Genomic DNA, 57,671 nt, shown 5'->3' on the forward strand with positions numbered 1-57,671 from the left:
GCCCACACAGATTGTCTGATTAATTGTTAAAGAACAAAAAACGACACGAGCATTTTCTTCTGACAACGTCGTGTCGTTGTGGGGCGTATTATAGACATCTCATCAAACTTTGCAAGTACTTTTTTTAATTTTTTTGAAAAACTAATTAAATGACTATTTATTAGCAAATAAATAGTTCTATATTAAACAAATATAGATAAATTCTTTATAACATAAAAATAAAATCACTAAAAATAAGCCTAGTTTATTTTAAATTCTCGATCGTGATCGCAATTTATTAAATAAAATATCTCCTTAACTCAATAAAAGGAGCAATCTTATGCTATAACAAAAATAAAAATATTATCTTTCATCAAAATCAGACTATTTAATCATAAGGAGCTAAATTATGAAAATCACTTTAAAATCCACAGAAGAAATTAGAAATTCATTGAATGAACTTATTGGTTCTGTTACCGCGAAAAACTTATTCACAGGTTATGGACTATTTAAAGATAACATAATGTTTGGACTTTACCAAAATGGAACTCTCTATATTAGAGCTGAAGATAAATTTGCAAAATATTTACAATATCAAGGTGCTGTATCCTATCTTACAGTATTACCGAAATCAAAATTAAATATCGGAAACTATTATCGACTACCTAAAATACTTATTGAAGATAAAATACTTTATAAAAAAATTCTTATTCAATCTATTGAACAAGCTAAAGCACAAAAAATTGCGATAGAAATTGCTAAAAAGAATAGAATAAAAGATTTATTTAATTTATCCATAAAACACGAAAGGTTATTAGCAAAAATAGATATTTATGACGTAAATACATTTAGAATGGTAGGAGATATAAACTGCTATATAAAACTAAAAAAACAAGGTATTTCCGTTAATCTCACTTTATTTTGGAACTTAAAAGCGGCTCTATTAAACAAAAATGTAAATTTATTAACTGAAAAAGAAAAAGAAAATGCATTAATCCAATTAAACCGCTCTCTCTTTGATGCAGGATTAAGGAAAATTAAAACAATTAATTAACTAAATTAAGTCAGTATTCTCAAATACCGTTTACTGACTTAAGCTAATCAAATCTCATTTTTTTCTTTTCATTATCCTATACACAACAAACTCAGATAAATTTTTAGGAGCAAACTTACTCAAAAAAACAGATAATCGATTGAATACACCTGTAATAATTTCTTTTTTATCTTGCTTTAACCCTATCAAGCCTAATTTCGCTACATCGCACGCACTCATCGTTTTTAAATTATAAAATAAACCCGAGTTTTCTAAGCTAGAAGATTTAATAAACTGCGTATTTGTTGGTCCTGGACATAATACTGAAATATGAATATTTTTATTGTTTCTATTTTCAAAAATAATTGCTCTAGTAAAAGATAACACATACGCCTTTGTAGCATAATATACAGACATCAAAGGACCTGACATATATGCTGCCACAGAAGCAACATTTAATAAATAACTATCCGCTTTGCTTTCTTTTGCTAGTTCTAAAAATAGTTTAGAAATATTAGTTAAAGCAACGATATTAAGATTAATCATCTTATTTTGTTTTTCAATGTCACATTCGCTAAATTCGGCAAAATCACCAAACCCTGCATTATTAATCACATATAATAGATTTTTCCCCCGCACTTTTTGCTTAATTACCTCAATCCATTCATTTATATTTTCACTTAAATCAACGGCAATATAATCAATATTATTATTTGTTATTATCTCCAATTGTTGCTTTAAAGTAAGCAACTTCTGTTCATCTCTTGAAATTAACAATATGTTAGTGTTTTCTTTTGCTATTAGTTTAGCAAATTCCAATCCAATGCCACTGGTTGCTCCAGTTATGATAGATATTCTTTGCATATTAATAAAAAGTTAATAAAAATAAATTCATTATAAAAATGTTTCTAAAAAAATCAAAAGCCCACGCTTTTTATCCGCACTCAGTTGATCCAAATGAAATTCTAATCTAGATCTAATATTTTCCTCTGAAACAGGTATAAATTTACGCTTTCTATTTTCTGTTTGTTCGGAGACACAGTCAATAAAAAACCAACCAATATCTACATTTAAATAACTTGCAATTTCTACAAGATGCGAAATATTTATTTTATTTTCTCCGCGTTCATAACGAGAAAGCTGCTGTTGTGCAATACCTATTTTTTCTGACAATTCTGCTGCACTTAATCCAAATTCTTTACGTTTTTGCTGAATACGTTTTCCAACTAAACGATCAATCTCAGTTACTGCCAATTTAGACATTTTATATAACACCTATATTTATCATTTATAGGTATTTTCATTATGTTTTACTCCATTAAGAACATCTGTTATAGTATATTATTATTTACTTAATCTATTAAGGAGTAATCGTGAGTTCGCATAATACAATTATTATTAATTGGTCAGGCCCATTTACATATGAAGATCTAGAAAATAATCCAGATGAAAGTAATGGACTATACCTTGCTACAGGGAAACTAAAAAATCAAAGAAAAGAAGATGAAATAAAATACTGTGGCATCACAGAAGGTTCTTTTTTTAAGAGATTAAAAGAACACCATAAAATAGGAAAAATTACCCAAAATCAACAATTTTGGCTTGGAAAGGTTATTTTCCCTGAAAACGCTTCTCGTCATTACCTAGAAATAGCTGAATCACTCATTATTTATTTTTGGCAACCAGAACTAAACACTCGTAAAAAAGTATTTCCTCCAAAACCGACAACGGTGATCAATTATTGGTTTAAAAAAAATGGAGAGCCACGATTCAATCAAAAAGCTATTTATAAAGATCTTGATGATGTATTATCTTGGGATGGTGATTTATGGCGAACAGGTAATTTAACTGTTTATTCAAATGATTAATTGAATGTATTTTATATAAATTATGATAAATATTAATTACCTTATTAAAGCATTTGAACGGTTATATTGTTCATGTCACAAAGGTGACATTATTGATGAACTATGTTTTTCTAATAAAAATGCTAAAGAATTTTTACCCATTGCTCAAGCTTATCTATCAGGTTCTTTAGATGGAAGCATACCTGAAAATATTTTCTCAGAAATAGATAAAGAGCTTATAACTATCAGGGAAAATAAATTTATTCTTGACTCTGAATTTAGTTTTTTTATTCAAAAAAAGAAAGAAGTCGCCATTCAATTTCTAGTTCGTTCCGAAGAGAGAGAAAGTAATCCTTTAGTTGCATCACAAAATGAAGAAAAAATAAAAAAACTCATTAAACATAAGGGATTATCTCTACTTATTTTATTCGATTTTTCCGAACAACTTTCTTATAAACAAGTTAAAACAATAATCAATGAATACAGGAATATTCCATCTTTAGGTCGTGGAAATCATAATAAATCAGCATTTAATATTGCCTATTTTTATATTAATGAAGAAAACAAACTAGCAAGTGAAAAAGCTAACATTCGTGTATACCCGAAAAATAGAATAACAAACTCAAATTTAGAATCTGTAATGGAAAAAAACAATAAACTAGCGATAAATAAACCAAAAAATATCTCTAGAAAGGTATATTTTGGTAATGCACAAGAATATAAAGATGGTTTTTGTTCGGAATATTATGAATGTCAAATAAAACTAGATAACCAAAAACTATTTATAGAATATCAGTATGCAGATGATCCCTGCTACTACCAGTTATCAGGAGAAGAAATTGAACCCAATACTTATTATTTAAAAAGTAATGATAAATTCGGCACAACAGCTACTGTAAAAATAGATTTTGATGAAGATAATTTCGGTTTATTAGATGAAATAATCGGTGAAATAGTTTTCAAAGGTGAAAATATAGAATGGTTTATAGATAATATTGCCTTTGAAACCTTATTAAAAATAGCTGAAAATTATATCAAATCAACAAAAAATGATTCGCCATCTCAGCTATGTCGATAGCTTATCAGTGAACTAAATATAGAATCAAATAAAGGAATAGATATATCAATCGGAGATGAATTAATCAAAGAACTTAAAAAAAGAAAAGTTATTAATAACTAATTGTAAATAATAAGGGGACAGATCTATTTTTTTATCATTCATTCTCCCAAATATTTTCCAACTCGGCTACCCACAATTTAATTTTTATCTTACTATTCCTCTAATAATCCGATAAAATAATTAAAAATCAAATGATTGTATTGGATAACCTGAATGACTGTAGATGAGACTAATAAACAACATACCCCAATGATGCAACAATATTTGCGTTTGAAGGCAGAAAATCCTGATATTTTATTGCTTTATCGAATGGGGGATTTTTATGAACTGTTTTATGATGATGCCAAAAAAGCAGCAAAATTATTAGATATTTCTCTAACAAAAAGAGGGCAATCAGCAGGTCAACCTATTCCTATGGCTGGTGTACCTTATCATTCTATTGAAGGTTATCTAGCAAAATTAGTGCAACTAGGAGAAAGCGCCGCTATTTGTGAGCAAATTGGCGATCCCGCTACCTCAAAAGGTCCTGTTGAACGTCAAATTGTTCGTATTGTTACCCCTGGTACTATTAGTGATGAAGCATTATTACCAGAACGACAAGACAATTTAATCGCATCGGTTTATCAAGAAAAAGACCAATTTGGTTTAGCTACATTAGATATGACATCAGGCCGTTTTCAGCTTTCAGAACCCAATACCAAAGAGAGTTTGCAAGCAGAATTACAACGTATCCAACCTGTTGAATTACTTTATTGTGAAGATTTTGCAGAAATGCAAATTATAGCAAAAGCAAAAGGATTACGCCGTCGTCCTATTTGGGAGTTTGAATTAGGCACGGCAATTCAACAACTAAATCGTCAATTTGGCACCAAAGATTTACGTGCTTTTGGTGTTGAAAAAGCGATTTTAGGACTCTGTGCTGCAGGTTGTTTATTGCAGTACGCAAAAGAAACACAACGTACCGCATTACCCCATATTCAAAGTATTAGCTTTATCCAAAATAGCGATAATATTCAACTTGATGCGGCAACACGTCGTAACTTAGAACTCACTCAAAATATCGCTGGAGGGACAGAGCATACTTTATCTGCTATTTTAGATAAATGTGTTACGCCAATGGGTAGCCGTTTATTAAAACGTTGGATACATCAACCAATTAGAGATGTTCAAAAACTTCATCATCGTCAACAAATTATCGACAGTATCTTACAAGCTGATTTAGTGACAGAATTACAACCTTACTTGCAACAAGTTGGTGATATGGAGCGTATTTTAGCACGTGTTGCCTTACGTTCAGCGAGACCAAGAGATCTCACAAGATTGCGTACCGCTTTAGCACAATTACCTGATATCCAACATATTTTAAAAACTTCAAAAAACTTCACCGCACTTTCACAGCAAATTAGCGATTTTTCAATAGAATATGATCTATTACAACACGCAATTACGGATAATCCCCCACTACTAATTCGTGACGGTGGTGTCATTGCAGAAGGCTATAATCCTGAGCTTGATGAATGGCGAAAACTCTCAGCTGGGGCAACGCAATATTTAGAAGAGTTAGAACAACGTGAGCGAGAAAGCACAGGAATTGATACCTTAAAAATTGGTTTTAATGCGGTACACGGCTATTATATTCAAATCAGCCAAGGTCAAGCTCATAAAGCCCCAATCCACTACGTTCGCCGTCAAACATTAAAAAATGCGGAACGTTACATTATCCCTGAATTAAAAACTTATGAAGACAAAGTATTAAAAGCCAAAGGAGCCTCTCTCGCTTTAGAAAAACAGCTTTATGAAGAAATATTTGATAAATTACTACCGCACTTAGGGCAATTACAACTCGCAAGTCTAGCCTTGGCAGAACTTGATGTCCTAACCAATTTAGCAGAACGAGCCGAAACCCTAAACTACGTAAAACCAACATTTACTACGGACATTGGAATTACCATTCAAAATGGGCGACACCCTGTTGTAGAGCAAGTACAAAAAGATCCGTTTATCGCTAATCCTGTTCACTTAAACCAACAACGTCATTTATTAATTATTACTGGTCCGAATATGGGGGGTAAAAGTACCTATATGCGACAAACCGCCTTAATAACCTTAATGGCATATATTGGTAGTTTTGTACCAGCAGAAAGTGCTGAAATTGGTCCTATCGATCGTATTTTCACACGTATCGGTGCTTCTGATGATCTTGCTTCTGGACGTTCCACCTTTATGGTAGAGATGACAGAAATGGCAAATATTTTGCACCAAGCCACAAAAAATAGCCTAGTATTAATTGATGAAATTGGACGTGGCACATCAACCTATGATGGCTTGTCTCTTGCTTGGGCTTGTGCGGAATGGTTAGCGAATAAACTCCAATCTCTTACCCTATTTGCTACTCATTATTTTGAATTAACCGTTTTACCAGAACAAATTGTAGGCGTGGTAAACGTACATCTTGATGCTTTAGAGCATAAGGATACGATAGCCTTTATGCACACAGTCCAAGACGGTGCAGCAAGTAAAAGCTATGGACTGGCGGTTGCTGCACTAGCTGGCGTGCCTCAATCAGTCATCAAACTCGCTAAGCAAAAACTAAAACAACTTGAAAAACTTTCACAGCAAACAACAGGATTAAACCCACAGAAAGTTTTGCAACAAACACAAGGTGAATTGGCATTAATGGAACAAGATGAAACTAAAAATGCCATTTTAGATATGTTAGAAACTGTTGAGCCTGATGAAATGACCCCAAAACAAGCATTAGCTTATCTTTATCAGTTGAAAAAAATGTTATGAAGATCACATAATTAATTATTTGTACTTGATTTTTCGAGATATTTCATCAAAAATAAAACTAATCCGTATTATCTTTAATATATTTTAATGATTTTATCTCCCTACTCGCACAAATAACAAAAGAATGAGGTATGAAATGACCAGTGATAAAGTTAAACCAAAAATTTCAGATTTTTTAAAAGGGCAATATTTAAAAAAATCTGAACCAGATAGAAAAAAATTGGAAAAAGCAACTGATCTAAATGAGATATCAATATTAAAGGAAAGTATCCAACAGTTAAAAGAAAAATATAGTTTGAATAATTGGATAGATTATGCAGCTAATACTTATGCTAATCAGCTAAAATTTGGCACACATATCTCAAAAGGTATCCATCCTGATGCTAAGGGGGATAATGTTACTTTCCAATCATTAAACCAGTTAAAAAATAATCTTGTAGGCTCTCAAAGCATTCACAAATTAGAACTTGATGCAAATGGCAATGCCGCAGCACTTCCTTTAGCCAGTTTTTTCAACATTATTATTGATGAAGATAAACAAATTAAATTAAAAGATTTACTACTTAATAATGATCCTTCATTAGAAAAATGTTTTGCGAACGAAATTGAATTATCAGAAAAATATAAACAAATATTTCAAAATACCTTAAAAGGCAATTTAGATACCCCAATAACTCATGAACGAAACAAACAACTACTATGGGTAAATGACAAAGACGCTATAAAAAATAATGATTATACTTGTTTAATTCCACTTTACCCTTCTGCATTTACGAATATTGTCTATAATAAAATCAATCAATCTCGTTACTCAGAAGAAAACAAAGTAGCAAGAGAAAAACGATATAAAAATAAAAAAGATGATGTTCAGCAATCTTATATTTCTATAAATGATTTATCTACCGTAAAACTAGGGGGAACAAAACCACAAAATGTTAGCCTACTTACAAGCAGTCAAGGTGGACGTAATTATTTATTACCTTCACTTCCGCCGATTATATCATCGACAACAATGAGAATATCTTATTCACAAACAACAATTTTTACTGAGCGATTAGCTTATGTTTGCCGTTATGGCTTAAGAATGCTTTATGAAGTCATTAAAGAGAAAAAGAATATTTATACTGTTAGAGATGAGAGAATTGATGCTTTAAATATAATACTTCAAACCTTATTACGACAAGTAAACAACTTACAACAAAAAGAAGTTGCTTGGACAAAAGATTACCAGCTAGATTGGTGTGAAAAGTATTGGTTAGACCCTAATCGTTGGCAAAATGAAGAACAGCACTACGATATATACCAACGGCAAGACTGGATAAATGAAATTGATAGACGATTTGCATTATGGATTAACGATTGTCTCAAAAAACAATTTCCTAAAATAGCACATCAATTTAATAATCCAGAGTATGAAACTTGGCGTAAACAATTTAGACGAGCATTACGTCTTGCATTACGCAATAAGTAAGGAGGATATATGTCTACCCCTAATTATTATCTCTTATTTGATCACATAAAAGTTCAAAGTGCTAATGCAATATCCAGCCCAATTACCTATGGATTTCCAGCTATTTCAGGTTTTGTTGGTGCAATTCACGCATTAAGCCGTAAATTATCACATAAAAATGTAAAATTAGATGGAGTAATGATAGCTTGTCATAACTATCAGATACAAACCCATCAAAACTCTACATATTCTGACCGAACATTTAATCAAACTCGTAATCCATTAAAAAAGAATGGGGATACTGCATCAATTATTGAGGAAGGAAAAATCCACTTAGATATTTCACTTGTCGTTGAAATGTATGTAGATGATGAAGACTTAGATTTTTCTCTTAAACATATTAAAGATGATAATCAAAAAAGTGCGGTTGATTTTTTAGAAGAATGTAAAGAATTACTTTGGCAACAACGTGTTGCAGGTGGTTCAATCATTGATATTGAAAAAGTACATATTTTCAATAGGTCGGAAGAAGAACAAATCCCTTTTGCTCTAGTACCTGCTTTTGTATTAGTGGATGCTAGAGAAAAATTAAGTGAACTTACCCAACAATTACAAAAAGGAATATCCATCAATGAAACAGAAATTATTCCACCAAATGACGACATAACCACTTTGGATGTTTTACTAGAAACCGCCACAATACATCATATTCCTAATAGCCCAAATGCTCTAGCAAATGAATGGGAAACTTTTTCCATAAAACAGGGGCAAGGTTGGTTAGTTCCTATTCCTATTGGCTATCAAGGTATCTCCCCGATTTTTAAAGCGGGAGAAATGAAAAATTGTCGTACAAGTGAATATCCAAGTCAATATGTAGAAACAATATACAGTTTAGGTAAATGGGTATTCCCTTTTAATTTAACTAGCAATATAAATGAATATTTTTGGCGTTATACACAACCAGATAATAACCTATATTTATTTTCACAAGGAGAAAAATAATGAGTAAATTAACTACCGCAAGTGTACTAGCATTTGAACGTAATCTTGATATTTCTGATGCCGTTTTTAGTCAAAAAGATAGTCAATCTAAAGATATAAAAATCGTGGAAATTAGAGAAAAATCGGTAAGAGGAACCATATCAAATAGACTAAAAAAAGCAATTAGTGCAGACCCAGCAAAACTAGATGCTGAAATTGAAAAAGCTAATTTACAGCGCGTTGATGTGGCAGCTCTTGATAGTGATAAGGATACCCTTATTGCTCAATTTACCTTAAAAGTCTTGCCATTTGAAGGCAAACCTAATGTTTGTAATAACCAAGAATACCAAACTAAACTGACTGAAACAGTTCAACAATATTTACAAACACAAGGGATCACAGAACTTGCTAAACGCTATGCAACCAATATTGCTAATGCTCGTTGGTTATGGCGAAATAGAATGAATGCCGAACAAATAAAGGTAACAGTATCTATTGATAAAGATATTATTACTTTTGATAATGCAAAATTATTTTCACTCAATCATTTTGAAAACCAAGATGAAAAAATCAATAAAATTGCTAATTATATTGAACAAGGTTTGACTGGTAAAAAATTTATCATCCTTTCTGTTATGGCTGAAGCTAAAATGGGTTATGGTCAAGAAGTTTACCCGTCTCAAGAACTCGTGCTAGATACTGGTAAAACAAAAAGTAAAATTCTTTACCAAATCAACAATCAGGCGGGTATGCATTCTCAAAAAATAGGCAATGCCATTCGCACTATTGATACTTGGTATAATGAAAATGCACAATTCCCAATAGCCGTTGAGCCTTATGGTGCAGTGACAACATTAGGAACGGCATTTCGACAACCTAAAGAAAAAATGGACTTTTATAGTCTTTTTGACAACTGGATCCTAGAAGATAAAATACCATCTATAGAACAACAACATTATGTTATTGCTGTACTTATTCGTGGTGGTGTATTTGGTGCCAGTGGAAAGGAATAACATAATGGATCATCAAAGTCATTATATCGAACTAAAAGCTATACCACAGGTTGATATGCTACAAAGTGAAGTGGTTAGTTATGCAATGCAAATATTGCACAAATACCTACCGCACTTTGATGGTCGTATCGGTATCAGTTTTCCCGCCTATGGATTAGGAAGAACTTTAGGGGGAATTATTCGATTATTCGGTAATCAAGAGGATATTCAGGTATTACAAAATGCTTTAATGCAGAGTGATCTTGAGAATTATGTGCTTATTTCTGATGCAATAAAAACACCAGAGATTATCGAATATCGTTGTTATAGCCGTTTTCAAAGAAAAGGACAAAGTGCAATACGAAGAGCCAAAAAACGTTTAACTGAACAGCACAAATGGAGTGAACAAGTAGAACAAAATATGTTGAACAAACAGGAACAACAAGATTTTCTACCTCACATTCACTTAAAAAGTGCAACAACAAAACAAAATTTTATTTTGTCAGTTAAAGTAACAGTAAAACACAAAGCCTATATCGGTGAATTTAGTACTTATGGTTTAAGTAGCGAAGCAACGGTTCCACATTTCTAAAATAAAAAATAACCCTTTTTTTATCTAGAAAAATTTTCTCTGATAAATTAAAGGGTTATCTACATCATATAAAAAAAGGAATTTATAGAAAAAGTTCTTTAACAATTTGGAATATCAAATTTTTTTATTTATAATCCTTAGCTAACTGCCGCACAGGCAGCTTAGAAACATTGAAAACGCTTTGCGTTTCCAACAGGCTAGCTAACTGCCGCACAGGCAGCTTAGAAATTTTGGATTATTATGTAAAGAGTTTAGACCTGGCTAACTGCCGCACAGGCAGCTTAGAAAAATAAATTTATTAACAGTTGAATCAAAAGCCTGCTAACTGCCGCACAGGCAGCTTAGAAAATTGCATTTGTTTCCTCTTTAAAGATTTTTAAGCTAACTGCCGCACAGGCAGCTTAGAAATGGTTCTCCATTTGGCAAGCGTCCTGCTAAAAGCTAACTGCCGCACAGGCAGCTTAGAAATGTCTGATGATTAATACCTAGTCTTGGGAAAAGCTAACTGCCGCACAGGCAGCTTAGAAAATTTCCAATCCCTCTTTTAAGTGTATTTTTAAGCTAACTGCCGCACAGGCAGCTTAGAAATTTGTGGAGTATCTCAAGTTTCCGTTAGTTTTGCTAACTGCCGCACAGGCAGCTTAGAAATTAAGTTCACTTAAGTAAGCTAACGATTTCTAGCTAACTGCCGCACAGGCAGCTTAGAAAAAGGGCTTCGGATAATTGAACTAAATTACGAGGCTAACTGCCGCACAGGCAGCTTAGAAAACTAAGTTTGGACTTATCCGCTTTTTCTATTTGCTAACTGCCGCACAGGCAGCTTAGAAAACAAAATCTGCTTATTTTATTATTTATATCTTGCTAACTGCCGCACAGGCAGCTTAGAAAAACCTCGCTCAATCATAATCTCAATCACTTCAGCTAACTGCCGCACAGGCAGCTTAGAAATCTTTTTTTTGTCTCTTTTTCACTATATTGAAGCTAACTGCCGCACAGGCAGCTTAGAAATTTGACACAGTACCTAGTGAGAAAAAATTTAAGCTAACTGCCGCACAGGCAGCTTAGAAAAAAGTCGCGCGTGTTCGTGAGCTTGGTTAATTGCTAACTGCCGCACAGGCAGCTTAGAAATATAAAAAAACCAGTAATATTATAGCGAGAAAGCTAACTGCCGCACAGGCAGCTTAGAAATATTAATGCAAACCCAACTTCCGCTTCTTCTTGCTAACTGCCGCACAGGCAGCTTAGAAATATAAGTGTCCTAAGTGTGGAGCTGCTCTTTCGCTAACTGCCGCACAGGCAGCTTAGAAACATTTTGAATTCGATGAAATCAATTTCGTCGAGGCTAACTGCCGCACAGGCAGCTTAGAAACCAAGCCAGTGCGATTGCTTTAATATCGCCTTGCTAACTGCCGCACAGGCAGCTTAGAAATCTTAATCTTTGAATTTCCCAGCTTTCAGCCCGCTAACTGCCGCACAGGCAGCTTAGAAAAAACCATGTCATCACTTCAGGCTCATATTGATGCTAACTGCCGCACAGGCAGCTTAGAAAGTACTTCTGGAGTTTCTGTACGGGCTCTGATCGCTAACTGCCGCACAGGCAGCTTAGAAACGTTAAACACAGCATAGCTAAAAAAATAATATGCTAACTGCCGCACAGGCAGCTTAGAAAAATATAAAATCTTGTACTGTTTCAAAGTGGGAGCTAACTGCCGCACAGGCAGCTTAGAAATTTATGGAATCCCTGCTCATCTTCATACCAAAGCTAACTGCCGCACAGGCAGCTTAGAAAATTTTTCTGCCATAAATTGAACATATAGTGCCGCTAACTGCCGCACAGGCAGCTTAGAAACACCAAGACCAAAATGGAATGATGAAGGATTTGCTAACTGCCGCACAGGCAGCTTAGAAACGCATGAAGCAGCTAAAGCGTTAGAGCTCGCTCAGCTAACTGCCGCACAGGCAGCTTAGAAATTGTTGATGAAGCATTTCAATAATTCTTGGTTGCTAACTGCCGCATAGGCAGCTTAGAAAGCCGAACATAAAAACCCAGCTTGCGATGATGTGCTAACTGCCGCATAGGCAGCTTAGAAATGATGAAGTAATACCACATCTTGCGGAATCATGCTAACTGCCGCATAGGCAGCTTAGAAAGCTAAAACTAGCTGTTCTAAAATGAATATTAAGCTAACTGCCGCATAGGCAGCTTAGAAAATCTTCTAACTCAAAGAAACGTTTTAAATGCTTGCTAACTGCCGCATAGGCAGCTTAGAAAACTCTTTCAAACATTCATCAATAAGAGATTTAGCTAACTGCCACATAGGCAGCTTAGAAATTAATCCAGAGCGGAAATCCGCACCCGACAGCGCTAACTGCCGCATAGGTAGCTTAGAAAATTTGCTTGAGCAAACTCCCCTGCTCTAATATGCTAACTGCCGCATAGGTAGCTTAGAAAAGTCGGGATAATAGCATGGTGTGCTGAAATTTGCTAACTGCCGCATAGGTAGCTTAGAAAATTATTTGTTGTTCAGTAGCTTTGTTATTTACGCTAACTGCCGCATAGGTAGCTTAGAAAACTCCCCTCTATATTAATATTTTTCACTTCAAGCTAACTGCCGCATAGGTAGCTTAGAAAATCAGACAAAGAAGAAGAGGAATACTCATACTGCTAACTGCCGCATAGGTAGCTTAGAAATAAAAGTTGTGTCGTGAAATGACCGCTCTTTTGCTAACTGCCGCATAGGTAGCTTAGAAATTGTTTCTGTTGGTATCTCACCAGTTTCTAGCGCTAACTGCCGCACAGGCAGCTTAGAAAATAATCAACCGTTGCACCTGGTGTCGTTCTAAGCTAACTACCGCACAGGCAGCTTAGAAAACAAGCTGGTTCACTTAATGTAATAAATCCTTGCTAACTGCCGCACAGGCAGCTTAGAAAAAACGTCTTGCTATTGCTTGATCTCTTTCCTGGCTAACTGCCGCACAGGCAGCTTAGAAAGATAAACCCAGTCATTCCGCCGATAAATGTCGGCTAACTGCCGCATAGGCAGCTTAGAAAGCCCAAAAAGTTTTACGACTTTTTTTAAAGCGCTAACTGCCGCATAGGCAGCTTAGAAAACAGCTTCCGTCTCTGCTGGTGGAACAGAGGTGCTAACTGCCGCATAGGCAGCTTAGAAAATTCCCGAGAAAAGTGCTTAATCTTCAACTTTGCTAACTGCCGCATAGGTAGCTTAGAAAAACTTGCTATGCAATTTACGTCTTTATAACCTGCTAACTGCCGCATAGGTAGCTTAAAAATTACCATTTCTTGTGTTATATTATGGTTCATCACTAACTGCCGCGTAGGTAGCTTAGAAAGTATTATCTTTTATCATCCTCAAACTACTAACTGCCGTATAGGTAGCTCAAAAATAGAGAAAAATAAAAAACTCATCCGCTGCTCCAGATAAGCCTCGCCGAGAGTGGGATTTGATGTTCTAGCGGGACTGCCCTCTTGATACAAATTGGTTAGATAATAGGAGAAAATATAAACAACATCAATACCATAAGCACATACCGTAAAGTGATAATTATGATACCGATAATATATTAAGGGACTAAAGTAAATTAGCCCCAATATTTTAAGGTTATATAAAAAATTGGTTGCGCCTTAAAAATTATTTTAGTCCAATAAATAAGCCCCAAATAAAAGTCAAAGGGTATTTAAAGGCAAAGTATAAAAGTATAATGATGAAGTAAGACACACCAGCCCAAAACATAACTTGAAGAAGCGTAGCCTCACTGAAAATACAAAATAGCAACCCTATTTCATAAGGTAATAATGCAATAAACCAGACAAATAAGCTTGGATGCTTTTTACTCAAGTTTCCTTTATAAGTAGCCATTTAACTCTCCTATTAAAAATAGAAAATAGTTAAAAAATTTAGGGGATTATAAAATACTAAAAACTGTATTACAACATACTGGTAGATCATTACTTTTCCCAAAATCCTAACTCTTCATTAAAATTCCATTGATACATTTTATTTTGATATTCAGGCAAAGAAACTGAAGCATATTTTAATGCAACAGGAACAAGATCTGTTTCATCTAGATTTAATTGTGTCGCTAATTCTGTTAAAAGGGTATTTAAATCTAGTTTAAACCAAGGTTTAACTAAATTAGAAAGCAATAACTTTTCATACCTAATATCTACTGCAACATTTTGCGTATCATAGGGATTTTCATAAGCATTAATGGCTTCTTTGAATGAAAAATTCCAATTTTTTGCTTGTAGATCAGGTAAACAAATTAGATCTCTTCCCTTTATACCTTTTCTAAAAGGGGTTAATAATGCTAAGTGAGCATTCATACGATTCGCTAATTCATTATTCCAATAAGCATTGACTTGATTAATACCAGAATTATTTAATAAATCAGCAGTCACTTTATGTTCAAGATCAGACAAAGAATTTTCTGGTTTTAACTCTCCCTTCTTAGTAATACGAGAAGTTGCTTGAATATTATCTCTCTCCTCTTTTGAGATTAACTCATCTAATTTATGTGTTACTAATTGATTTTCTTTATTTTCAAATCCAGGATTTTTAAAAATGGCTTTATTTACCATATAGTTTGAGCTTTGCAATCCATGCCAATTTGTTGGTAAAAGATATAAATTAGGGTTTTCCGCTACTTTTTGTGGACGATGTCGCCAAATTCGTCCAGCAAGCTGAATAATAGAACGCATTGATGATGGATCAACAATTGCCCAATCATAATCATGATCTCGCCCAACTTCCGTAACGGGACTACCTAATACAATAAATAAATGTTGTTTCTCAGGAATGTCAGGATTGCTTAATTTTTGAGAAACCTCTAGATGATTAAAAACATTATTTTCAGAAGTGCGGTTTAAAATTTTATCTAATTTTTCCTCTAGTTTTGAACGTAATAATAAAATTTGATGAGAATGATAACAACATAAGTGAATGGCATAATCTTGAAATTCTTCTGTTTTTTCTAAAAGAAAGAGTTCCTTCGCCAAATAGATCATTGGGCTTATATTAGAAAAACGAATTAATCCAAAGCTGACATTTTTCTTGGATATTGGATCTTCATTTGCGTGATAATGATGCAATTTAATCGAATTTTTTAATAGTTCCTTTGCAAATAAAGGATAGTTCAAATTTTCACTTTTATCACCTTTTTCAGCATTATTGGTTAAATCAGGCAATTCAATAATTTGTGCTTTACGACGAACTGGTTGCTGAGATAAAAATCTTACTCGCTTTTCAATAAATTCTTTATGCTTATCAGAAAAATTATTGCTGTGGCATTTTTCAAGCATTTGTTTATTCTCATCAAACCAACCACATATAATATCAGTATTAATAGAAAGCCCTTTTTGTTGATTGTAAATCGCTCGCCCTGCTTGATAAGCCTTAAAAAGTCCCTCTATAAAATCAGGCGTTAATGTTGCAGAAGACAATAAAACACGACTACCAAATAACCCCGCTAGATGAACCAAACGACTTAATGCTGGTAAATCCTCTAGTCCAAAATCATCTGGTTCATCTAATACTAAATCAGCGGTTAATAATCTTAAAATAGGTAAAATATGCTTACCTCCACGAGTAATTTCGCTAGCAAGGACAATATGATCAATAGTACAACTGACTATGGGTGAAAATAACAATTTTCTTGCTTTATCATCAGCGAGTAATGTTTTCAACTCCGATAAATTAATAGCCGTATCAATAAAACTCGCACCATGAATTTCACCATCCATTTCATCTAACCAAGGAGTCGCACTTTCACTCCCAAGGGAGTTTTTTTGCTGTTTATGATTTTCTTGTTCATTATTTTGCAATTCAAACAATTTTTTGACCGCACTTCCACCAACTAAAATACCTAACATATCATCCGTTAAGCTCAACTTTTCTTTTAATGCTAGTCCAGTTTGTAAAGTTAGTACTCTTAAACCGAGTGCAACCGTAAATCTTGCGCCTTTTTTGGGATTGGCTAATCCATACATAATTTTGGCATTAGCTAAGGTTTTTCCACAACCTGTACTTGCCATATTGACGCCGAAAAAACCGACCTTTTCCGTTTCTTGCTGTACTGATTTAACTAGATCTATGGATTTATTTTGCCATTGAAAACGAGCGATTGCGGTACGTTGTGTAAACGCTCGATGTTTTTGAATACTCGGTAGTTCTTTTGGTAACTTAGGTAATAAATTGGCAAAACGAGTGGCGACTTTACACACACCAAGTAAATGTTCATCTAAAGCTTGTTTAGGTTTTTTATTAGCATCCGTATTCGCCACTAGTTTATTAATAAAACCTTTATCCCCCAAAGTTGGTTCTGAATTAGATGATGAATAATTATGATCGCCAAGAATTAAACATAATCTTGATAGTAATAAGAAAAAAGGTTCATTATTTTTCGCATTCTCAAATAATGATGGATGATTTAAAGCCTTTTGTGTCCAACGTGTTATAGCTTTTTGCCATTTTACACTATCGGTAGCAAGGTAATTAAACTCCCAAAAATTTTTTGGTTTTGGATGTGATGAATCATTTGCAACCCAACCCTTTTCGGGATAATAATTTTTATAAAAACGATCAATAGAAATATCAAAATGTTCATCTAAAATTCGATTATTTTTTGAATCCCAAGCATCCTGTGTAAAAGGTAGTTTATGATGAGAAGTAATTAACCAAATTAAATGTCTTGCTAAAGGGGGTAAATGAAAAAAACCTCTTTCTGATTTTTTATTATCTCGTTTTAACTTATTTAACCATTTAGGATTTTCTTTTACATATTCTTGCCATTGAGATAAACGAGTTAGCCATTTTTGATCCGTTTCACAACCTTGAATCATACATTCAAATAAACGAGCGGAAATCCATTCATGACGGTAACAATCTGGATAAAAATTCGCATTAGGTTTTAATTTCTCTTGAAAAGCAATAGAGGACTTTCCCAAATCATGTAACAATGCCGCAAGTGCGGTCATAATTTTAATAGAATAGGCTTGAGACCACTCACCCTCATCTTCGGTTCGTAAGATATCTCTTGTAGTACGATTAGTAGGTACTCGTCCTGCTTCGTTAAATTGGCTTTTATCCCCAACAACCCAAAGTAAATCAGTAAGATTTTTACCATGTGTCCAATAACAAGCCACCGCGGTATTTTTTCTTGCTGATTTGCGTAGCATTGTATAAAGGGTTTCTAATCCAACTTTGGTTATAGGTGTTTGCCAAACTCGATCTCCGCAACGTTCAGCAAATTGATCAAGAATACGGCGTGTTTCCGTTAAGGCATTTTTCTGACATTGACTTACCAATAAAATATTCATTATGCCTCCAAAGCAAGCTGTTTTAAGGTTTCAATGATAATATCAAGTGCTTCAAATTTAGTCAGATTATTAATACAAGCTGTCCTAAACTCCTTCTCTGAATCCCCATTTTGAGCAGAAATAAATGCTTGCGGTAAAATCATTCCATCTTTAATAATATCTGCGGCATCAAAAACTAATCCACCACGTCTTGTTTTACCATGTAATACCGCTAAACCATGTGGTAAACCTAACACCCAACAAGCCGTTGCACCTAATCCATACGCTAAGTAATTACCATGATCAAGAAATTGATTTGCAGGTGTTGTGCCACTTTCTCGTTTAAAAAATAAATCATTTTCAGTTGCTTGATTAGCCAAAGCATACAGTTTGGTTGTTAAACGCCCTTCTGTTGCCAATAATGCCATGCTATTTGGAGAGTTAAGAAATTCTTGCTCATATTGCTGCACAAGTGCGGTCAATTTTTCCTTTGAAAAATCCCAATCAAATTTATCCCAAGTCTGTTGCAATACTCGTAGCCGATAACATTGTAAATTTTTTGCTACTTGTAAACGTCTATCATCATCAAACCAAAATTGACACCATTTTTGTAAATATTCTACTGGTCGATATTCACTTTGTGGGCTAAAAAACTCGCAACCAATTTCTGCTTCAGTACCATTAAATAAAGGCGTTCCACCACCGCTACAAAACCCTACCATCACTCCTGCTTTAGCAAGTTCTCGCATTGCAGCTTGAGTTACTGATGTTCCACTTCCTAATAATAAACAGCTCGTATTTGCAATAGGAATATTCCAATACAAAGACTCTTTTCCTTGATCAGTAACATACTCAACACGCCCACCATTTAATAAAACTCGACAATGCTCCAAATAATAAATATTGGCACGCTTAGAATGTAAAATTGTTTTTAAATCAGAGGAAGGAATATAGTTTGCCATTTTTTAGTCTCTTATTTTTAATAAAAAATTAAGTCATTAAAATCTACTTATTCATCCATACTTGAAGTAACTTATTTATCCCTAACATAAGTTGTTCTTCTGATAAATCGCCAAAGCCAAGAGAAAATAATTTTCTATCTGTGTAATTAACGGAATAAACCTTAATGCTTGACTTGTTTGCCAAATTAATCAATTCTTCCATCGAATATTTTTTATTGACCACTTCAACTAACAAATAAAATCCTGAATCTTCACCATAATAACGAATATTTTGATGATAAGGTTGTAATACTTTACAGAGTAACTCCATTTTACGCCGATAAATTTTACGCATTCGGCTTATATGTTTTTCAAAATCGCCCTGTTGGATAAAATTAGCTAAACGCTGTTGTTCAAAACGAGAAACGGAGCAATTAAGAAAACCACAATGTTGTTGATATAACGCTAATAAATGATTAGGTAATACCATAAAAGACAATCTTATTGACGGCATTAATAATTTTGAAAATGATCCTAAATAAATAACAGAATCATTTTTATCTAAACTCTGTAAAGCTGGTATGGGCTTACCTTTATAACGAAATTCACTATCGTAATCATCTTCTATAATATAACGATTCGGCTTCTCTTTTGCCCAAGTTAATAATTGTTCACGTTGAGTCATTGATAACACGTGTCCAAAAGGGAACAAATGGGAGGGAGTAACACAAGCAATATTAACTTGACTATCGAATAAATATTTAAGATTTAGTTGCTGATTATCCTGATTTAAAGGAAGCTTAACTATTTTTTGTTGATATAACTTCAACAGTTTTTCGATAGTGGCGTAGCCATAAAATTCCATTCCATATTGAACGGGTTGATCTTGATAAAGTTGATTAAACAATAAAATTAATTGTTGAATACAAATCTCTAGCCCTGCACCAATGACTATCTGCTCTGGTTGACAGCTCACACCACGAGATGAAAACAAATAACGACAAATTTCATATCTTAATCCTATATCCCCTTGCTTACTCCCTAAACTCAATAAACTAGAATTAGTTTGAAATAATGTATTACCCGCTTTACGCCAACGATTTAAAGGAAAGTGGCGAGTGTCGATATAATGAGGATTAAAATCAAATGCAAATGAAGGCGAATTGTTAGGAACAATATTTGAAAGTGCAGTAGTATTTTTATTAAAAAAGAATTTAGGTTGAAAACAAACAAAAAAACCACGACGAGAAACAGATTCAATATACCCTTCTGCAATAAGTTGCCCATAAGCACTTTCTACAGTATTTTGACTAATATTTAAATAATCCGAAAGATAACGCTTTGAAGGTAATTTATCGCCTAATACCAATGCTTCTTGATAAATTAAATCTCGAATTTGTTGATAAAGCTGTAAATATAAAGGTGTATTTAAAGATTTATCTAAATGATAACTTAACCTTTCCATCTGACCCCATTAAGTAATTCAATATTGACACTTTTAATCATATCTAAATTTATTCACAATGGCTATAAATTAACATCATATTAAAGGAAAAAATAATGAGTACTATCTTAGGTTCAAATACAGTAAAACGTGGTATGGCACAAATGCAAAAAGGTGGCGTAATAATGGATGTAGTCAATGCTGAGCAAGCCCGCATTGCAGAAGCTGCTGGCGCTGTCGCTGTAATGGCATTAGAACGTGTACCCTCTGATATTCGTGCAGCAGGTGGTGTTGCAAGAATGGCAAACCCTAAAATTGTTAAAGAAGTGATGAATGCGGTATCTATTCCTGTTATGGCAAAAGCCAGAATTGGTCATATTACCGAAGCAAGAGTATTAGAAGCGATGGGCGTGGACTATATTGATGAAAGCGAAGTCTTAACCCCTGCTGATGAGGAATTTCACTTATTAAAAAGTAAATTTACCGTACCATTTGTTTGTGGCTGTCGTGACTTAGGCGAAGCATTACGCCGTATCGGTGAAGGTGCTTCAATGTTACGAACAAAAGGCGAACCCGGAACAGGAAATATTGTTGAAGCCGTACGCCATATGCGTAAAGTCAATAGCCAAGTGCGTAAAATCGTTGCAATGAACTACGATGAACTAATGACTGAAGCAAAAAACTTAGGTGCACCTTTTGAATTATTATTACAAATAAAACAACAAGGAAAATTACCTGTTGTTAATTTTGCAGCTGGTGGCGTAGCTACACCTGCCGATGCAGCACTAATGATGGAACTAGGGGCTGATGGTGTCTTTGTTGGTTCAGGGATTTTCAAATCAGATAATCCAGAAAAATTTGCAAAAGCAATCGTACAAGCCACCACCTATTTTCAAGATTACGATCTTATTGGTCGCTTATCAGAAGAATTAGGCGAGCCAATGAAAGGTATTGAAATCGCCTCATTAGCACAAAGTGAAAGAATGCAAGAACGTGGCTGGTAAGAATGAAAGATTATTCTCATTTACATATTGGCGTACTCGCACTACAAGGTGCAGTTAGTGAACATTTACAACAAATTGAACAGCTTGGTGCAAAGGCAAGTGCGGTCAAAAAAATAGCAGAATTAACTAATCTTGATGGTTTAGTTTTACCTGGCGGAGAAAGCACGGCTATCGGAAAATTAATGCATCAATATGGTTTTATTGAAGCAATCAAAGATTTTGCTAGTCAAGGTAAGGGACTATTTGGTACTTGTGCAGGTATGATCCTACTTGCTAAATCATTAGAAAATGATCCAAGGGTTCATTTAGGGTTAATGGATATTACTGTGCAACGCAATGCCTTCGGACGACAAGTGGACAGCTTTCAAACGACATTAGAAGTCGAAGGACTCGCCGAACCATACCCAGCAGTCTTTATCCGTGCTCCCTATATCAGAAATATAGATACGGCAAAAGTAACTAGCTTAGCAAGCTTTAATGGCAACATAGTACTTGCTAAACAAGAAAAGTTACTAGCCTGCTCATTTCACCCAGAACTGACTGGCGATAACCGCATTATGAAATTATTTTTGGAGATGTGTTAATGTATTTAATGGGTATATGTGAAAAAGAATATACCCATCTTCAACTTGTTTTAAATATTCTCATCAACCTTAATCGCTATCAATTTTTCCACATTTAAATCATTATGAATAAGCTCTACATTTGGCATTTGTTTATTCGCTTTGGCGGATAAGGTTTTAAAACGTTCGGCTTTTCCGATTAATCCTTGATTTCCAGCAAGAGCGGTTACCGTACTGTTGTAATGGGTGCTGACTGTTGAGAGCGTTGCACCCAGTTTAGCTAGGCGTTCAGCAACAAGGCAAATTTGATTATAAATTTCTCCCGCTCTTTCGCTAATTTCTCTTGCCTCTGTATTCCCTCGTTCAATACGCCATAAGTTAGCTACTGTGCGTAAAATGGGCATTAACGTGGTATGTGATACCAAAATAACATTTTTCTGATAACCATAATTAAATAGCCCAGTTTCCATTTTCATTGCTTCGATATAAGCAGGCTCAATGCCTACAAACATTAAAACAAAATTAGGACTTCGCATACCAATTAGATTGCTATAATCCTTGCTTGATAGCTCATCTATATGATTTTTTATCGCTTTAACGTGTTCTCTTAAGAATTGATTACGTTGAATTTCGTCTTCAGAATTGACCGCACTTTCATAAGCTACTAAGGACATTTTACTGTCGATAATTAAATGTTTATTATCAGGTAAATGCAAAATAAAATCAGGATACTTATTTTTTCCGTCTTGATCTTTAAAATGCTCTTGGGCGACATAATGCTCATTCTCTACCAAGCCTGCCAGTTGCAAAGCCCGTTCTAACTGCATTTCGCCCCAGTTACCTAAAGTTTTCTTTTCCCCTTTTAGTGCTGAAGTCAGATTATTGGCTTCTTGCGACATATTTAAGCCAATTTGTAACACCTTTTTAATCTCTGCTTCCAATCCCGCATTGCCTTTTAAGGATTCAGAATGAATTTCATTAACACGTTTTTGAAAACCTTCAATTTGCTCACGGAAAGGCTTTAATAAATTATCCAAAGATGCTTGATTAGTTTGGTTAAAACGTTGGCTTTTTTCTTCTAAAATACGATTGGCAAGATTTTGAAATTCTGTTTCCAAGTGTTTTTTCGTTTCAGCAAAATTTTGTTGTTGCTCTGCAAAATTCTTTTCTTTCTCTGATAATGTAGTTTTTAATTCGGTTAATTCTTGAGTAAGTGCGGTTGTTTTTTCTGTTAAATTTAAAAAATCTTGTTCCTTTCTTAAAATAGTTTGCTGACTTTCTTCTAGTTGCTTTTGCAAACTGCTCGCTTGTGCTGTCGCCACACCAAAATTTTCTTTTAATGCGGTAATATTACTGGCGATTGTTTGATGTCTGGCTTGTTCCTCATCAAGTTCCTTTTGTAAATAAGCGATTTTTTCATCTCGTTCATTAAGGCGGATTTGCAAGCCATCAGCTGTTGTTTGATATTTAACAACAAATTGATCTAACTGATTTTTTTCCTGTAACAAAATTTCGTGTTTTGCCACTAACTGATTAAAGTCTTGGATATTTTGATTAAGATCTTGGCGTAGCTCTTGTACATCACGTTGACGGCGAGTCAATATAAAAAATAGCAATAAACAAATAATTGCTAGAAAAAGTGCGGTCAAAAAATAAGGATTTTCGAATAACGGTTGCATAGTTTCTCCTTTAAAATAATAAAAGGATTATAAAATTAATCCATTACGAAATCTATCAACATCTCCGCCTTGTTTAATAGGTAAAGTTTATTACTAAGTTTTATTGATAACTGTAACTTAGCTAGGTAAACTAGTTCAATCAATCCGTTTAATTAACCGAATATATAAATTAACTAACCACAATGAACAAACAACTTTTTTCTCATACTAAAAATCAAGAACATTGCCCTAAATGTGGTGGTGAATTGCTGATGAAGCAAGGAAAAAAAGGGTTATTTTTAGGTTGTGCTAATTACCCTCATTGTGATTACTTAAAACCGCTACAAAGTCATTCTGAACATAAAATTATTAAAGAATTAAATGAGCATTGCCCTGATTGTGGCCATCAATTACAACTTAAACAAGGCAGTTACGGTATGTTTATTGGTTGTAGCAACTACCCTGATTGCCATTTTATTTTCCAAGAAGAAAATGAGGAAAAAGAACAAGAATTTCCTTGCCCTGAATGCAGAACAGGAAAATTAGTAGCAAGACGTGGTCGAACTGGAAAAACGTTTTATGGCTGTAATCGTTACCCAAAATGTAAATGTACGTTACCAACACAACCAGAATGGATTGATTGCCCTGAATGTAAGGGGAAATTAGCGATTCTTAAAAAATCCACAAAAAACCACCGCACTTGGCAATGTATTAATAAAAATTGCCGACATATTTTTGATATTGCCATTAATGAAGGCAATAACGATAGTAAATAAATGAAGTAATGACAATGAATATTCAACAAATTGTAGAAAAATTGAAACAAGATCAAGTGGTCGCCTATCCAACAGAAGCGGTTTTTGGTTTAGGTTGTAATCCGTTAAGTGAAAGTGCGGTTAAAAATTTATTAGTTTTAAAAAAACGCCCCATTGAAAAAGGATTAATCATTATCGCTCCCAAGCTAGATTATTTAATCCCTTTTATTGATGATCGACAATTTACTGAACAACATTGGCAACGCTTAACACAAAAATATGATCGACCAATGACTTGGGTTGTGCCAGCAAAAAACTATATACCTAAATTTTTAACGGGACAATTTTCTACAATAGCAGTGCGTTTGTGTGATCATTCTGCGGTAAAAATGCTTTGTGAACAAACTGGCTTTGCCTTAACATCAACCAGTGCTAATTTGACAGGATTACCGCCTTGCAAAACCGCTGAACAAGTTTTACAGCAATTTGGCGAAGATTTTCCCGTCTTAACGGCAGAAGTCGGTAAGGCAAAAAAAACCTCTGAAATTCGTGATATTTTAACCAATCAAATTTTTAGACAAGGATAATTTATGGATAAATATGCCGTTTGGGGTAATCCAATTGCACAAAGTAAGTCCCCACAAATTCACCGTCTTTTTGCAGAGCAAACCCAGCAATTAATGGAATATAAGGCAATACTTGGTGATGAACAACGATTTGAACAACAACTCTCTACCTTTTTCAAAAATGGTGGCAAAGGTTGTAATATTACCGCCCCATTCAAAGAGCGAGCCTTTAAAATTGCCAACCAATTTAGTGAACGTTGTTTAGTTGCCGAAGCCTGTAACACATTAAAAATCTTAGATGATGGTAGTTTATATGCGGATAACACAGACGGTATTGGACTTGTAAGTGATTTACAACGTTTAAATTGCTTAAAATCCAATCAATCCATTTTAATATTAGGGGCTGGCGGTGCAACTAAAGGTGTATTACTGCCATTATTGCAGGCACAACAAAATATCACCATAATCAACCGCACTTTTTCAAAAGCACAACAACTAGCAGAAAAATTTCAGCCCTACGGTAATATTCAAGCTGTTGATATAACTTATATTCCTAAGCAGTCATTTGACCTTGTAATTAACGCCACATCATTAGGACTACAAGGAAAAACACTTAATATTAATCCCCTTATATTACAACAAGCTCAAGCCGTTTATGATATGCAATACAGCAAAGGGCAGGATACCCCTTTTATTGCTTTATGCAAACAACTAGGGGTAAAAAACACAAATGATGGTTTTGGAATGCTAGTCGGTCAAGCAGCACATTCTTTTGAATTATGGCGTGGAATTAAGCCAAATATTGAACCTATTCTAGATTTAATAAAATAAGCTAATTAATATTTATTTAACTAGAGTAACAACTTATTTTAGTTAAGAATCTCTTTATTTAATTTGTTAGCTTTTTTAAGATTGATCACACCATCAAAAATAAGTAATAACATCGAAAATAACAAACATATAAATAATGGGTAGGTTTCTGTTGATATACGTTCTCCAACAATAAAAGCCACAAAGATCATCATAAATGGCTCAACATAGCCTAATAATCCTAATAGGTTGATTGGTAATATATTACTTGCGGCAATATAAAAAATAAATGCTGTTCCACTTAATAAGCCTAATAATAGCAATAAACCTAAAATATTAGGATTTACTACTTGAATTTGTTGTATATCTACTTGATATGCAAAGAAAATGGCTAAGGGTAGTAATAAACTAATTTCAATGGCAAAACTCGCAATATCAGCAATCTTAAACCATTTCCGAATAACAAAATAAATAGCATAAGCACCAACAGCAAGACTTGCCCAAGATAATCCCCCAGTAATTAGAATATTAATAGCTACCCCTAAAGTAGCAAAGATTATGGCAATAAATTTTAATTTAGAAATATGTTCTTTAAAAAAGAGTTTTCCAACGAGAACCATCAATAATGGTAGTAATAAATAACCGAGAGAAACACTCAAAGCATAACCGTGGCTAGGCGCCCATAAAAATAACCACATTTCAAATCCAATAATGGCAGAATTAAGCATAAAAGCTAAAATAAGAGAAGGATTTGATTGAATACGTTTTAAATGGGATACCAGCATATATTTTTGTTTAAATAAAAAAACCGCTAATAGCGAAAAAGGAATCGTAAAAATAACACGATAACCAAGAATATCTTCCCCTTTTAATGGTAGAAGCAATACAGAAAAGTAATAAATGTAGCCGAATAAGCAAGATGCTAACAAAGAAAAAGCAATACCTTTTAACATACAGCTATCCTGTTAAATTATATGTATAACAAACTTAATATATAAAATTACTCTAAAACTTGCCAAAAAGCACGTATCAGTGGTAACTCTAAATGTCTTTTTTGTACACAAATGCCTAACTCAAAAGGCTCGATGGGAATATCTAGTTTTAATCTAGAAACCTGATCATACATTGGGCTATTTTTAATGACGACATCTGGTAACATAGCTAATCCACAGCCTAATGCAACCATTGAAACAATTCCTTCGTGTCCTGATACCGTTGCATAAACTGCGGGTGACTTTATTTTATTTTTCTTAAACCATTGATCTATTCTCTGACGAGCTGAGCCTTCTACGGGCAGAATAAAAGGAATTTTTTGCCAATTAATTGGGATTTTTTGTAGTAATTTGGTAGAAATACAGGCTATTTTCGGTGCAATTAATGACAATGTTATATTATCTAAATAATGAAAAATAATATTACTTGGTAAACTACTCGGTTTACCTGCAATAGCTAGATCCGCTTGATTAGATTGTACAACCTTCACCGCTATTGCGGGATCACCAGTAATCAGCTGAATCTCAACCTTAGGATAAAGTTTTCTAAATTTTTCTAAGATTTTTGGTAAGTGGCTATAAGCCGCCGTTACTGAACAAAAAATACGTAATTCACCCGTTAAATCCTCAACATCAGTATGAATTTGTTGTTTGAAATATTGCCATTGTTGCCAATTTTGTTGCGCGAATTTTAAAAACTTTTCACCTGTTTCAGTAAGCGAAACTTGTCGATTATCTCTCAGAAATAAGGCTTGACCTATCTCATCTTCCATTCGTTTAATCTGGCGAGATAAAGTAGAAGGGGACATATGGTTCTGTATCGCCGTTTTACTAAAATTCTTCGTTTCCACAAGATGAAGAAAAAGTTTTAAATCTTTAAATTCCATATATCCTCATTTTTTTATAAAAAAAGTGCGGTTGAATTTTTTTAAATTTTCAACCGCACTTGTTTATCTATTTCAGTCTAATTAATTTATTTACTTAATATTGACAAGAATAACGCCATTATATGCTGGTAGAACATTGTTTTCGTTCTAATATTCTGAACCCTTTTATTAAATGGTGTCAACCAAGTTAATAAATAATTTTTAATGAAATCTTGTTGTTCATCAAGGCTAGACTCTTGAACTAATTTATCAAGTACCTCTAAATAAACGGCAAGATGATCACTTGGTTCTTTATTATTTCGGCTTACTTGTAAAGAGAAATCTTTTAATAACTGATCCATAAAATGAAGGTTATCATCTAAAGCTTTATCTTCAAGATAAGCTGAAGCATAAGGCAATGCACTTACCTGTCCATCAAGCAGAAATAGTTGTGTAAAATCAGCCGCCAATTCTAAGTGAGCATAAGGCATTTGATGTAATTGCCCTAGCTCATTTTTTATTTGTTTAACTTGCTCTGTAAACCCTTGCTCTGATAAAAAATCAAACAAAGAATCAAACAAGCCTTGCTGATATTGTTGTAACTGTTCTTCAGTTAATTCGTGGCTGAGAATATTCTCAAACCACGAAATAAGAAAAACTTTTTCTTCTTTATTTAAGTTAATCATAATGTTACTTCAATTGGACCTGTAAACCCATTTGCTGCAGGTGCCTCGCCTTGATATTTTTCGATATTAACTAAGCAAGTATTTGCAGATACTGCTTGTGCTAATGATGATGATCCAATATCTAAAGTCATTGTATTAGGGTCACCATAAGTATCAATAGAGCCAACCGTTTCATCTAATGGAGAGAACCATGCCCCTTCTTGTAAACGAAGGATACCAGCAGGGAAATTGTCAGAAACGTGTGCACCAACAATCGCTTGTCCACGATCATTATAAACACGAACTAAATCTCCATGAGCAATACCTGCATTTTTTGCATCTTCTGGGTTTATAAATAATGGCTCACGACCTTGAATTGTGTAGGTTTCACGCAATTCTTTTGATTCACAAAGTTGTGAATGTAAGCGTTTATCTGGGTGAACAGATTGCAGCCAGAAATGATATTTTTCTGATTTAGGGCCACCATGAGAGCGTTCTGCTTTTTCAAACCACATTGGATGGCCTTTACAATCTTCATAACCGTAACTTGCAATTTTATTACTAAAGATTTCAATTAAACCTGATGGTGTGCCTAACGCATTTAGTTCTGGATCTTCACGGAATTCAGCATGGCGAACCCAAGGTTTACCTTCAGGGAATAATACATAGCCTTTTTCCCAGAATTCAGCAAATGCTGGCATATCGAATTTACCTTGGTTAGCTTGACGACATTCTTCATATAATTGCTCAACCCATTGCATTTCATCCATTCCACGACTAAATTCTTTTTCTTTACCAAAACGGCTACAAAGATCACGGAAAATTTCAAAGTCAGAACGAGATTCAAACATTGGCTCAACTAATTTTTGCATTGCAATAACACCACGGTTACTATAAGAACCGTATGCATCAATATCATTACGTTCAAATGGTGTACAAGCTGGTAAAACAATATCAGAGAAACGACAAGTTGCAGTCCAACTATAATTAACAGAAACTATCGTTTCTAATTTTTGGAATGCCGCTTTCATCTTATTACGCTCTGATTGACGATGCCATTGATTACAACCTGTGAAAATAGCCATTTTTAATGGTGAATAAACCACTTTTTTACCATTAGCATCTATTGTTTCACCTGGATTAAGCAATGCGTCAGTTAAACGAGCCACAGGAATTGATGAACTATAACCTTTATAGTCTGTACTTGGATATTTTGGTGTTTGACCTTCATCTAAGTTAAGCGGGAATGAACCCGGCATTGCCGCACCAGACTCTGGAACACCAATAGAACTATAATGGTGAGCGTAACTAATACCACCACCAGGTAAACCAATTTGACCAAGCATAGAAGCTAACACCGCCCCCATCCAATATGGTTGCTCACCATGTTGCTGACGTTGAATCGCCCAACCAAAAATAAATTGCGTTCTTTTTCCTGCTAACATACGTGCAAATTCACGAATTTTATCCGCCGAAATACCACAAATTTTTTCTGCCCATTCTGGTGTTTTTGCAACTTTATCTTCTGATTCACCCAATAAGTATGGTAAGAATTTTTCAAACCCAATCGTGTAAGTATCTAAGAAATCCGCATCATATAATTTTTCAGTATAAAGAACATGAGCGAGAGCCAACATAAATGGTACATCAGTTTGTGGGTTAATGTATTGTTGTTCACAACCTAAGTAATTTTTTGTTTTACTTTTCACTGGATCAACACAAATTACATTCACACCTTTAGCCGCAACTTTCTCTTTTAGCTCTTCTAAATATTTGTAGGCTTCGTGAGTTTCACAGTTCCAACCTACTTGTAAATTTTTAACAGGATCACTTGCCCAGAAAATAATATTTTCACTGTCTTTTAAAATAATTTCCCAAGAGGTTCCTTGTGAATAAACTTCTGAACTTCCTAATACGTAAGGTAAAATAACTTGACCAGCACCTGTTGAATAGTCCCCAGTTGTTCCAACACTATTTCCGTGCATTGCAATCGCACGGATCATATGATTACCACAACTATGGAATTGTCCAGTAGTACGCCATCCAACTAAACCAGTATGCAATGCCCAAGGACCGTAATCTTTTTGTACTCTCTCTAACTCATCATAGAAAAGATCGATTGCTTGTTGCCAACTTACACGAACAAAACGGTTATCCCCACGTTTTGACTTATCACTATTCTGGCGATCTTTTAACCAATCTAAACGTACCATAGGGTAACGAATTCGAGATTCACTATAGATCAAACCCTTAATACCATTAATCATTTCTGTTGGGTATTTATCATATTCAAAAGCTTTGACATCTACTACTTTACCATTCTCAACTTTTGCTCTAATCGCTCCCCAATGAGAACCTGAAATTTTCCATGAACTTACATCTACGTTGCTTCCATTTGTTTCTTGTTTAGCAACAAGAAAACTAGGAATAGACAACGCCGCAGACATAATAGACATATTTTTTAAAAATTGGCGACGAGTTTGTCCCATAGTATTTCCCCTATATTTATTAGTGTTGTTTAAAATCTGATGAATGAAGTTGTAGGTAACGCAGTACCTCTTTACCAGTTTGTTCATCCATACTTGTAAATCCAATCATACCCTTAAACTGCCCAATCCAAGCGTTAGAATCGAAATGCGCTATATCTGGCTGTTTATGACAAGTACTACATTGAGTTTTATAAATAGACTCCATATTTGCCCAAATAGGTGCAACATCTTCAACTAACTGAGATTTAGCAATCCATACTTGCAGTTTTATATGTTTCCAATCTAATCCTGTCATTTCATCACTTACTGTTTCAATGACTTCAAATTTAGGCTTAGTTTTCACAAACTCTTTTGTTAATACCGCTTCAGAAATATTTTTACCTGCTGCATGAGATAAAATACGTGACAATCCTCTTCCCTTACGCCATGCCACTAATTCAACTAAATCCCCTTTATCATTTGATTTGATAAATGTAAGTGGTACAGCCGTTTCAATATAACCAATATTATCAGTTAGAGCCTCGTCTAAGAAAATATCTGTTTTAGCTTTTAAATAATATTGTTTTCCCTCAGTAAGTGTTTCTACTGAAGATACTTCTTTTGTCATTTTCGGTAAGTGATGTGCAATACCTTTATGACAATCAATACAACTTTGATCTGTTTTAGCTGCAGGAATCATCGCTTGACGTGCGGCTGGAGACATCTCATCGAATTTCATTCGATCATAACTATGACAGCCTTTACACTCTTGAGAACCATTAGCGGACATTCTCGCCCATTCTCTCTCTGCCATTTCTAAACGATGTTCTTCAAATTTTTCTTTTGTATCTATTTTTCCTGATGCTTCAGCAAAAATTTCTTTAATCGCTTCAATTTTTCGAATGTATTTGTCCAACTTACCATGAGGTAAATGGCAATCTGCACATTCTGCAGCTACCCCCATTTTATTTGACCAATGAGCCGTTTCTTTTAGCTCTGACAATGGTTGTTGCATAGAGTGGCAACTCACACAAAACTCTTCTTTACTTGTTTCGTCTAAAACAGTGTTAAATACAATCCAAGCAATCACTCCAATCATAGCTCCAAGAACTAATAAAACACCTAAGCCAAATTTAGCCGAAGGTTTGAAAAAAAATGACTTCAAAGAATTAATTATCTTCATTAAATTCTCCCAACATTAGAATATAAAAAATTTACCATATAAAAACAATAAGATATAAAATTTAACCAATATTAATAAATATAATAAGATCTACTAAATTATACGTATTTTTTTAAAATAAATCTAAAAAAACCAGAAAAAAACTTTATTTATGTGAACGCAATCGTTTGCTTTATTAAAAAATAAAAATAAAATGCAAAAAACGCAATATTAAATATCAATAATCTCAATTTACGCAATGATTAATTTATGTATAATTCCTTAAATATAAGAATTTTATAAACAAAACAATTACACAAGGAGTAAATATATGCTTAACTATTTCAACACCCTTAATTTAAGACAACAATTAGATCAGCTTGGTCGTTGCCGCTTTATGAATCGTGAAGAATTTTCCGATGAAGCAAATTATTTAAAAGGTAAAAAAATCGTTATTGTTGGTTGCGGTGCTCAAGGCCTTAATCAAGGATTAAATATGCGTGATTCAGGTCTAGATATTAGCTATGCGTTACGTGAACAAGCTATTGTAGATAAAAGAGCATCATTTCAACGAGCAACTGAAAATGGCTTTACAGTAGGTACTTACCAAGAATTAATTCCAACTGCTGATTTAGTTATTAATTTAACACCAGATAAACAACACGCTAAAGTTATTGATGATGTAATGCCTTTAATGAAACAAGGTTCAGCTTTAGGTTATTCTCATGGATTAAATATTGTTGAGCAAGGTCAACAAATCCGTAAAGATATTACTGTTGTAATGGTCGCCCCAAAATGTCCTGGCACAGAAGTTCGTGAAGAATATAAACGTGGATTTGGCGTACCAACTTTAATTGCTGTTCACCCAGAAAATGATCCTAAAGGTGAAGGTTTAGCTATTGCTAAAGCATGGGCTGCTGCAACGGGTGGACATAAAGCGGGCGTTTTAGAATCATCATTTGTTGCAGAGGTAAAATCTGATTTAATGGGAGAGCAAACAATACTTTGTGGTATGTTGCAAGCGGGTTCAATTCTTTGCTATGACAAATTAATTTCCGATGGTAAAGATCCTGCTTATGCTGGAAAACTAATTCAATATGGCTGGGAAACGATTACTGAATCATTAAAACACGGTGGAATCACTTTAATGATGGACCGTCTATCAAATTCAGCAAAACTTCGTGCTTTTGAGCTATCAGAAATAATTAAAGCTGAATTAACACCGCTCTTTGAAAAACATATGGATGATATTATTAGTGGTGAATTTTCCTCAACAATGATGAAAGATTGGGAAAATAATGACGTAAATTTATTAACATGGCGAGAAGAAACAGGAAAAACAGCATTTGAACAAGCACCACTTGCTCAAAATATTAATATTAATGAACAAGAGTATTTTGATAACGGTGTTTTAATGATAGCGATGGTAAAAGCTGGTGTTGAACTTGCATTTGAAACAATGGTTGCAAGCGGTATTTATGAAGAATCAGCTTATTATGAATCCCTACACGAACTACCATTAATTGCAAATACTATTGCCCGTAAACGTCTATATGAAATGAATGTGGTTATTTCCGACACGGCAGAATATGGTAACTATTTATTTGCTAACGTTGCAGCACCTATCCTTAAAGAGAAATTACTTCCTTTATTAAGAAACGGAGATTTAGGTGAAAAAACACCAGCATTTGAAATAGATAATATTTTATTAAGAGATGTCAACGAGGCAATTCGTAACCATCCTGTTGAATTAATTGGGCAAGAATTACGTGGTTATATGATTGATATGAAACGTATTTCATCTCAACAATAGTTGCTATAAAATTAAATCCGTCTTTTAATTAAATTTAAAAGACGGATTTTTTATATAAGTGAATTATATGGAGAAATAAAATGAAACTATGGTATTCCACAACAAGTCCTTTCGTACGTAAGACAACTGCTATTGCACATTATCATCATTTACAAGATAAAATAGAATTATTAAAAACATCAAGATCCTTTGACGCAAACTCACCCCACAATAAAGATAATCCTTTAGGGAAAATACCTGCATTACAACTAGATAACGGTGATTGGTTATACAACAGTAGCACTATTGCTGAATATCTTGATTCCATTGGTTCTGCGCCAAGTTTATTTAATAAAAATGAATCATATTGGAAAGTGCAAAGTTTATATGCTTTATCTGAAGGTATTTTAGAAAATTTGACGTCTTTAATGCTACCCGAACGAATGTTAAGACCTAAAGAAGAATGGTGGAATGCTCGACATACACAAATAATAGAAAGAACCGACCGCACTTTAAATGTAATTGCCGAAAAATTAAAATATTTTGGAACAGAATTAAATATAGGTACATTATACACAGTTTGTATGATTGATTTTTTAGTTTTTAGATCAAATGTAACAAGTGCTGAAAAATATTCTGTATTACCTAAATTGAAAGAATGGTCAGAAAAAATGAATACTCTGTATCCTTGCTTATCAGAAACCAAACCTTACATAGCATAGTTAATTTATAAAACATCAGATTTAATCTGATAGACAAACTATTTTAAATAGCACTACTAGGTTGAGTTTAATCTTCTACAAATAAAAAGACCTAAGTTTCAAAACTTAGGTCTTTTATGTTTTTATTATTCTATTAGAATTTAGCCTCTAAAGATAATACAAAGTTTCTACCTGGTGCAGCATAACGAGCATAATTATTCACATCATGATGTTGGTTAATTGAACCTTCTGTTGATTGACGGATAGATTCCCAAGTCAGATAGCGATAATTCATTAAATTATACACACCAGCTCTTAGAGTCGCATTCTTAAATAATGTAATATGTCCAACTACATCAATAGTGTACCAAGAACGTGTAGTACGTTTAGTATTAGATACAGTATTAACTGTACCACTACTATTATGAATTACTTGGACAAGCTCATTAGGATTTTTAGCTTTAGAATAAGTTAAAGTTGAATTTATTCCCCATTTATTCTCAGGATGTTCATAACCTAATCCTAAAATATAACGAGCAGGTTGCAGTGCATCAAAGGCATAAGTACTTACGTCAGTTAAACCAGAATTATAAGACACTTTTGTTGGTTTTACACGATTGTAGGCAAGAGTACTAAATAACCCTTCAGGGAGTTTATCATAAATACTATTCCAGTCTAATTTACCTACAATATTAATCCCCTCTATTTCCATTGATTGTGAATTATGATATTGAGGAAAAACTATACGGTGTTTTTCTGTTACTTCTTTACGTGCAACAGTAATTAAGTCATTATATTTATTTCTAAAATAACTTATTTCTAATGCACCAAAATTACCTTTAAAGCTAACCCCCAGTTCATTATTAAGTGATTTTTCTGGTTTAAGATCGCTTGCCTTGTAAATATAATCAGCTTCCCCCCTAATAATTCCAGGAACACGATAACCAAATAACTCTTGGAAACTTGGCACTCTAAAACCAGTTGATACACGATAAGAAAGCGCTATATTTTTTATAGGTTTAACAACAACCCCCATATTCCAAGAAGTAGTTCGATAATTTTTTACAGATACCCAAGGATCTTGAGAACGGAACTTATACTCATCTAAACGTATCCCTAAACCAAAATCAACGTATTTATTAATATTAATCTGATCATTTAAACTAACAAAACGGTTATTTCCTTTGATTGTTCTAGTATTACAATCTCTAAAAGCGGAAAGATTATCATTACAAAGTTGTTCTGTAATAACCTTACTGACAAAATGATCTCGATAAGGATTAGTTTTTGTTCCTAATACTTTACTTGCATCAGGTCTCTCATTAATAGGAATTGAAAGAAACTTTATTGCTGAAAATTGATTATAGTAATCAGAACGATCTAAATTAGACTTAAATAGGTCAAACCCAATAGTACTATTTATATGATGTTTTGTTTTATATAACTCAAATTTTTTATCTAAAGATAATTTAATTAAATGATGCTGTTCTGAATAAGTATTTCGCTCAGAACCATAAAAAGAATAAGGTTTATCGATAGTTGGACGACAATTTTTATTAACACTAGGATATTCAGAACAATGAGAATTATGAATTTGTGAATCTAAAATAATTTTTTGATTATCCCAACTCAGATCTAAATTATCAATCCAACTATTGTCATTTCCTTTAAAACGATATACTAAACCTGTACGTAATTTCTTATGATTTTCATCAAAAAATTGCGCTCTTGCCCAACGTAGTCCTATCCCCTTTTTAAAATCGTCATTACTATTTTCTTGTTCTCTATTCAATGATTCATTTAGTTGGATATATAAACCATCAAGTGGATTTCCATTTTTGCTGTATTTATGAACCCCTCTCTCAAAATCTTTTATTTCACTTAAATCATAATAGGCTTTAGTGGTCATATCTCTAATATCATAGCGTTGTTTAGTTTCTTCATAAACAAAACCTAAGTAATTTTTTTCATCAAAATGATAACCTAATTTAGTTAATAATGATCCTGTTTTATAACGCATTGGATCAGGAATAACTCGTTCATTTCCTGTATAATCTTCAGCTTTAATTTTTTCTACAATAAGATCATCTTTAGTTGTTTTTACTTCTGGTTGTGGGGCACAAGCCGACCAATCATTAGGACAATCATTTTTCAAAATAAACCAAGAACCATATCCATCTGATCCTTCACTTTCATTAAAATGATAACCTAAACGCCCTATTTCATAATTAATTGTATTAATAGCATCTTTATGAATTTTCGTTGATTTTCCCTTTTTATCGGTATATTGAATTAATGCTTCAAAGCCATTTTTTTGCCCAGCTAAAGCAATAGAATTAGTATATTGCTCATTTTTACTACTATACGCCGATTTAGCCGTAATTCCCCAGTTTTTCCCTTCGGGGATAATATCACTTGGTTCTTTTGTTCTAAAACCAATAGCCCCGCCTAATGAACCTGAACCATATTCTGAAGAGCTCGCACCTTTACTGATCTCGACTGATGCAATATTTTCATTTTCGACTTCATTGATTGAACCACCACCGTGTCTAGCACGGCGATGCTCGCCTTGCATTACATAAGATTGAGCTTGCGGAATACCATCTACAACAACAGCAACACGGTTTTTATCAACACCTCGAATAGAGTAGCCAGCCGATCCACCTCGTCCTTGTTCTACAATGGCAATACCTGGATCATAACGTACAAGATCTCGAATATTTAATACTTGTTCTCGATTAATGCTATCTGAATTTTTAACTATTTTACCTAAGCCAGTAACTTCATTATCTTTTCTGTTTGCTTTTTTCTTCTTACCAACAACTTGAACATCACTCAATTCTGTTGCTTGCTCCGCATAAACTTCTATTGAAGAAAAAGGGTATATAAAAAGTGCTAAATAAACACTGGAATATAAAAATTGTTTTTTAGTAAAATGAATCATAAACTTTCCTTATTATCTATGGTCAATGCTAGTTAATTTAATTTTCTAATGGGGTTTCCAAAACTTCAGAATTATCTTCCTCTATTGGAATTACTGTTCCTTTTTCAGGCTCCCCAACTCTCTTAGCACCAAATACCCCCATTCCTTTACTATTATTTTCTTTATAGTAAAAACTACCAGCTAATTCTTCAGCATGAGGTCCATAAAATTTTCCTGTTACAGGCGCATTTGTGAATTTAATTATTTTATCTTCCGTGATTTTTCCATTTTCTTTAGTTAATTTCAGATAATTTTTACTATCAGGATCAAGTCCACTAGAACTGGTATTTGCAACCCCATTAAATGATGTTCCATCTATCTTGGCATTAATTTGAACATACTGACTATCAAAACTTGAACCGCGTCCTAATTGCCCTTCTAGAAGTTTGTCATTAAAATCAACTGTAAATTTAGCTTTATTTTGATCCTTTTCACTTGAATTTGGTAAGTTAAACTCTGTTTGACCTTCTTTCCAGAAACTACCTTCCCAAGAACCATCATATTTAACGACTAATCCTTGTTCAATTTTTGGCATATTACCAACTTCGGTTGGAATTCCTTGAACGAAGAAATGTTTTCCAGATGGATCGATTGGTAATTTAAAATCATTAACCTCATTTCTAATTAATGTTAAATTTTCAAGATTAATCGTATCAAGATCTATATCCTTATATTTTCCATTAGATACTCCAATTTTCTCATCTAATGTATTTTGCTTGTTTTCTAATTCTCTTATTTCATTTTGAAGTTGAGCTAATGTTTTTCCTTCTTTATTTACAGCATCACTATTAAATTCATCTCTCAAATATTTCGCTTTTTTCAAATCATAATCAATTTTTTTTCTTTCATTATATTGAGCATCAAACTCTTTTTTAGTCTTTATAATACTATCTAACTCAGCAACAACACGTTTTTTATTAAGCTTATTATTTTTTGCTAATTTTTCTTTAAGATCTTGTTGAGAAATATTTATATTACGAGCAATTCCATCTTCTGCGTATATAAAATCATTCTCTTTCTTTTTATAAAAATCATTAATGTAATCTTGTTCATTTTTAGTTGTAGAAGAAGGAGTAAAGTTCCTAATATGTTCTTTCAGAGTCTGAAGAGGCTTTTTATAACCTTCAGTACTCTCATCTCCATTAAGGTCTTTCACTATATCAAGAACATATTCTTCATTATTATCTAAAAAATCTAAAATATATTTTGGATTAATTTTCTGATTGTTAATTTCATTATCAACATCAGTATAATCCTTTTCTTCTATATATTCTTCCGCACTTTCTTCAGTATCTTCTTCTATATATTCTTCAGTATCTTCTTCTATATTCATAACTAACCAATATAAAAGAGTATTATCTACAATACCCTTAATTTGTTCATTAATAATATCTTTTACATTAGGTTCATCTGTTTTCGATACATTTTCCTTAGCTTTATTCTCCATTTTATTATTTTGTTTTTTAGAATAACTATAACTTCCAAATGAAGTGTAATCTAACTGTGTTGAATGTCCCTGAATACTATCTCCCGAAGGTAGAGTACTTGATATATTATTTTCCAATGGTATTTCTTTACCATCTATAATTAATTTTGAAATATTGTGAAAACTCTCCAAATTTTCCACATTAGGAAAATTCTCATTATTTTCATAGTTGATTGTAAATGCATCAAAAAGATCTTTACCTTTATTTGAAGTATTTATATTTCCAGATGAAGCACCAAAAACAACAAAAATACTGCTATCATCTGCTAAAAAACTACCAGCAAGTTCTTCACCATTATCACCAAAAAAACCACCTATAACAGAATTTGAATCTGAACCAAAAAATTTACCAAAATCTTTATCATCTTTAGATAATGCTATTGCTTTACCATTAAAATGGTTTTTCTCTATCTTACTATCAATAGAATAGATTTCTCGGTTACCTTCTCTTGTTGTTTTATTAAGTTTTCCGGTTAATTTTTTATCATTAAAATTAGCTTCAAATTCACTATTATATATTACACCATTAGTACCAGCTGTACTTTGTTCTCTATTTGAAGTAGCGCTATATTTATCTCCAAATCCACCACCAATGGTATCAATTGCTGAACTAGTATTTGTATCTCTACCTTGTTTAGCATCTGTTGCAAAATGCCAAATTCCCTTATATGAAACATTTCCTTGGTTAGGAATAGTTTTTGATGCATTTTCTCCTTGATAATAAAGCGTTCCTGTTGGACCTGTTCTTAAAATATCTTCTTTCCCTTTAAGCCCCTTTTCCTCTGGTTCACCTAATTCATTATAATCTTCAAAACCTAAGCTAATATGTTTAAAACCTTGTTTTCTATCATCTCGAGTTAAAATGAATGCTTTACCTATTCTTCCTTGTCTATTTTGTAAAGATAGTTTTTGCTCATTCTGTGCAATTTCTTCCTCTAAAAAGAGTCCACTACCATTCTCTGTACCAGTGCGTACGTGGTAAACCTTAATTTTTTCCTCATTTAATTTACCATCTTTATGGGTGGCTATATTTCGTCTAACAAGAGAAACTTGATAACCTAAATAGAGATCTTCAACTTTCTTTGTAGATCCCTCTTTTATAATCTTTTTACTATCTTGAGATGATTCAGTATTTTTATTTATTTCAGGCACTATATTAGAATCAAAACTGCCACCACCAGCACAAGCTGTTAATAATACAGGAAATATTATGACTAATGCTTTCTTTTTAAATGGAATATTCACGAGATTAAAGCTCCTATAAAATGAGGGAAATTATTTTTCATTAACGGTTACAAAACCAATTTTTTTCAAACCTGAATTTTGGGCAGATTCTAATACTTTAACGATATTACGGTATTCCACTGCAACATCAGCAGAAATTGCCACAACCGTATCTTTATCTTGATTAAATTGTTGAACAAAATAGTCCTTTAACTCTTCATCAGTTACTATTTTTTCGCCAAGATAAGTACCAGATAAATTTATAGCCACTCTAGCAATATTTTTAGGCTCATCTTTCTGAGCCACATTTGCTGTAGGTAGTTCTAGTGGGATAGATTGAGTTAAAATCGGCATAGTGATCATAAAAACAATCAACAACACCAACATAACATCAACAAGAGGGGTAACATTAATTTCTGACATCACATTGTTATCAGAAGATTGATTAAATGAACCAAATGCCATTATTTATTCTCCTGATGATTTAATAAATAAATATATAAATCGTGAGCAAAAGAATCTAAATCTTGAGAGATATTACGATTTAAACGAGTTATTGCGTTATAAGCTAATACCGCAGGGATAGCAACGAATAAACCCATTGCTGTTGCAACTAAAGCCTCACCAATTGGTGCTGAAACAGTCGCTATACTTACTTGTCCTTGTTGACTAATATCCATTAATGCATTAAATATTCCCCAAACAGTACCAAATAAACCAATAAAGGGAGCAACTGCACCAATAGAGGCTAACGCAACTAATCCTGATTCAAAAGGACGAATTGTTTGTGTAATAGCATTGCTAATATTTAATGTAAGATAATCTTTGAGAGAGAGTTGAGCCTGTAAACCTACAACTGCGGTTTTATTTTGTTGATATTTTAAATAACTTGGTAATACTTTTCTTAAAACTGAAGATATAACAGAACGATCTTTATCAGCTTTTTCTTGTGCCTCTTTTATATTATTCGATTGCCAAAAAGCATTAAGCATTTTCTTATTTTTACCCTTCATACCTACTAATTTAAGTAAACGAATAAAAATAATGCTCCAAGATATAATACTCATCAAAATTAAAATAGAAAAAGAGATTCGTAATACCATATCTTGTTGTTCTAAAAGATGAAATAAATCCATAATAAGACCTCTAATAAATAAAATTAAGCGGCATTACCGCATTTAAAATTAATTGAAAATACCACATCAGCTACTACAGCTTTACCATTTAATTTTGCAGGGCTATAAGTGTGATTTGATGCTATACGTTTTGCTTGATTATCTAAGCGTTTAATACCTGATGATGATATAACTTGAACATTTTGAGCTTTACCATTTTCACTTATCGTTACCTTTAATTTGACTCGTCCTTCATCATCAGCTTCATCAGAAAGATCAGAACAAACTCCACGCATAGCATTTCCATATCCCGCTCCTAAGGAAGCATTTTTATTGCCATTCCCTTGTGTAGATTGACTACCCTTAACGCCATTTGCTTGTCCAACAGGTCCATTTGGGGCAGTTTGATTAACATTTGATTTTTCTACTTTTTTAACAATATCTTTTTTTATTGGCGCTTTAACTTTTTTTTCAACTTTTTTAGGCTTAGGTTTGGGCTTTGGTGGTTTTTTTTCTTCTTCGGGTTTTACTGGTTCTAGTTTATTTACTATATCAGCCTCTGTTTCAACTTTTGTCGCTATGACCTCTTGTTGAGGTTTAGGTAATTCAGGTTCTTCAATTTTTATTTCTTCTTCGATGATAGGAGAAGATTCAGGCACGCCTAAATTCACTTCTACCATCTGTAAAGTTTCCAAAAAATCATCAATTTTAACTTTTTGAAAAGATGCTTGTGCTAATAACCACCCCAAAATCAAATGAAGAAAAAGTACTACTAAAATAATAAAAAAAGAACTAATTCTACTCTCTTTCATTAACATTTAACCTTGTCTATTAAATATCATTTATAAAAAATAACGATCGAAACAAATAACAATCATTATCATTACTATAAATATTTTATAATTTAAATATTTATATGTAAAGTATGGTTTTTTATAAAATGAATTAAATATCGAATTATTTGTGGAAAAATGAAAAAATACTTTAAAACCATAGAAAAACATATATCTTTTTTCTATGGTTTTTATTATTTCTATAAATTTTTAAAACTGTTTGCTAAAATCAATAAATACTTTATGTTTGTCATAACTATAAAACGGATGATTTGCCCGAGTTTTATTAAAACTATAAGTTAAACGAGGGGTTATCCCCCAATAATGTACCGCTCGATGCCAAACAGACGCTTGAAATCCATATTCTTTACGTTGAATAACACCAAAAAATGGTATCGGTCCTTTGTGACGTTTTTGAGCAAGACTTGCAGAAAAACGAGTAGATAATCCTTTATTCCATTCTTCAAGCCAGCCCAATGTTATTCCTCGACGGAAAAAACTATCATCTTTATCACGAGCTGCATTTCTTTGATAATTTAAATTTGTAAATAAACGTCGTTGTGCATTAGCATAAAAAATTAAGCCAGTTGATATAGAATGATAATTACCATTTAAATGTTTGCGAGTAGAATAGCGTTGCTCTGCATATTCATAACTATTTGTAAATTGCCATTTTGGTGAAAGCCAATAATTAAAATTAAGTGTTATGCCTGTTGATTTAGAAAAACGTTTAAGCGTTTCACTATTTTTTGATCCTCCTCCATATAAAACTTGTGTCATAAATGGAGAAATAGAAAATAACATTTTACCATTTTGATATCCGATACCTAAACGACCACTAATTGAAACTTCGTTATATTTTTTATTATTCCAATAATATTTTCCATCGGTACTCAAATTAAGATCATTAAAAAAACCATCTCTCCAAGACCATTTTTTACCAATATCAAAATTAAAACCAATTCCTTCCGCTGACTCGGCAGGCTCTGCTTTTAATATTCCAGAACCTTGATGAATAATTGTTGATTTAGGGGCATTATTGATATTTGGATCATTTAAATAAGTTACCCCTCCACTAAATGTCCAACGATCTCGTTGTTGAATAGCATTGAGATATTTTATAATCAATAATTGTAATTCATTCGGAATAGGTTCAGCACGTAACTTATAAAACTGATTTTCAGCTGCCTCTAACTCATTATTCTCAAATAGTACGATTGCTAACTGTAATTGTGCAGGTAAGATATGGGGAGTTGTAGATAGTAATTTACGGTACGAGCGAATTGATAAATCATAATTTTGTTCATTTTTTGCTAAAATAGCCTCAGCCCATTGAGTTAGAATTGTATCCTTAAATTTGCTTGGAAACTTTTGATAAATAGGAAAAAGTAGTGCAACATTATCTGTGTTTCCTTGTTTTACTGCAGCCAATAACCCTCTAATAACCAAGTCAGGACGAGTTGTAAGCTCCTCCTTTGATATTACAAGTCTATTCAAATTATTCGTATTCTTTTTAAATATATCTCTATTTATTGATGTTTTGAAATTATTTTGATGTTTAGGATAAAGTTCATCTTGAATACGTTGATCAGCTAGATGTTCATTGACTCGTTGTTGTTCTTGATTGGCAAATGCTGTACTAGCCATTGCTATTACTAAAGTTGAAAAGATAAATTTTTTTACATATTTTTTTGCCATCATAATAATTACTCAAAAAGAAAGCTATCAAAGATAGCTTATTTTAATAAATGAGAATAGTTTACATTTCTTTAAAAACACCTTCAAGTTAAATTACTTATTATAATAAAGATAGCTACAAATTTTCATTTTACTGATACAAACTAATATAAAAAATAATTAACTAACGATATTTATCTAAAAAATGATAATAATTAGTGCCTATAAATAGAGCTATTTTTTTTACTAATTTTCCACCGAAAATAGATGGAACTTTAAGTTTTTCAAAAATAGCTAATCGCTCATCATTACCTAATATAGCTTCAGCAATAATACGACCAGCTAATCCAGTTAATGCCACACCGTGTCCAGAGTAACCTTGAGCAAAATAAATATGTTTAGAAATACGCCCAAAATGAGGGTTAGCATTAATAGTCATATCAATTGGTCCTCCCCACCCATAATCTATTTTTATATTCTCTAGCTGAGGGAAAACTTTTAACATATTCTTTCGCATAATTTCTTTCATATTCTTATTAGAGCTGGAATCACTACCAAATAAAAGACGATTATCAGCACTTAATCGATAATAATCCAACAAATAATTACTATCACAAACAGACATTCCATTATTTATTAAACTATCTGCTAACTTTTGTTCCAATGGCTCAGTAGCAATAATAAAACTATCAACTGGCAGAATTTTTCTTTTGATACCTTTAGTAATTTTTTGTGGTAAATTAATAACATAAGCATTTGTTGCTATTACAACATCTTTAGCTATTACGGAAGAATTATCTGTTTGAATTTCCAAAGATGATGATTTTTCAATTAGATCAACAACGGGGGATTGTTCATAAATTTTTACACCGAGATCCAAACAAGCTTTTGCTAAACCAAGACAATAATTCAATGGATGTAAATGGCCTGAATTGCTATCAAATAATGCACCTTGATAAATTTTACTCCCTAAATGTTGCTCTAACTTAGCTTTATCCCATAATTGCATATTGGTATAACCAAAAGTTTCTCTTGTTGTTTTTTCTAATGCAATTAAATCGTCCATTCTACGAGAATTTAATGCTAACGTTGCATAACCTTTTTTCCAATCACATTCAATATTATATTTTTTTATTCGTTCATCTATAATATCAATGGCTTCTAAAGACATATCCCAAAGTTTTTTAGTATTTTCAAATCCTATTTGATCAATATATTCATCAATACTATCTTCAAAACCATTTATAGCTTGACCACCACTACGACCAGATGCACCAAATCCAATTCTAGCACCTTCTAACACTATAACCTTTTTACCTTGTTCTGCTAATTCAAGAGCTGTAGATAGTCCAAAAAATCCCGCACCAATGATACAAACATCAGCAGAATCTTTATTTAATAGAGAGGGTAATTTAAAATGAATATTTCTGGTATCTGAATAATAAGTTTTGATATGTTCTTGATGTGAAAAATTAAGCATAAAATCCGTTAAAAAAATTTTTTTGCGATATTACTCCCTTTATAAAAGATGTCAATTTTTTAAATCTATTTTTTTCTGCTATACTGCCCGAGAAGTTGATAATTCAACTTAGTATTTTTATATAATTAAATATATTATATAAAAATTTTTTACCGCACTTTACTGCCTATAAAAGGGCTTTGGAGAACAATAAATTGAAAAAAACGCTTTCTAATTTAATAAAATCATTTTCTATTCTTTCTATCCTTTCTTTTTCTTCTCTCAGTTTTGCAAACGAAAAACTTTATGTTTATAACTGGACGGACTATGTTCCCTCTGATGTTATAGCTGAGTTTACAAAAGAAACAGGGATAGAGGTTATTTATTCTACCTTTGAAAGTAATGAAGAAATGTATGCAAAACTAAAACTACTTTCAGAAGATGGCGGATATGATCTTATTTTTCCATCAAGTTATTATGTAAACAAGATGGCAAAAGAAGGAATGTTAAAAGAACTTGATCATAGTAAATTAACTAACTTCAAACAATTACCTGAACACTTATTAAATAAAGATTTCGATCCTAATAACAAATATTCTTTACCTTATGTTTATGGAATGACTGGACTTGCGGTAAATGCCGAAGAAATAGATACAACAAAAATTACAAGTTGGTCTGATTTATGGAAACCTGAATATAAAGGCAAAATATTACTGACTAATGATGCGAGAGAAGTATTTCATATTAGTCTATTGCTCAATGGAAAATCACCTAACACCACCAATGAGCAAGAAATAAAAGATGCTTATGAATCATTGATAAAACTCATTCCAAATGTACTAATTTTTAATTCTGATTCACCTGAAGTACCCTATGTACAAGGCGAAGTTGCTCTTGGAATGATTTGGAATGGATCTGCCTATCTTGCAGCAAAAGAAAATAAAAATATAAAATTTGTTTATCCTAAAGAGGGGGCTATTTTTTGGATGGATAGCTATGCTATTCCAAGCACGGCAAAAAATACTGAAAATGCCTATAAATTTATTGATTTCTTACTTCGACCTAAAAATGCAAAAATCGTTGTAGAACGAATGGGATTTTCAATGCCAAACAAAGGTGTCCAAGCATTATTATCACCTGAAATAGCAAATAATCCTGTTTTATTTCCACCATCAGACGAAATAGAAAAAGGTATTCTTCAAGGTGATGTAGGTAGTGCTATTGAAATTTACGAAAAATATTGGAATAAATTAAAAGCGAATTAGTTTTTATTTAGACACAATAAAAAACCACCTAATAGGTGGTTTTTTATTACATAAGAGCGGTCAAATTTTAGCGTTTATTTTTCACTAATTTTTCCGTCAACTCGTAAGCACGAAGTTTTGCTAATTCTCTTGAAAGTTTAGCTGCTAACATTTCATAATTAGCATCAACAACTTTAGTGGTAATATTTTCTTCAGCTCGGCGTTTAGCAGCTAAAATACGTTCACCATCAAGTTCTTCACCACGTATAGCAACATCAGCTAAAACAGTAACGATTGTCGGTTGAACTTCTAAAAAACCACCTGAAACATAGATAACTTCTTCGGTATTATCTTCAAGAGTCAATTTAACAATACCAGGTTTAATCGATGTAAGTAATGGAGTATGCCCTGGCAAAATACCAAGCTCACCTTCAATACCCGTCGCCTGAATACTTTTTACATTACCTGTAAAAATACTCTCTTCTGCACTTACTACTGTCAATTTTAATGTAGCCATTTTATTCTCCTTCAAGTTTGCTGTAAATCAGTCTTGAAGTGATTACATTTTTTTGGCTTTTTCTAGCACTTCATCAATTGAACCAACCATATAGAACGCTTGTTCTGGAATATGATCGTATTCACCATCTAAAATACCTTTGAAACCACGAATAGTATCTTTTAATGATACATATTTACCTGGCGATCCAGTAAAGACTTCTGCAACGAAGAATGGTTGTGATAAGAAACGCTCAATTTTACGTGCACGAGCTACCACTAATTTATCATCTTCTGAAAGTTCATCCATACCAAGAATTGCAATAATATCTTTTAATTCTTTATAGCGTTGCAAAATACCTTGAACACCACGAGCAACATCATAATGCTCTTGACCAACCACTAAAGGATCTAACTGGCGTGAAGTTGAATCTAATGGGTCAACTGCAGGATAAATCCCTAATGATGCAATCTGACGGCTTAATACTACAGTTGAATCTAAGTGAGCAAAAGTTGTTGCAGGAGATGGGTCAGTTAAGTCATCTGCTGGTACATAAACCGCTTGAACCGATGTAATAGATCCAGTCTTAGTTGAAGTAATACGCTCTTGAAGCGCGCCCATTTCTTCAGCAAGAGTTGGTTGATAACCTACTGCTGACGGCATACGACCTAATAAAGCTGATACTTCTGTCCCTGCTAAGGTATAACGATAAATATTATCCACAAAGAATAATACATCGCGACCCTCTTCACGGAATTTCTCCGCCATAGTCAAACCTGTTAATGCAACACGTAAACGGTTACCTGGTGGCTCATTCATTTGACCATATACTAGCGATACTTTATCAAGTACTTTAGAATCTGTCATTTCATGGTAGAAATCATTACCCTCACGAGTACGTTCACCAACACCAGCAAAAACAGAATAACCTGAGTGTTCTATTGCAATATTACGGATTAATTCCATCATATTAACGGTTTTACCAACACCAGCACCACCAAATAAACCAACTTTACCCCCTTTAGCAAACGGACAAATCAAGTCAATAACTTTGATACCTGTTTCTAAAAGTTCTGTACTATTTGATTGTTCTTCATAAGTAGGAGCTGCTCGGTGAATTGACCAATTTTCTTCAGCTCCAATTGGACCTAATTCATCTATTGGTTCACCCAATACATTCATAATACGACCAAGTGTTTTTGTTCCTACAGGAACAGAAATTGGGTTACCCGTATTAGTTACAGTTAATCCACGTTTTAAACCATCTGATGAACCCATTGCGATACAACGAACCATACCGCCACCTAATTGCTGTTGAACTTCAAGCACTAAGCCACCTTCAACATTGAGGGCATCATATACTCTTGGTACTGCATCTTGTGGAAATTCAACGTCAATAACCGCACCGATGATTTGTACAATTTTTCCAGTTGCCATTACCGATCCTCTATTTTGATTAAATTGCTGCAGCACCTGCAACAATTTCATTTAATTCATTTGTAATACTTGTTTGACGAGCTTTATTATACACCAACTGCAAGTCCTTAATTAAATTACCTGCATTGTCTGTTGCTGCTTTCATCGCCACCATTCGAGCTGCTTGCTCAGAAGCTAAATTTTCAACTACGGCTTGATAAACTTGAGATTCTAAATAACGAACTAATAAACTATCTAATAATACCTGTGGATCAGGCTCATAGATATAATCCCAAATATTTTTATTCTCACCTAAATTATCATTTGCCAATTCAGGTAAAGGAACTAGTTTTTCAAACGTAGGCTTTTGCGACATAGTATTAATAAACTTATTATAAACAATATAGATAGCATCTATTTCGCCTTTTTTATAAGCATCAAACATTTGATTCGCTAAACCGATAAGCTCTTCCACTTTTGGTGTATCACCCATTCCTGAATGTTGACCTTTTATATCAAGACCTAAAGAACGAAAGAAACTAATACCCTTAGAACCAATTAAACCAAGCGATACTTTAATATTTTTTTCTTTCATTTCCTTAACTTCATTTAGGGTTGTTTTAAAGAGATTTATATTTAAACCACCACATAAACCTCTATCGGTAGAAATAACAAGAACACCAACATTCTTAATTTCTCTCTCAACCAAAAACGGATGTTTATAACTCACATTAGCTTTTGAGATATGGCTAATTACAGCTCGTATTGCCTCAGAATACGGGCGCGAAGATGACATTCGATCTTGCGTTTTACGCATTTTCGATGCAGCAACCATTTCCATTGCTTTAGTAATTTTTTTAGTACTTTGCACACTGGAAATTTTGGTTTTTATCTCTTTTGCACCAGCCATTTTATTTCTCCATCAATTAACAATTAACCTACCAAGCACTATTTGCTTTAAAACTATCTACTATGCCTTTCAATGTATCTTTAATTTGATCATCATAAGCACCAGTTTTAGTTAATTCAGCCATAAATTCTGCATTGTTATGGTTAGCGTATTCTAAAAGAGCTGATTCAAAAGAACCTATTCTATTAAGTTCTACATCATCTAAATAACCAAATTCTACGGCAAACAATATTAATGCTTGTTGAGCAACACTTAATGGTGAATATTGTTTTTGTTTTAATAGTTCTGTTACTTTTTGACCATGAGATAATTGCTTACGTGTTGCTTCATCAAGATCTGAAGCAAATTGTGCAAAGGCAGCTAATTCACGATATTGTGCTAATGCAGTACGAATGCCACCAGCTAATTTTTTGATAATCTTAGTTTGAGCCGCCCCACCAACACGAGATACAGAAATACCTGGGTTTACCGCTGGACGAATACCAGAATTAAATAAATTAGATTCTAGGAATATCTGACCATCTGTAATAGAAATAACATTAGTCGGTACAAACGCTGAAACATCACCAGCTTGAGTTTCAATGATAGGAAGAGCAGTCAAAGAACCTGTTTTACCTTTCACTTCACCTTTAGTGAAACATTCAACATATTCTTCATTTACTCTAGATGCACGCTCTAATAAACGAGAATGTAAATAGAATACATCTCCCGGGAATGCTTCACGACCCGGTGGACGACGTAATAATAATGAAATTTGACGATATGCGACTGCTTGTTTTGATAGATCATCATAAACGATTAAAGCATCTTCACCACGGTCACGGAAATATTCACCCATAGCACAACCAGAATATGGCGCTAAATATTGTAAAGCCGCTGATTCTGATGCTGATGCCACAACAACAATTGTATTTTGTAATGCACCATGTTCTTCTAGTTTACGCACCACATTAGCTATTGTTGATGCTTTTTGACCAATGGCAACGTAGATACATTTAATACCTGAATCACGTTGATTAATAATCGCATCTATTGCTAATGCTGTTTTACCTGTTTGACGATCACCTATAATTAATTCACGTTGACCACGACCAATTGGAACCATTGAGTCAACGGCCTTATATCCTGTTTGTACTGGTTGATCTACTGATTTACGCTCAATAACACCTGGTGCAATAACTTCAATAGGGGAGAAACCATCATTATCAATTTCACCTTTTCCGTCAATAGGTTGCCCTAAAGTATTTACAACACGCCCTAATAATCCTTTTCCAACTGGAACTTCAAGAATACGACCTGTACATTGAACTTCCATACCTTCTGCTAAATCAGCATAAGGTCCCATAACTACCGCACCAACAGAATCTCTTTCTAAATTAAGTGCCATAGCATAACGATTACCAGGTAATGCAATCATTTCACCTTGCATTACATCGCTTAAACCGTGGATACGAATAATACCGTCACTAACAGAAACAATGGTTCCTGTATTACGAGCTTCGTTTACCACATTAAAATCGGCAATACGTTTTTTAATCAATTCACTAATTTCTGTAGAATTTAGTTGCATCTTCTATTCCTCTTATAATTGCAGCTCATTTGCAAGACGTGTAAGTTGTCCTTTACTACTTCCATCAATGACAAAATCATCAGTACGAATAATAGCGCCAGCAATTAATGAACTATCCACACTGCAATTTAATTTAACTTTACGAGTAAGTCTTTTTTCCATTGCATTTGCAATTTTTTGTTGTTGTTCATTGTTTAATGGTTGCGCTGAAATAACTTCAACTTCTGTTACAGATCGATATTCTTCGACATAATGTTGAAACTCTTCAAATACAGCAGGAACTACTGACAAACGCTTATTTTCTGCCATTAACCGAACAAGATTTTGCCCATATTGATCAAGTTGTTCGCCACAAATTGAAATGACAAAGTCAGCTAATTTACTTGCAGAGATAGAACTAGTTAAAAATATTTTTACATTCTCATCTTCAACAACAACAGATAAGAAATTTAACATTTCTGCCCATTTTTCTACCGCACTTTTGTCATTACTAGATTGTTCTACTGCAAAATTAAATGCTGCTTTAGCATAAGGACGAGCTATTGTAGTTAATTCTGACATAAGCCCAACCTTCCTTATAGTTCTGCAACTAATTTATCAATGATATCGCTATTTGCAGCTTCATCAACTGTGCGACCGACTATTTTCTCAGCACCAGCAACGGCAAGAGAGGCCACTTTAACTCGTAATTCTTCTTGAACACGTTTACGCTCACTTTCAATTTCAGCATAACCTTGTTCAATAATTTTAGCTTTTAGCCCTTCAGCTTCAGTTTTAACTTCATCTAAAATTTCATTACGACGTTTATTTGCTAAATCAATAATTTCTTGTGCTTTAACTTTTGCTTCAGTAATTGTTTGTTCTAATTGAGCCTGAGTTTCACTTTGCTCTTTTTTAGCCGCCTCTGCAGAAGCTAGAGCATTTGCTATTTGACTCTGACGTTCTTCAATAGCCTTGATAATTGGAGGCCAAACATATTTAATACAAAAAGCTACAAAAATAGCAAATGTAATAAGTTGACCAACAAGTGTTGCGTTTAAATTCACAACCCCTCCTTAATAATTATCGTCTAATACCCTATGATATAGAGTAATCTTAAAAAAATGGCTAATACCAACAATTATTGTAGTAATCCGATAAATGGATTAGCAAAAATAAATAATAGTGAAATACCAACAGCGATCATAGCAATAGCATCTAAAAGACCTGCTACGATAAACATTTTAGTCTGTAAACTATTTGCTAGCTCTGGTTGACGAGCTGATGACTCTAAAAACTTCCCACCAAGAATAGCAAAGCCTATAGCTGTACCTAAAGCGGCAAAAGCTAACAGGATTGATGCGCCAATAATAGTTGCTGTAATTACATTTTCCATAATATTCTCCAATTAAGGTTTTTAAAAGTAGCCAAGTGGCCGGTTAAAATAACTATATACCTATCAATAAAGTAAAAAACTTTATTAATAAATTATTAATGTTCACTCTTATTATAAGCAATACTCAAATAAACAATAGTCAACATCATAAAAATAAAAGCTTGCAAAGTAATAACTAAAATATGAAATACCGCCCAAGCAAAATGTAATGGGATACCTAATGTAGAGATAAACATATTCCCAGAATACATAACGGCAATTAAAATAAAGATTAATTCACCAGCATACATATTACCAAATAAACGAAATGCAAGAGAAATAGGTTTAGCTAACAATGTTACAAATTCTAAAATAAAATTGATAGGAATAAACAGCCAGTGATTAAAAGGATGTAATGTATATTCTTTTACAAAACCTTTAATCCCTTTTGATTTAATTGTATAAAAAATAATTAGAAAGAAAACACAAATAGACATACCTAATGTAGCACTTATATCTGCTGTCGGTACCGCCCTTAAATAATGAATACCAAATAAATTAGCAAACTGAGGTAAGAAATCCACAGGTACTAAATCTATTGCATTCATAACAAAAACCCAGCAAAAAATAGTTAATGCTAAAGGGGCTATAATATGGCGAGGACCATAAAAATTATCCTTTACTATTCCATCAACCCATTCAACTAAAATTTCAACTAAACATTGTAATTTACCAGGAACTCCCGAGGTTGACTTTTTAGCAACTCGGTAAAAAAAGAAAAGAAATAAAATTCCTGAAGCCAAAGAAAAGAATAGGGTATCAAGATTAACACTCCAAAAACTATCACCAGTAGAAAGGAATGTTAAATGATGACTAATATAATCAGCCGTTGTATAACCAGACATAGTTTATATCCTTTGCTATTTAAAACTAAACACTCAGTTTCTCTTTACCAAAAAAGGTAGTAGATTATTGAGTAATATACTTACTATATAACCCATAAAAAAAGTGATGGTATCTACCGAAAAAAACTTTAAGATAATTATAATTAATAAAATAGTAACAACAAACTTTATCAACTCACCTAAATATAGTTTTTTTAACGGATTTACCGTACTTTGTTTACTAAAAAAAACAAATAATACAAATAAACAATATGGCAAGAAAACAGATATTCCTCCTAAAAAAAACGAAAGAATTAAACTATTTTGCCAAAGAAAATATATTCCTAAAGTTATAACAAAAACAACAACCTGAAAAGTCAAAATTAACTTATATTTCTCTTGTGTTTTTTTTATTACTATGGACATATTAACCGTCTAAATTAATTTTGAATCAAAAAATTCAATTAATTATACGCTAGTTTTTTTGCTATTCAACTTAAAACAAGTTCAAAAGTGTTAAATAAATCACAATTTTAAAATAAATTTATAAAAAACTTTACTTTTTATTCACTTTTATTTAACAAAACTAAATAACGCTCACCTATAAGATCTGGTATATATAATTTAATTTGATCCTGTATTTTAAAAATTTTAGATATTTGACTAATTTCATCTAAATGAATTTGTCCTTTTAATGCATAAAATATGCCATTTTCATTAGGCAAATGTTGACATAAATCCGTCATATCTTTGAGAGAAGCAAAAGCACGGCTAATAATGCCATCAAATTGTTGTACTGTATATTCTTCTACTCGACTTAATACGGGTTTTACATTGGTTAATCCTAATTCACGAATAGCATTACGAATAAAACTGATTCTTTTCCCTAAACTATCTAACAAGACAAATTCTTTATCTGGATTGATAATAGCTAAAGGTAATCCTGGTAAACCAGGGCCTGTTCCTACATCAATAAAAGTTTTACCTTGTAAATAAGGACTAACAACAATGCTATCCAGAATATGCTTTACCAACATATCCATTGGGTCTCTAACCGATGTTAAGTTATAAGCTTTATTCCATTTATTCAATAATAAAACAAGTTTAACTAATTGTTCTTTTTGCTGATCGGTTATAGAAAGTGCGGTCTTATTTACTAAACTTTCTAATTTTTCAGTTAATTGATTTTCTAAGTTAGTCATTATTCACCACGTTTTAACATTCCTTGTTTTTTAAGATTGACTAATAATATTGAAATTGCAGCTGGTGTAACCCCTGAAATACGGCTTGCTTGCCCAATAGAAACTGGTTTATGTTCCATTAATTTAGCTCGCACTTCATTAGATAATCCTGAAACTAAAGCATAATCAAAATCACTTGGTATAGTTGTATTTTCGTGACGTTTATGACGTTCAATTTCTTCTTGTTGATGTTCTATATAACCTTGATACTTAATTGCTATCTCAACTTGTTCAACAGCTTCTTTATCTTCCATTGCTGGTTTAAAAGCTGTAAGTGCGGTCAAAATTTTATAATTAATTTCAGGACGTTTTAATAAATCTTCGCCACTTGCTTCTCGAGTTAATGGACTACTTAATACTTGATTAGTTTCTTGTAAATATTCAGAATTTGGGTGTATCCAAATTTGGCGTAAACGTTGTCTTTCTAATTCGATATTTTCCATTTTTTGATTAAAACGAGTCCAACGTTTTTCATCAATTAATCCTAATTGATGAGCTATTGGCGTTAAACGAATATCAGCATTATCTTCACGAAGTAATAAACGATATTCAGCACGAGAAGTAAAAACACGATAAGGTTCTTTTGTGCCAAGCGTACAGAGATCATCAACTAATACTCCCGTATAAGATTGATCACGACGTGGATACCAAGCCTCTTTTTCTTGTACAAATAATCCAGCATTAATTCCAGCAAGTAATCCTTGAGCTGCCGCTTCTTCATAACCTGTTGTACCATTTATTTGTCCTGCAAAAAATAAACCTCTAATTGATTTTGTTTCCAAAGTAGGTTTGAGATCTCTAGGATCAAAATAATCATATTCTATGGCGTAACCTGGTTTGATAATACGTGCATTTTCTAATCCTTTCATCGAATTTACTATTTTCATTTGCACATCAAAAGGTAAACTTGTTGAAATACCATTTGGGTAAATTTCATTACTAGTTAAACCTTCAGGTTCAAGATAAATTTGATGAGAATGACGATCAGCAAAACGCATTACTTTATCTTCGATAGAAGGACAATAACGTGGACCTATTCCTTCAATGATCCCTGTATACATTGGACTACGATCCAAATTATTACGGATCACATTATGAGTTTGATCATTGGTGTGTGTTATATAACAAGGGATCTGTTTTGGATGTTGATCCAGCGATCCCATAAATGAAAATACAGGTAATTCTTGATCGCCATATTGTTTAGCAAGAATATCAAAGTTAATAGTTCTTGCATCTAAACGTGGTGGCGTTCCTGTTTTTAAGCGGTTAACACGTAAATTAAGTTCTCTTAAACGAGTAGCTAGATTAACCGCGGCAGGATCACCGGCTCTCCCACCTGTATAATTTTCTAGCCCAATATGGATTTTACCCGCTAAAAAAGTACCTGCCGTTAGGATCACAGTTTTAGATCTAAATTTTAATCCCATTTTAGTTTCAACACCCGAAACACGATCTTGATCTAAAATAATATCGGTAACTTCTTGTTGAAAAATATCTAAATTTTGCTGGTTTTCTAAGGCTATTCTTATGGCTTGACGATATAAAACACGATCTGCTTGGGCTCTTGTTGCTCTTACCGCTGGTCCTTTGCTGCTATTTAATGTTCGAAATTGAATACCTGCTTGGTCAGTAGCCATAGCCATAATACCACCCATAGCATCAATTTCTTTTACCAAATGTCCCTTTCCTATACCACCAATTGCAGGATTACAAGACATTTGACCAAGGGTATCAATATTGTGTGTAAGTAATAATGTTTTTAATCCCATTCTTGCTGGTGCAAGTGCTGCTTCTGTTCCAGCATGTCCACCACCAATAACAATTACATCATAATTTTCGTTGTAAAACATAATAACCTTTTACTTTAGGATCTTTGTTAAATTTAATGTGATCATTTTACCTTAATTTTAGATGATCTTGAAATAAAGAATTTTCTGAAGATCATTTAGATCTTTAAAAAAGATCCTTACTTATTAATATAAGATCTTTTTCTATATATAGAGATCTATTATTGTTATTATTAGGATCACGATCTTTATGTATAAACTTAATTTTACTTTTTTTATTAAGATCTTAAGTGATCTTTTTAGTTGTTAATATCAGCCATTATATGATCTTTTTTGTTGTGGATAAATTGCTAAGTTATACACATATATAATTGATACTATTTTTATTATTATAATAAACATAGGTTACTAACAGTTAAATTAACTAGTTATCCACAAGTGAATTTTATTTTATTATTTTAGGAGGGGGTGAATTACAACCTATAATTGAGTGTTTATTCTTCTTTTAAATAAATTTATTACTATTTTAAGAGGGAATTAATTGAATAATTATTGAACTGAAAACTATTTTGGTTGTTTTTTATGTTCATTTTGTGCTAGTAGAATAGCACCTTTAGCAAGCATTTTTAGCTGTATGATAACTCTTTCTTTGAGTAATTCACGTTCTTTTTTGCTAAGATCTAATGCGGTTGCACCAGCTGTAAAAACAAGGGTAACTATACCTTCTGATTGAATATAAGCTATATGTTTAGAATAATTATTTTTATAAGATATGTATTCTGTAAGTTCATCAATAAAATGCTTAATTTCTCGAGCAACTGCAGTGCGAAATGCTTGCGAAGTGCCAGAACTTTCTCTTAATAATAGCCTAAATATATTCGGATTATTAGTAATAAATTCAAAAAATGTTTCAACAGATATATTGATAACGCTTCCACCATTTTCGATACGTTTTCTTGCTTGACGCATTAATTGACGAAGAGTGAGTCCTGCTTCATCAACCATTTCTAAGCCTAATTCATCCATATCTTTAAAATGTCTATAAAAGGATGTAGGAGCTATTCCTGCTTCTCTTGCTACCTCACGTAAACTTAAATTAGAAAAACTTTTTTCGGCAGTAAGTTGTTTAAAAGCGGCATTAACAACGGCCTTACGTGTTTTTTCTTTTTGAATAGCTCTAATTCCTACCATTTTAATTATTCTCTGATTCTTCAACTAAGTACTGGTTTTATTATTGCACTTATTGTTTTTGCTATACGTTCATAGCGACTTCTTAAAGGTGATCCTGGTCTATATACAAGAGAAATATTTCTTGATGGTTGTGGATCAGAACAAGGAATATATTTTACTCCTGTTCGTTCTTTTTCATTTAAAATTGCTAACTCGGGCATTAAGGTTATTCCTACATTTGTTGAAACCATATTACGCAGTGTTTCTAAACTAGTTGCCTTAAAATGAGGATTTTCTGTTGCTCCAGCAGCAAAACAATATCCTAATGCTTGA

Annotated in this window: 48 protein-coding genes and 1 CRISPR repeat array (1 of these 49 running past the window's edge); of the genes, 16 read left to right on the plus strand and 32 right to left on the minus strand. The window is 33.0% G+C overall.

Annotation, left to right across the window (positions count from 1 at the left end; genetic code table 11):
• Positions 1-388 precede the first annotated feature (388 nt).
• Positions 389-1,033, plus strand: coding sequence for a TfoX/Sxy family DNA transformation protein (locus tag EV697_RS08665; protein ID WP_132024701.1), 645 nt, complete (start codon positions 389-391; stop codon positions 1,031-1,033).
• 54 nt (positions 1,034-1,087) lie between these two features.
• On the opposite strand, the gene EV697_RS08670 is transcribed toward EV697_RS08665, so the two are convergent.
• Positions 1,088-1,876, minus strand: coding sequence for an SDR family NAD(P)-dependent oxidoreductase (locus EV697_RS08670; protein WP_132024703.1), 789 nt, complete (start codon positions 1,874-1,876; stop codon positions 1,088-1,090).
• Between the two features lie 30 nt (positions 1,877-1,906).
• Positions 1,907-2,275 (minus strand): helix-turn-helix domain-containing protein, encoded by a 369-nt coding sequence (locus EV697_RS08675; RefSeq protein ID WP_132024705.1) that lies wholly within the window; start codon positions 2,273-2,275, stop codon positions 1,907-1,909.
• A gap of 110 nt (positions 2,276-2,385) precedes the next feature.
• On the opposite strand from EV697_RS08675, the gene EV697_RS08680 reads away from it, so the two are divergent.
• The 7 genes from EV697_RS08680 to cas6f all read left to right on the plus strand — a co-directional run bounded on the left by EV697_RS08680 (position 2,386) and on the right by cas6f (position 10,787).
• Positions 2,386-2,880, plus strand: a complete 495-nt coding sequence (locus EV697_RS08680; RefSeq protein WP_132024707.1) for a hypothetical protein — start codon at positions 2,386-2,388, stop codon at positions 2,878-2,880.
• 22 nt (positions 2,881-2,902) lie between these two features.
• Positions 2,903-3,937, plus strand: coding sequence for a hypothetical protein (locus tag EV697_RS08685; RefSeq protein ID WP_132024709.1), 1,035 nt, complete (start codon positions 2,903-2,905; stop codon positions 3,935-3,937).
• Between the two features lie 255 nt (positions 3,938-4,192).
• On the plus strand, positions 4,193-6,772 hold the full coding sequence (gene mutS, locus EV697_RS08690; protein ID WP_132024711.1) for a DNA mismatch repair protein MutS: 2,580 nt from the start codon (positions 4,193-4,195) through the stop codon (positions 6,770-6,772).
• A gap of 136 nt (positions 6,773-6,908) precedes the next feature.
• A complete protein-coding gene (gene csy1 / locus EV697_RS08695) occupies positions 6,909-8,243 on the plus strand; it encodes a type I-F CRISPR-associated protein Csy1 (protein WP_132024713.1) in 1,335 nt (444 codons plus the stop codon).
• A 9-nt stretch (positions 8,244-8,252) separates the two neighbouring features.
• Entirely contained in the window at positions 8,253-9,224 is a 972-nt protein-coding gene (gene csy2 / locus EV697_RS08700; RefSeq protein ID WP_132024715.1) for a type I-F CRISPR-associated protein Csy2, read from the plus strand.
• The gene (csy3, locus tag EV697_RS08705; protein ID WP_132024717.1) at positions 9,224-10,216 is read left to right on the plus strand and encodes a type I-F CRISPR-associated protein Csy3; all 993 of its coding nucleotides are present in this window, start codon (positions 9,224-9,226) and stop codon (positions 10,214-10,216) included. The genes csy2 and csy3 overlap by 1 nt, the downstream gene beginning before the upstream one ends.
• Before the next feature lie 4 nt (positions 10,217-10,220).
• On the plus strand, positions 10,221-10,787 hold the full coding sequence (cas6f, locus tag EV697_RS08710; RefSeq protein ID WP_132024719.1) for a type I-F CRISPR-associated endoribonuclease Cas6/Csy4: 567 nt from the start codon (positions 10,221-10,223) through the stop codon (positions 10,785-10,787).
• Between the two features lie 140 nt (positions 10,788-10,927).
• Positions 10,928-14,138: direct repeats of the CRISPR family, unit length 28 nt; unit sequence GCTAACTGCCGCACAGGCAGCTTAGAAA.
• A 299-nt stretch (positions 14,139-14,437) separates the two neighbouring features.
• Here cas6f and EV697_RS08715 read toward each other — a convergent pair.
• The 4 genes from EV697_RS08715 to pdxR form a co-directional block, all read right to left on the minus strand.
• Complete coding sequence (locus tag EV697_RS08715) at positions 14,438-14,665, minus strand: hypothetical protein (RefSeq protein WP_132024721.1); 228 nt, start codon at positions 14,663-14,665, stop codon at positions 14,438-14,440.
• Between the two features lie 89 nt (positions 14,666-14,754).
• The gene (gene cas3f, locus EV697_RS08720; protein ID WP_132024723.1) at positions 14,755-18,123 is read right to left on the minus strand and encodes a type I-F CRISPR-associated helicase Cas3f; all 3,369 of its coding nucleotides are present in this window, start codon (positions 18,121-18,123) and stop codon (positions 14,755-14,757) included.
• On the minus strand, positions 18,123-19,064 hold the full coding sequence (gene cas1f / locus EV697_RS08725; protein WP_132024725.1) for a type I-F CRISPR-associated endonuclease Cas1f: 942 nt from the start codon (positions 19,062-19,064) through the stop codon (positions 18,123-18,125). Before cas1f ends, cas3f begins: the two co-directional genes overlap by 1 nt.
• 43 nt (positions 19,065-19,107) lie before the next feature.
• Positions 19,108-20,508, minus strand: a complete 1,401-nt coding sequence (gene pdxR / locus EV697_RS08730) for a MocR-like pyridoxine biosynthesis transcription factor PdxR (RefSeq protein ID WP_132024727.1) — start codon at positions 20,506-20,508, stop codon at positions 19,108-19,110.
• A gap of 95 nt (positions 20,509-20,603) precedes the next feature.
• On the opposite strand from pdxR, the gene pdxS reads away from it, so the two are divergent.
• The gene (pdxS, locus tag EV697_RS08735; protein ID WP_132024729.1) at positions 20,604-21,491 is read left to right on the plus strand and encodes a pyridoxal 5'-phosphate synthase lyase subunit PdxS; all 888 of its coding nucleotides are present in this window, start codon (positions 20,604-20,606) and stop codon (positions 21,489-21,491) included.
• 2 nt (positions 21,492-21,493) lie between these two features.
• On the plus strand, positions 21,494-22,075 hold the full coding sequence (gene pdxT, locus EV697_RS08740; RefSeq protein WP_132024731.1) for a pyridoxal 5'-phosphate synthase glutaminase subunit PdxT: 582 nt from the start codon (positions 21,494-21,496) through the stop codon (positions 22,073-22,075).
• 50 nt (positions 22,076-22,125) lie between these two features.
• On the opposite strand, the gene EV697_RS08745 is transcribed toward pdxT, so the two are convergent.
• Positions 22,126-23,733, minus strand: coding sequence for a DNA recombination protein RmuC (locus tag EV697_RS08745; RefSeq protein ID WP_132024733.1), 1,608 nt, complete (start codon positions 23,731-23,733; stop codon positions 22,126-22,128).
• Positions 23,734-23,915: 182 nt separating this feature from the next.
• Here EV697_RS08745 and EV697_RS08750 point away from each other — a divergent pair, with 182 nt between their 5' ends.
• The 3 genes from EV697_RS08750 to aroE are packed head-to-tail and all read left to right on the plus strand — an operon-like array spanning position 23,916 to position 25,864.
• Positions 23,916-24,488: a DNA topoisomerase family protein gene (locus tag EV697_RS08750; protein ID WP_132024735.1), complete on the plus strand. Its 573-nt coding sequence runs from the start codon at positions 23,916-23,918 to the stop codon at positions 24,486-24,488.
• A 14-nt stretch (positions 24,489-24,502) separates the two neighbouring features.
• Positions 24,503-25,054, plus strand: coding sequence for an L-threonylcarbamoyladenylate synthase type 1 TsaC (tsaC, locus tag EV697_RS08755; protein WP_132024737.1), 552 nt, complete (start codon positions 24,503-24,505; stop codon positions 25,052-25,054).
• Between the two features lie 3 nt (positions 25,055-25,057).
• Entirely contained in the window at positions 25,058-25,864 is an 807-nt protein-coding gene (gene aroE, locus EV697_RS08760) for a shikimate dehydrogenase (protein ID WP_132024739.1), read from the plus strand.
• 38 nt (positions 25,865-25,902) lie between these two features.
• Here the strand turns inward: aroE and rarD are convergent, their stop codons facing one another.
• The 5 genes from rarD to torC all read right to left on the minus strand — a co-directional run bounded on the left by rarD (position 25,903) and on the right by torC (position 32,017).
• Entirely contained in the window at positions 25,903-26,796 is an 894-nt protein-coding gene (rarD, locus tag EV697_RS08765) for an EamA family transporter RarD (RefSeq protein WP_132024741.1), read from the minus strand.
• 47 nt (positions 26,797-26,843) lie between these two features.
• The gene (gene ilvY, locus EV697_RS08770) at positions 26,844-27,722 is read right to left on the minus strand and encodes an HTH-type transcriptional activator IlvY (RefSeq protein ID WP_132024743.1); all 879 of its coding nucleotides are present in this window, start codon (positions 27,720-27,722) and stop codon (positions 26,844-26,846) included.
• Positions 27,723-27,808: 86 nt separating this feature from the next.
• On the minus strand, positions 27,809-28,387 hold the full coding sequence (gene torD / locus EV697_RS08775) for a molecular chaperone TorD (protein ID WP_132024745.1): 579 nt from the start codon (positions 28,385-28,387) through the stop codon (positions 27,809-27,811).
• Positions 28,384-30,855 (minus strand): trimethylamine-N-oxide reductase TorA, encoded by a 2,472-nt coding sequence (gene torA, locus EV697_RS08780; protein ID WP_132024747.1) that lies wholly within the window; start codon positions 30,853-30,855, stop codon positions 28,384-28,386. The genes torD and torA overlap by 4 nt, the downstream gene beginning before the upstream one ends.
• A 19-nt stretch (positions 30,856-30,874) precedes the next feature.
• The gene (gene torC / locus EV697_RS08785; RefSeq protein WP_132024749.1) at positions 30,875-32,017 is read right to left on the minus strand and encodes a pentaheme c-type cytochrome TorC; all 1,143 of its coding nucleotides are present in this window, start codon (positions 32,015-32,017) and stop codon (positions 30,875-30,877) included.
• Positions 32,018-32,327: 310 nt separating this feature from the next.
• Here torC and ilvC point away from each other — a divergent pair, with 310 nt between their 5' ends.
• Both ilvC and EV697_RS08795 read left to right on the plus strand, forming a co-directional pair.
• A complete protein-coding gene (gene ilvC, locus EV697_RS08790) occupies positions 32,328-33,809 on the plus strand; it encodes a ketol-acid reductoisomerase (RefSeq protein WP_132024751.1) in 1,482 nt (493 codons plus the stop codon).
• Positions 33,810-33,889: 80 nt separating this feature from the next.
• Positions 33,890-34,510 carry a glutathione S-transferase N-terminal domain-containing protein gene (locus EV697_RS08795; protein WP_132024753.1) on the plus strand — a complete coding sequence of 207 codons (621 nt, stop codon included), beginning with the start codon at positions 33,890-33,892 and terminating at the stop codon, positions 34,508-34,510.
• Positions 34,511-34,643: 133 nt separating this feature from the next.
• On the opposite strand, the gene EV697_RS08800 is transcribed toward EV697_RS08795, so the two are convergent.
• The 7 genes from EV697_RS08800 to EV697_RS08830 all read right to left on the minus strand — a co-directional run bounded on the left by EV697_RS08800 (position 34,644) and on the right by EV697_RS08830 (position 45,287).
• Positions 34,644-37,433 (minus strand): lactoferrin/transferrin family TonB-dependent receptor, encoded by a 2,790-nt coding sequence (locus EV697_RS08800; RefSeq protein WP_132024755.1) that lies wholly within the window; start codon positions 37,431-37,433, stop codon positions 34,644-34,646.
• Positions 37,434-37,470: 37 nt separating this feature from the next.
• On the minus strand, positions 37,471-40,203 hold the full coding sequence (locus EV697_RS08805; RefSeq protein WP_132024757.1) for a transferrin-binding protein-like solute binding protein: 2,733 nt from the start codon (positions 40,201-40,203) through the stop codon (positions 37,471-37,473).
• Positions 40,204-40,233: 30 nt separating this feature from the next.
• Positions 40,234-40,647 carry an ExbD/TolR family protein gene (locus tag EV697_RS08810; RefSeq protein WP_132024759.1) on the minus strand — a complete coding sequence of 138 codons (414 nt, stop codon included), beginning with the start codon at positions 40,645-40,647 and terminating at the stop codon, positions 40,234-40,236.
• Positions 40,647-41,318, minus strand: a complete 672-nt coding sequence (locus tag EV697_RS08815) for a MotA/TolQ/ExbB proton channel family protein (protein WP_132024761.1) — start codon at positions 41,316-41,318, stop codon at positions 40,647-40,649. Before EV697_RS08815 ends, EV697_RS08810 begins: the two co-directional genes overlap by 1 nt.
• A gap of 23 nt (positions 41,319-41,341) precedes the next feature.
• Positions 41,342-42,109, minus strand: a complete 768-nt coding sequence (locus tag EV697_RS08820) for an energy transducer TonB (protein ID WP_132024763.1) — start codon at positions 42,107-42,109, stop codon at positions 41,342-41,344.
• 231 nt (positions 42,110-42,340) lie between these two features.
• Positions 42,341-43,831 (minus strand): surface lipoprotein assembly modifier, encoded by a 1,491-nt coding sequence (locus EV697_RS08825; RefSeq protein ID WP_236824057.1) that lies wholly within the window; start codon positions 43,829-43,831, stop codon positions 42,341-42,343.
• Between the two features lie 160 nt (positions 43,832-43,991).
• The gene (locus tag EV697_RS08830; RefSeq protein WP_132024765.1) at positions 43,992-45,287 is read right to left on the minus strand and encodes an NAD(P)/FAD-dependent oxidoreductase; all 1,296 of its coding nucleotides are present in this window, start codon (positions 45,285-45,287) and stop codon (positions 43,992-43,994) included.
• A gap of 218 nt (positions 45,288-45,505) precedes the next feature.
• Between EV697_RS08830 and EV697_RS08835 the strand changes: the two genes are divergently transcribed.
• Entirely contained in the window at positions 45,506-46,531 is a 1,026-nt protein-coding gene (locus EV697_RS08835; RefSeq protein ID WP_418883963.1) for an extracellular solute-binding protein, read from the plus strand.
• Positions 46,532-46,598: 67 nt separating this feature from the next.
• Here EV697_RS08835 and EV697_RS08840 read toward each other — a convergent pair whose 3' ends face one another.
• From EV697_RS08840 to oxyR, 13 genes are all read right to left on the minus strand, one after another.
• Positions 46,599-47,027: a F0F1 ATP synthase subunit epsilon gene (locus EV697_RS08840; protein ID WP_132024769.1), complete on the minus strand. Its 429-nt coding sequence runs from the start codon at positions 47,025-47,027 to the stop codon at positions 46,599-46,601.
• Between the two features lie 42 nt (positions 47,028-47,069).
• Positions 47,070-48,443, minus strand: coding sequence for a F0F1 ATP synthase subunit beta (gene atpD / locus EV697_RS08845; protein WP_132024771.1), 1,374 nt, complete (start codon positions 48,441-48,443; stop codon positions 47,070-47,072).
• Between the two features lie 19 nt (positions 48,444-48,462).
• A complete protein-coding gene (atpG, locus tag EV697_RS08850) occupies positions 48,463-49,332 on the minus strand; it encodes a F0F1 ATP synthase subunit gamma (RefSeq protein ID WP_132024773.1) in 870 nt (289 codons plus the stop codon).
• A 28-nt stretch (positions 49,333-49,360) separates the two neighbouring features.
• Positions 49,361-50,902, minus strand: coding sequence for a F0F1 ATP synthase subunit alpha (gene atpA / locus EV697_RS08855; protein WP_132024775.1), 1,542 nt, complete (start codon positions 50,900-50,902; stop codon positions 49,361-49,363).
• Between the two features lie 12 nt (positions 50,903-50,914).
• The gene (gene atpH, locus EV697_RS08860) at positions 50,915-51,463 is read right to left on the minus strand and encodes a F0F1 ATP synthase subunit delta (RefSeq protein WP_132024777.1); all 549 of its coding nucleotides are present in this window, start codon (positions 51,461-51,463) and stop codon (positions 50,915-50,917) included.
• A 14-nt stretch (positions 51,464-51,477) separates the two neighbouring features.
• The gene (gene atpF, locus EV697_RS08865) at positions 51,478-51,948 is read right to left on the minus strand and encodes a F0F1 ATP synthase subunit B (protein WP_132024779.1); all 471 of its coding nucleotides are present in this window, start codon (positions 51,946-51,948) and stop codon (positions 51,478-51,480) included.
• A 74-nt stretch (positions 51,949-52,022) separates the two neighbouring features.
• Positions 52,023-52,277, minus strand: coding sequence for a F0F1 ATP synthase subunit C (atpE, locus tag EV697_RS08870; RefSeq protein WP_132024781.1), 255 nt, complete (start codon positions 52,275-52,277; stop codon positions 52,023-52,025).
• A gap of 95 nt (positions 52,278-52,372) precedes the next feature.
• A complete protein-coding gene (atpB, locus tag EV697_RS08875) occupies positions 52,373-53,161 on the minus strand; it encodes a F0F1 ATP synthase subunit A (protein WP_132024783.1) in 789 nt (262 codons plus the stop codon).
• 33 nt (positions 53,162-53,194) lie between these two features.
• On the minus strand, positions 53,195-53,566 hold the full coding sequence (locus EV697_RS10105) for an ATP synthase subunit I (RefSeq protein ID WP_132024784.1): 372 nt from the start codon (positions 53,564-53,566) through the stop codon (positions 53,195-53,197).
• A gap of 137 nt (positions 53,567-53,703) precedes the next feature.
• A complete protein-coding gene (gene rsmG / locus EV697_RS08885) occupies positions 53,704-54,342 on the minus strand; it encodes a 16S rRNA (guanine(527)-N(7))-methyltransferase RsmG (RefSeq protein WP_132024786.1) in 639 nt (212 codons plus the stop codon).
• Positions 54,342-56,231 carry a tRNA uridine-5-carboxymethylaminomethyl(34) synthesis enzyme MnmG gene (mnmG, locus tag EV697_RS08890; protein ID WP_132024788.1) on the minus strand — a complete coding sequence of 630 codons (1,890 nt, stop codon included), beginning with the start codon at positions 56,229-56,231 and terminating at the stop codon, positions 54,342-54,344. Before mnmG ends, rsmG begins: the two co-directional genes overlap by 1 nt.
• Positions 56,232-56,732: 501 nt before the next feature.
• Positions 56,733-57,359: an HTH-type transcriptional repressor FabR gene (gene fabR / locus EV697_RS08895; RefSeq protein ID WP_132024790.1), complete on the minus strand. Its 627-nt coding sequence runs from the start codon at positions 57,357-57,359 to the stop codon at positions 56,733-56,735.
• 20 nt (positions 57,360-57,379) lie between these two features.
• Positions 57,380-57,671, minus strand: the final stretch of a protein-coding gene (gene oxyR / locus EV697_RS08900) for a DNA-binding transcriptional regulator OxyR (protein ID WP_132024792.1). 605 nt of this gene lie beyond the right edge of the window; 292 of the gene's 897 nt are visible here — the last part of the coding sequence; its start codon lies off the right edge, out of view; the stop codon is at positions 57,380-57,382.

This window comes from Bisgaardia hudsonensis (assembly GCF_004345785.1).
In the GTDB taxonomy this organism is placed as follows: domain Bacteria; phylum Pseudomonadota; class Gammaproteobacteria; order Enterobacterales; family Pasteurellaceae; genus Bisgaardia; species Bisgaardia hudsonensis.

Excerpts from the sequence above, each read along its gene's own strand:
- atpD (WP_132024771.1), bottom strand. The coding sequence starts at position 48,443 with ATGGCAACTGGAAAAATTGTACAAATCATCGGTGCGGTTATTGACGTT.
- EV697_RS08830 (WP_132024765.1), bottom strand. The coding sequence starts at position 45,287 with ATGCTTAATTTTTCACATCAAGAACATATCAAAACTTATTATTCAGAT.
- EV697_RS08675 (WP_132024705.1), bottom strand. The coding sequence starts at position 2,275 with ATGTCTAAATTGGCAGTAACTGAGATTGATCGTTTAGTTGGAAAACGT.
- pdxR (WP_132024727.1), bottom strand. The coding sequence starts at position 20,508 with ATGGAAAGGTTAAGTTATCATTTAGATAAATCTTTAAATACACCTTTA.
- torA (WP_132024747.1), bottom strand. The coding sequence starts at position 30,855 with ATGGGACAAACTCGTCGCCAATTTTTAAAAAATATGTCTATTATGTCT.
- cas6f (WP_132024719.1), top strand. The coding sequence starts at position 10,221 with ATGGATCATCAAAGTCATTATATCGAACTAAAAGCTATACCACAGGTT.
- EV697_RS08795 (WP_132024753.1), top strand. The coding sequence starts at position 33,890 with ATGAAACTATGGTATTCCACAACAAGTCCTTTCGTACGTAAGACAACT.
- pdxT (WP_132024731.1), top strand. The coding sequence starts at position 21,494 with ATGAAAGATTATTCTCATTTACATATTGGCGTACTCGCACTACAAGGT.
- EV697_RS08750 (WP_132024735.1), top strand. The coding sequence starts at position 23,916 with ATGAACAAACAACTTTTTTCTCATACTAAAAATCAAGAACATTGCCCT.
- atpE (WP_132024781.1), bottom strand. The coding sequence starts at position 52,277 with ATGGAAAATGTAATTACAGCAACTATTATTGGCGCATCAATCCTGTTA.
- EV697_RS08815 (WP_132024761.1), bottom strand. The coding sequence starts at position 41,318 with ATGGATTTATTTCATCTTTTAGAACAACAAGATATGGTATTACGAATC.
- rsmG (WP_132024786.1), bottom strand. The coding sequence starts at position 54,342 with ATGACTAACTTAGAAAATCAATTAACTGAAAAATTAGAAAGTTTAGTA.
- atpG (WP_132024773.1), bottom strand. The coding sequence starts at position 49,332 with ATGGCTGGTGCAAAAGAGATAAAAACCAAAATTTCCAGTGTGCAAAGT.
- aroE (WP_132024739.1), top strand. The coding sequence starts at position 25,058 with ATGGATAAATATGCCGTTTGGGGTAATCCAATTGCACAAAGTAAGTCC.
- cas3f (WP_132024723.1), bottom strand. The coding sequence starts at position 18,123 with ATGAATATTTTATTGGTAAGTCAATGTCAGAAAAATGCCTTAACGGAA.
- ilvC (WP_132024751.1), top strand. The coding sequence starts at position 32,328 with ATGCTTAACTATTTCAACACCCTTAATTTAAGACAACAATTAGATCAG.
- atpA (WP_132024775.1), bottom strand. The coding sequence starts at position 50,902 with ATGCAACTAAATTCTACAGAAATTAGTGAATTGATTAAAAAACGTATT.
- csy3 (WP_132024717.1), top strand. The coding sequence starts at position 9,224 with ATGAGTAAATTAACTACCGCAAGTGTACTAGCATTTGAACGTAATCTT.
- EV697_RS08810 (WP_132024759.1), bottom strand. The coding sequence starts at position 40,647 with ATGGCATTTGGTTCATTTAATCAATCTTCTGATAACAATGTGATGTCA.
- EV697_RS10105 (WP_132024784.1), bottom strand. The coding sequence starts at position 53,566 with ATGTCCATAGTAATAAAAAAAACACAAGAGAAATATAAGTTAATTTTG.
- cas1f (WP_132024725.1), bottom strand. The coding sequence starts at position 19,064 with ATGGCAAACTATATTCCTTCCTCTGATTTAAAAACAATTTTACATTCT.
- EV697_RS08745 (WP_132024733.1), bottom strand. The coding sequence starts at position 23,733 with ATGCAACCGTTATTCGAAAATCCTTATTTTTTGACCGCACTTTTTCTA.
- EV697_RS08670 (WP_132024703.1), bottom strand. The coding sequence starts at position 1,876 with ATGCAAAGAATATCTATCATAACTGGAGCAACCAGTGGCATTGGATTG.
- csy2 (WP_132024715.1), top strand. The coding sequence starts at position 8,253 with ATGTCTACCCCTAATTATTATCTCTTATTTGATCACATAAAAGTTCAA.
- pdxS (WP_132024729.1), top strand. The coding sequence starts at position 20,604 with ATGAGTACTATCTTAGGTTCAAATACAGTAAAACGTGGTATGGCACAA.
- mutS (WP_132024711.1), top strand. The coding sequence starts at position 4,193 with ATGACTGTAGATGAGACTAATAAACAACATACCCCAATGATGCAACAA.
- mnmG (WP_132024788.1), bottom strand. The coding sequence starts at position 56,231 with ATGTTTTACAACGAAAATTATGATGTAATTGTTATTGGTGGTGGACAT.
- torD (WP_132024745.1), bottom strand. The coding sequence starts at position 28,387 with ATGATTAACTTAAATAAAGAAGAAAAAGTTTTTCTTATTTCGTGGTTT.
- EV697_RS08800 (WP_132024755.1), bottom strand. The coding sequence starts at position 37,433 with ATGATTCATTTTACTAAAAAACAATTTTTATATTCCAGTGTTTATTTA.
- atpB (WP_132024783.1), bottom strand. The coding sequence starts at position 53,161 with ATGTCTGGTTATACAACGGCTGATTATATTAGTCATCATTTAACATTC.
- EV697_RS08825 (WP_236824057.1), bottom strand. The coding sequence starts at position 43,831 with ATGATGGCAAAAAAATATGTAAAAAAATTTATCTTTTCAACTTTAGTA.
- EV697_RS08715 (WP_132024721.1), bottom strand. The coding sequence starts at position 14,665 with ATGGCTACTTATAAAGGAAACTTGAGTAAAAAGCATCCAAGCTTATTT.
- rarD (WP_132024741.1), bottom strand. The coding sequence starts at position 26,796 with ATGTTAAAAGGTATTGCTTTTTCTTTGTTAGCATCTTGCTTATTCGGC.
- EV697_RS08840 (WP_132024769.1), bottom strand. The coding sequence starts at position 47,027 with ATGGCTACATTAAAATTGACAGTAGTAAGTGCAGAAGAGAGTATTTTT.
- ilvY (WP_132024743.1), bottom strand. The coding sequence starts at position 27,722 with ATGGAATTTAAAGATTTAAAACTTTTTCTTCATCTTGTGGAAACGAAG.
- tsaC (WP_132024737.1), top strand. The coding sequence starts at position 24,503 with ATGAATATTCAACAAATTGTAGAAAAATTGAAACAAGATCAAGTGGTC.
- EV697_RS08685 (WP_132024709.1), top strand. The coding sequence starts at position 2,903 with ATGATAAATATTAATTACCTTATTAAAGCATTTGAACGGTTATATTGT.
- torC (WP_132024749.1), bottom strand. The coding sequence starts at position 32,017 with ATGAAGATAATTAATTCTTTGAAGTCATTTTTTTTCAAACCTTCGGCT.
- EV697_RS08665 (WP_132024701.1), top strand. The coding sequence starts at position 389 with ATGAAAATCACTTTAAAATCCACAGAAGAAATTAGAAATTCATTGAAT.
- fabR (WP_132024790.1), bottom strand. The coding sequence starts at position 57,359 with ATGGTAGGAATTAGAGCTATTCAAAAAGAAAAAACACGTAAGGCCGTT.
- csy1 (WP_132024713.1), top strand. The coding sequence starts at position 6,909 with ATGACCAGTGATAAAGTTAAACCAAAAATTTCAGATTTTTTAAAAGGG.
- EV697_RS08820 (WP_132024763.1), bottom strand. The coding sequence starts at position 42,109 with ATGAAAGAGAGTAGAATTAGTTCTTTTTTTATTATTTTAGTAGTACTT.
- atpH (WP_132024777.1), bottom strand. The coding sequence starts at position 51,463 with ATGTCAGAATTAACTACAATAGCTCGTCCTTATGCTAAAGCAGCATTT.